General features: G+C 57.7%; 53 protein-coding genes, 1 tRNA gene and 1 riboswitch. Of the genes, 37 read left to right on the top strand and 17 right to left on the bottom strand.

Going from position 1 to position 57,186, the window contains the following annotated elements:
* Positions 1–53: 53 nt before the first annotated feature.
* The 7 genes from AC2FJ6_RS19570 (at position 54) to AC2FJ6_RS19540 (ending at position 7,570) form a co-directional block, all read left to right on the top strand.
* The gene (locus AC2FJ6_RS19570; RefSeq protein ID WP_496669751.1) at positions 54–1,223 is read left to right on the top strand and encodes a mandelate racemase/muconate lactonizing enzyme family protein; all 1,170 of its coding nucleotides are present in this window, start codon (positions 54–56) and stop codon (positions 1,221–1,223) included.
* Between the two features lie 16 nt (positions 1,224–1,239).
* The gene (locus AC2FJ6_RS19565; protein WP_237215826.1) at positions 1,240–2,082 is read left to right on the top strand and encodes a TRAP transporter small permease subunit; all 843 of its coding nucleotides are present in this window, start codon (positions 1,240–1,242) and stop codon (positions 2,080–2,082) included.
* Positions 2,082–3,704 (top strand): TRAP transporter large permease, encoded by a 1,623-nt coding sequence (locus tag AC2FJ6_RS19560; RefSeq protein WP_170770810.1) that lies wholly within the window; start codon positions 2,082–2,084, stop codon positions 3,702–3,704. The genes AC2FJ6_RS19565 and AC2FJ6_RS19560 overlap by 1 nt, the downstream gene beginning before the upstream one ends.
* A gap of 10 nt (positions 3,705–3,714) precedes the next feature.
* Entirely contained in the window at positions 3,715–4,662 is a 948-nt protein-coding gene (locus tag AC2FJ6_RS19555; RefSeq protein WP_170770807.1) for a phytanoyl-CoA dioxygenase family protein, read from the top strand.
* Positions 4,663–4,730: 68 nt separating this feature from the next.
* Positions 4,731–5,735 carry a Gfo/Idh/MocA family protein gene (locus AC2FJ6_RS19550; protein ID WP_170770805.1) on the top strand — a complete coding sequence of 335 codons (1,005 nt, stop codon included), beginning with the start codon at positions 4,731–4,733 and terminating at the stop codon, positions 5,733–5,735.
* 62 nt (positions 5,736–5,797) lie between these two features.
* Complete coding sequence (locus AC2FJ6_RS19545) at positions 5,798–6,685, top strand: NAD(P)-dependent oxidoreductase (RefSeq protein ID WP_170770803.1); 888 nt, start codon at positions 5,798–5,800, stop codon at positions 6,683–6,685.
* A gap of 3 nt (positions 6,686–6,688) precedes the next feature.
* Positions 6,689–7,570, top strand: coding sequence for a DMT family transporter (locus AC2FJ6_RS19540; RefSeq protein ID WP_496669747.1), 882 nt, complete (start codon positions 6,689–6,691; stop codon positions 7,568–7,570).
* A gap of 6 nt (positions 7,571–7,576) precedes the next feature.
* Here AC2FJ6_RS19540 and AC2FJ6_RS19535 read toward each other — a convergent pair whose 3' ends face one another.
* Together AC2FJ6_RS19535 and uxaC are read right to left on the bottom strand one after the other, a co-directional pair.
* Positions 7,577–8,773: a mannitol dehydrogenase family protein gene (locus tag AC2FJ6_RS19535; protein ID WP_170770799.1), complete on the bottom strand. Its 1,197-nt coding sequence runs from the start codon at positions 8,771–8,773 to the stop codon at positions 7,577–7,579.
* Between the two features lies 1 nt (position 8,774).
* Positions 8,775–10,118 carry a glucuronate isomerase gene (uxaC, locus tag AC2FJ6_RS19530; protein WP_496669753.1) on the bottom strand — a complete coding sequence of 448 codons (1,344 nt, stop codon included), beginning with the start codon at positions 10,116–10,118 and terminating at the stop codon, positions 8,775–8,777.
* 123 nt (positions 10,119–10,241) lie between these two features.
* Here uxaC and AC2FJ6_RS19525 point away from each other — a divergent pair, with 123 nt between their 5' ends.
* The 6 genes from AC2FJ6_RS19525 to AC2FJ6_RS19500 all read left to right on the top strand — a co-directional run bounded on the left by AC2FJ6_RS19525 (position 10,242) and on the right by AC2FJ6_RS19500 (position 16,450).
* Positions 10,242–11,258 (top strand): Gfo/Idh/MocA family protein, encoded by a 1,017-nt coding sequence (locus AC2FJ6_RS19525; protein ID WP_170770797.1) that lies wholly within the window; start codon positions 10,242–10,244, stop codon positions 11,256–11,258.
* Positions 11,255–12,256 (top strand): Gfo/Idh/MocA family protein, encoded by a 1,002-nt coding sequence (locus AC2FJ6_RS19520; protein WP_170770795.1) that lies wholly within the window; start codon positions 11,255–11,257, stop codon positions 12,254–12,256. The genes AC2FJ6_RS19525 and AC2FJ6_RS19520 overlap by 4 nt, the downstream gene beginning before the upstream one ends.
* Positions 12,253–13,305, top strand: a complete 1,053-nt coding sequence (locus AC2FJ6_RS19515; RefSeq protein WP_496669745.1) for a Gfo/Idh/MocA family protein — start codon at positions 12,253–12,255, stop codon at positions 13,303–13,305. The genes AC2FJ6_RS19520 and AC2FJ6_RS19515 overlap by 4 nt, the downstream gene beginning before the upstream one ends.
* Positions 13,302–14,483, top strand: coding sequence for a mannonate dehydratase (uxuA, locus tag AC2FJ6_RS19510; RefSeq protein WP_170770791.1), 1,182 nt, complete (start codon positions 13,302–13,304; stop codon positions 14,481–14,483). The genes AC2FJ6_RS19515 and uxuA overlap by 4 nt, the downstream gene beginning before the upstream one ends.
* A gap of 200 nt (positions 14,484–14,683) precedes the next feature.
* Positions 14,684–15,574: an NAD(P)-dependent oxidoreductase gene (locus AC2FJ6_RS19505; protein WP_496669743.1), complete on the top strand. Its 891-nt coding sequence runs from the start codon at positions 14,684–14,686 to the stop codon at positions 15,572–15,574.
* Positions 15,575–15,586: 12 nt separating this feature from the next.
* Positions 15,587–16,450: a sugar phosphate isomerase/epimerase family protein gene (locus tag AC2FJ6_RS19500; RefSeq protein WP_496669741.1), complete on the top strand. Its 864-nt coding sequence runs from the start codon at positions 15,587–15,589 to the stop codon at positions 16,448–16,450.
* Positions 16,451–16,474: 24 nt separating this feature from the next.
* Here the strand turns inward: AC2FJ6_RS19500 and AC2FJ6_RS19495 are convergent, their stop codons facing one another.
* Complete coding sequence (locus AC2FJ6_RS19495) at positions 16,475–17,575, bottom strand: mandelate racemase/muconate lactonizing enzyme family protein (protein ID WP_496669738.1); 1,101 nt, start codon at positions 17,573–17,575, stop codon at positions 16,475–16,477.
* 551 nt (positions 17,576–18,126) lie between these two features.
* Between AC2FJ6_RS19495 and AC2FJ6_RS19490 the strand changes: the two genes are divergently transcribed.
* Positions 18,127–19,242 carry a hypothetical protein gene (locus AC2FJ6_RS19490; RefSeq protein ID WP_496669736.1) on the top strand — a complete coding sequence of 372 codons (1,116 nt, stop codon included), beginning with the start codon at positions 18,127–18,129 and terminating at the stop codon, positions 19,240–19,242.
* A gap of 239 nt (positions 19,243–19,481) precedes the next feature.
* On the opposite strand, the gene AC2FJ6_RS19485 is transcribed toward AC2FJ6_RS19490, so the two are convergent.
* Positions 19,482–19,557 (bottom strand) — tRNA-Lys (locus AC2FJ6_RS19485).
* Between the two features lie 211 nt (positions 19,558–19,768).
* On the opposite strand from AC2FJ6_RS19485, the gene dapF reads away from it, so the two are divergent.
* Both dapF and mtaB read left to right on the top strand, forming a co-directional pair.
* Positions 19,769–20,611, top strand: coding sequence for a diaminopimelate epimerase (gene dapF / locus AC2FJ6_RS19480; RefSeq protein WP_480877864.1), 843 nt, complete (start codon positions 19,769–19,771; stop codon positions 20,609–20,611).
* Positions 20,608–21,864, top strand: coding sequence for a tRNA (N(6)-L-threonylcarbamoyladenosine(37)-C(2))-methylthiotransferase MtaB (mtaB, locus tag AC2FJ6_RS19475; protein WP_170791560.1), 1,257 nt, complete (start codon positions 20,608–20,610; stop codon positions 21,862–21,864). Before dapF ends, mtaB begins: the two co-directional genes overlap by 4 nt.
* A 141-nt stretch (positions 21,865–22,005) precedes the next feature.
* Here mtaB and AC2FJ6_RS19470 read toward each other — a convergent pair whose 3' ends face one another.
* The 3 genes from AC2FJ6_RS19470 to petA are packed head-to-tail and all read right to left on the bottom strand — an operon-like array spanning position 22,006 to position 24,736.
* Entirely contained in the window at positions 22,006–22,791 is a 786-nt protein-coding gene (locus AC2FJ6_RS19470; RefSeq protein WP_170770776.1) for a cytochrome c1, read from the bottom strand.
* 17 nt (positions 22,792–22,808) lie between these two features.
* The gene (petB, locus tag AC2FJ6_RS19465) at positions 22,809–24,140 is read right to left on the bottom strand and encodes a cytochrome b (protein WP_170770774.1); all 1,332 of its coding nucleotides are present in this window, start codon (positions 24,138–24,140) and stop codon (positions 22,809–22,811) included.
* Positions 24,141–24,151: 11 nt separating this feature from the next.
* A complete protein-coding gene (gene petA, locus AC2FJ6_RS19460) occupies positions 24,152–24,736 on the bottom strand; it encodes a ubiquinol-cytochrome c reductase iron-sulfur subunit (RefSeq protein WP_170785419.1) in 585 nt (194 codons plus the stop codon).
* Positions 24,737–25,225: 489 nt separating this feature from the next.
* Here petA and AC2FJ6_RS19455 point away from each other — a divergent pair, with 489 nt between their 5' ends.
* Positions 25,226–25,669, top strand: coding sequence for a c-type cytochrome (locus AC2FJ6_RS19455; protein WP_170770772.1), 444 nt, complete (start codon positions 25,226–25,228; stop codon positions 25,667–25,669).
* A 2-nt stretch (positions 25,670–25,671) separates the two neighbouring features.
* Here the strand turns inward: AC2FJ6_RS19455 and AC2FJ6_RS19450 are convergent, their stop codons facing one another.
* Positions 25,672–26,286 (bottom strand): FMN-binding negative transcriptional regulator, encoded by a 615-nt coding sequence (locus AC2FJ6_RS19450; RefSeq protein WP_170770770.1) that lies wholly within the window; start codon positions 26,284–26,286, stop codon positions 25,672–25,674.
* A 55-nt stretch (positions 26,287–26,341) separates the two neighbouring features.
* Positions 26,342–26,490: riboswitch (FMN riboswitch) on the top strand.
* A gap of 70 nt (positions 26,491–26,560) precedes the next feature.
* Between AC2FJ6_RS19450 and AC2FJ6_RS19445 the strand changes: the two genes are divergently transcribed.
* The 5 genes from AC2FJ6_RS19445 to cobO all read left to right on the top strand — a co-directional run bounded on the left by AC2FJ6_RS19445 (position 26,561) and on the right by cobO (position 30,528).
* Positions 26,561–27,001, top strand: coding sequence for a 6,7-dimethyl-8-ribityllumazine synthase (locus tag AC2FJ6_RS19445; protein WP_170770768.1), 441 nt, complete (start codon positions 26,561–26,563; stop codon positions 26,999–27,001).
* A 142-nt stretch (positions 27,002–27,143) separates the two neighbouring features.
* The gene (aroC, locus tag AC2FJ6_RS19440) at positions 27,144–28,244 is read left to right on the top strand and encodes a chorismate synthase (protein WP_170770766.1); all 1,101 of its coding nucleotides are present in this window, start codon (positions 27,144–27,146) and stop codon (positions 28,242–28,244) included.
* Positions 28,228–28,902, top strand: coding sequence for an HD domain-containing protein (locus tag AC2FJ6_RS19435; protein WP_331252091.1), 675 nt, complete (start codon positions 28,228–28,230; stop codon positions 28,900–28,902). Before aroC ends, AC2FJ6_RS19435 begins: the two co-directional genes overlap by 17 nt.
* Positions 28,903–28,934: 32 nt before the next feature.
* Complete coding sequence (locus tag AC2FJ6_RS19430) at positions 28,935–29,870, top strand: DMT family transporter (protein ID WP_170770764.1); 936 nt, start codon at positions 28,935–28,937, stop codon at positions 29,868–29,870.
* Between the two features lie 58 nt (positions 29,871–29,928).
* Complete coding sequence (cobO, locus tag AC2FJ6_RS19425) at positions 29,929–30,528, top strand: cob(I)yrinic acid a,c-diamide adenosyltransferase (RefSeq protein WP_170770762.1); 600 nt, start codon at positions 29,929–29,931, stop codon at positions 30,526–30,528.
* A gap of 53 nt (positions 30,529–30,581) precedes the next feature.
* Here cobO and AC2FJ6_RS19420 read toward each other — a convergent pair whose 3' ends face one another.
* From AC2FJ6_RS19420 to AC2FJ6_RS19405, 4 genes are all read right to left on the bottom strand, one after another.
* Positions 30,582–32,150 (bottom strand): alkaline phosphatase D family protein, encoded by a 1,569-nt coding sequence (locus tag AC2FJ6_RS19420; RefSeq protein ID WP_496669734.1) that lies wholly within the window; start codon positions 32,148–32,150, stop codon positions 30,582–30,584.
* A gap of 133 nt (positions 32,151–32,283) precedes the next feature.
* Positions 32,284–32,649, bottom strand: a complete 366-nt coding sequence (locus AC2FJ6_RS19415) for an SPW repeat domain-containing protein (RefSeq protein ID WP_170770758.1) — start codon at positions 32,647–32,649, stop codon at positions 32,284–32,286.
* Between the two features lie 110 nt (positions 32,650–32,759).
* Complete coding sequence (locus tag AC2FJ6_RS19410) at positions 32,760–33,710, bottom strand: AraC family transcriptional regulator (RefSeq protein WP_496669732.1); 951 nt, start codon at positions 33,708–33,710, stop codon at positions 32,760–32,762.
* 126 nt (positions 33,711–33,836) lie between these two features.
* Positions 33,837–34,703, bottom strand: a complete 867-nt coding sequence (locus AC2FJ6_RS19405) for a branched-chain amino acid aminotransferase (protein WP_170791574.1) — start codon at positions 34,701–34,703, stop codon at positions 33,837–33,839.
* Between the two features lie 159 nt (positions 34,704–34,862).
* On the opposite strand from AC2FJ6_RS19405, the gene AC2FJ6_RS19400 reads away from it, so the two are divergent.
* From AC2FJ6_RS19400 to dxs, 6 genes are all read left to right on the top strand, one after another.
* A complete protein-coding gene (locus AC2FJ6_RS19400) occupies positions 34,863–35,375 on the top strand; it encodes a MarR family winged helix-turn-helix transcriptional regulator (RefSeq protein ID WP_170770752.1) in 513 nt (170 codons plus the stop codon).
* Entirely contained in the window at positions 35,372–36,073 is a 702-nt protein-coding gene (locus AC2FJ6_RS19395) for a response regulator (RefSeq protein ID WP_170770751.1), read from the top strand. The genes AC2FJ6_RS19400 and AC2FJ6_RS19395 overlap by 4 nt, the downstream gene beginning before the upstream one ends.
* 67 nt (positions 36,074–36,140) lie before the next feature.
* Positions 36,141–37,067, top strand: a complete 927-nt coding sequence (locus AC2FJ6_RS19390) for a histone deacetylase family protein (RefSeq protein ID WP_170770750.1) — start codon at positions 36,141–36,143, stop codon at positions 37,065–37,067.
* Entirely contained in the window at positions 37,064–37,306 is a 243-nt protein-coding gene (locus tag AC2FJ6_RS19385) for an exodeoxyribonuclease VII small subunit (protein WP_480503546.1), read from the top strand. Before AC2FJ6_RS19390 ends, AC2FJ6_RS19385 begins: the two co-directional genes overlap by 4 nt.
* On the top strand, positions 37,307–38,173 hold the full coding sequence (locus tag AC2FJ6_RS19380) for a polyprenyl synthetase family protein (RefSeq protein ID WP_496669730.1): 867 nt from the start codon (positions 37,307–37,309) through the stop codon (positions 38,171–38,173). It begins immediately after the preceding gene.
* A 16-nt stretch (positions 38,174–38,189) separates the two neighbouring features.
* Positions 38,190–40,118, top strand: coding sequence for a 1-deoxy-D-xylulose-5-phosphate synthase (gene dxs, locus AC2FJ6_RS19375; protein WP_496669728.1), 1,929 nt, complete (start codon positions 38,190–38,192; stop codon positions 40,116–40,118).
* A 141-nt stretch (positions 40,119–40,259) separates the two neighbouring features.
* Here the strand turns inward: dxs and AC2FJ6_RS19370 are convergent, their stop codons facing one another.
* The 3 genes from AC2FJ6_RS19370 to AC2FJ6_RS19360 all read right to left on the bottom strand — a co-directional run bounded on the left by AC2FJ6_RS19370 (position 40,260) and on the right by AC2FJ6_RS19360 (position 44,699).
* Positions 40,260–40,430 carry a hypothetical protein gene (locus tag AC2FJ6_RS19370; RefSeq protein ID WP_170770746.1) on the bottom strand — a complete coding sequence of 57 codons (171 nt, stop codon included), beginning with the start codon at positions 40,428–40,430 and terminating at the stop codon, positions 40,260–40,262.
* Positions 40,431–40,509: 79 nt separating this feature from the next.
* Positions 40,510–43,602, bottom strand: coding sequence for an efflux RND transporter permease subunit (locus tag AC2FJ6_RS19365; protein WP_496669726.1), 3,093 nt, complete (start codon positions 43,600–43,602; stop codon positions 40,510–40,512).
* Positions 43,602–44,699 (bottom strand): efflux RND transporter periplasmic adaptor subunit, encoded by a 1,098-nt coding sequence (locus AC2FJ6_RS19360; RefSeq protein WP_496669724.1) that lies wholly within the window; start codon positions 44,697–44,699, stop codon positions 43,602–43,604. Before AC2FJ6_RS19360 ends, AC2FJ6_RS19365 begins: the two co-directional genes overlap by 1 nt.
* An 841-nt stretch (positions 44,700–45,540) precedes the next feature.
* Here AC2FJ6_RS19360 and AC2FJ6_RS19355 point away from each other — a divergent pair.
* The 8 genes from AC2FJ6_RS19355 (at position 45,541) to AC2FJ6_RS19320 (ending at position 54,242) form a co-directional block, all read left to right on the top strand.
* Entirely contained in the window at positions 45,541–46,398 is an 858-nt protein-coding gene (locus AC2FJ6_RS19355; RefSeq protein ID WP_496669722.1) for an amino acid ABC transporter substrate-binding protein, read from the top strand.
* 375 nt (positions 46,399–46,773) lie between these two features.
* On the top strand, positions 46,774–47,895 hold the full coding sequence (locus AC2FJ6_RS19350) for an aromatic ring-hydroxylating oxygenase subunit alpha (protein WP_170770738.1): 1,122 nt from the start codon (positions 46,774–46,776) through the stop codon (positions 47,893–47,895).
* On the top strand, positions 47,892–49,424 hold the full coding sequence (gene betC / locus AC2FJ6_RS19345) for a choline-sulfatase (RefSeq protein ID WP_170770736.1): 1,533 nt from the start codon (positions 47,892–47,894) through the stop codon (positions 49,422–49,424). The genes AC2FJ6_RS19350 and betC overlap by 4 nt, the downstream gene beginning before the upstream one ends.
* Positions 49,424–50,218, top strand: coding sequence for an SDR family NAD(P)-dependent oxidoreductase (locus AC2FJ6_RS19340; RefSeq protein ID WP_170770733.1), 795 nt, complete (start codon positions 49,424–49,426; stop codon positions 50,216–50,218). The genes betC and AC2FJ6_RS19340 overlap by 1 nt, the downstream gene beginning before the upstream one ends.
* The gene (gene kce / locus AC2FJ6_RS19335; protein WP_496669719.1) at positions 50,218–51,150 is read left to right on the top strand and encodes a 3,5-dioxohexanoate:acetyl-CoA acetone transferase; all 933 of its coding nucleotides are present in this window, start codon (positions 50,218–50,220) and stop codon (positions 51,148–51,150) included. Before AC2FJ6_RS19340 ends, kce begins: the two co-directional genes overlap by 1 nt.
* A 10-nt stretch (positions 51,151–51,160) precedes the next feature.
* Positions 51,161–52,579, top strand: a complete 1,419-nt coding sequence (locus AC2FJ6_RS19330) for an aminobutyraldehyde dehydrogenase (protein WP_170770730.1) — start codon at positions 51,161–51,163, stop codon at positions 52,577–52,579.
* Positions 52,579–53,310: an SDR family NAD(P)-dependent oxidoreductase gene (locus tag AC2FJ6_RS19325; RefSeq protein ID WP_170770728.1), complete on the top strand. Its 732-nt coding sequence runs from the start codon at positions 52,579–52,581 to the stop codon at positions 53,308–53,310. Before AC2FJ6_RS19330 ends, AC2FJ6_RS19325 begins: the two co-directional genes overlap by 1 nt.
* Positions 53,310–54,242 carry a 3-hydroxyacyl-CoA dehydrogenase NAD-binding domain-containing protein gene (locus tag AC2FJ6_RS19320; RefSeq protein ID WP_170770726.1) on the top strand — a complete coding sequence of 311 codons (933 nt, stop codon included), beginning with the start codon at positions 53,310–53,312 and terminating at the stop codon, positions 54,240–54,242. Before AC2FJ6_RS19325 ends, AC2FJ6_RS19320 begins: the two co-directional genes overlap by 1 nt.
* On the opposite strand, the gene AC2FJ6_RS19315 is transcribed toward AC2FJ6_RS19320, so the two are convergent.
* A complete protein-coding gene (locus tag AC2FJ6_RS19315; protein ID WP_170770724.1) occupies positions 54,202–55,251 on the bottom strand; it encodes a GlxA family transcriptional regulator in 1,050 nt (349 codons plus the stop codon). The genes AC2FJ6_RS19320 and AC2FJ6_RS19315 overlap by 41 nt on opposite strands.
* Positions 55,252–55,662: 411 nt before the next feature.
* Between AC2FJ6_RS19315 and AC2FJ6_RS19310 the strand changes: the two genes are divergently transcribed.
* A complete protein-coding gene (locus AC2FJ6_RS19310) occupies positions 55,663–56,934 on the top strand; it encodes an adenylate/guanylate cyclase domain-containing protein (protein ID WP_170774122.1) in 1,272 nt (423 codons plus the stop codon).
* On the opposite strand, the gene AC2FJ6_RS19305 is transcribed toward AC2FJ6_RS19310, so the two are convergent.
* The coding region (locus AC2FJ6_RS19305; RefSeq protein ID WP_496669717.1) for a hypothetical protein at positions 56,918–57,186 on the bottom strand (269 nt) is incomplete at its 5' end. The two genes, AC2FJ6_RS19310 and AC2FJ6_RS19305, sit on opposite strands and share 17 nt — an antisense overlap.

Below are 57,186 nucleotides of genomic sequence, written 5' to 3'. Positions count from 1 at the left end.
GGAAAGGCTGCGATCCGTGGCCTTTCCGGACCTTTCTCAGGGACGTATGTCGAATGAAAATCACCAAGATCATTAGTCACGTCCTGCGCTACGACATGCCCGAGGTTTTGGGCTATTCGCAGCAATATTACGACAAGCGCAGCGCGCATCTGGTCGAAGTTCAGACCGACGAAGGCGTTACCGGATGGGGCGAGTGTTTCGGCCCCGGTACGGTCGCTCTTGCCAACAAAACCATTGTCGAACAGGTGATCCAGCCCATTGTGCTGGGATCGGATCCGATGGACCGCGACGTGATCTGGCACAAGGTCTACAACCTTCTGCGAGATCATGGGCAGGGTGGCATGCCCCTTCAGGCCCTTTCGGGTGTGGATATCGCTCTTTGGGATATCGCTGGCAAAGTGGCGGGCCTGCCGCTGCACAAGCTGATTGGTGGGGCGCATCGCAACTCGGTCCCCTGTTATGGCTACGGTATGATGCTGCGCGATGAACCCGTCGATGATCTGGCGCGCCGCTTTACGGACGAGGCCGCCGCGATCAAAGAGATGGGCTTTGTCGCCACCAAGATGAAAACCGGCTTTGGCCCCGAACCAGACGTCAAGCTATGTCAGGCCGTGCGGCGCGGTGTCGGCGACGATTTCCGGTTCATGGTCGATGCCAACCATGCCTATACCACGTCGGATGCGTTCTATGTGGGACGCGCTCTGGACGAGCTTGGAGCCTATTGGTTCGAAGAGCCTGTCGCGCCCGAGGATACCGATGGATACCGCGAGTTGCGCAAAAGGCTGAAAACCAACATCGCTGGGGGCGAGGCGGTGTTCAATCGGTGGTCGTGGCGCACTCTGCTGGAAAGCCGTGGCTTGGATATCGCCCAGCCCGAGGTTTGCGCCTTGGGTGGCGTATCCGAGTATCTGCGGATTCTGGCCTTGTGCCACGCCCATTTCACTCCGGTCGTCAATCACGTTTGGGGCAGCGCAATTGCCGTATCCACGAACCTGCATCTGCTGGCAGCAATGCCGCCGATGCCGGGCGGCCTGCACCCGTGGGAGCCGATGCTGGAGTTTGACACCACGGACAACAAATTCCGGGACGATCTGCTGAACGTTCCTTTGGACATTCAGGGTCAGGTCAAAGCTAACGCAGGCCGTGTCGCGGTTCCGACCGGGCCGGGCATCGGCGTCGAGCCCGACCACGACTTCATAGATCACTTCCGGGCCAGGACATAACGACAGGGGGCAGGAAATGCAGAAATCCACGGGTGGAATTATTGAATGGCTGATACCCTTGGCATTTGTCGGAACGGCCAGTTGGCTGGTCTGGCACCTGCCTGCCTTTCTGCTGGATTGGCTGCCCTACACTTCGGAATCCCTGAAATCTCAGGTGCAGGAGATTTACCTGCGCGCCGACATCACGCCAAATGCCGCTGGCATCTTCGGCGGACATATCGACATCTTTGACATGCTCGCGCTGATCCTGACACCGATACTTGCGGTGATCGGTGCCCGAACCGTGCGCCCGGCTGCAATGGAGTATGGCGGGCTCAGCGCCATCGACCGATTTGCCCTGTTCATCGGGCGCGTCACCATGATGATGATCGCCATCATGACCATTGTGATGCTGTACGAGGTCTTCCTGCGCTACATTCTGGAAAAACCTACAGAATGGGCCAACGAAATGACCCTGTGGTTCGCCAGCTTCGTCTTCCTGATGTCTGGCTACTACGGGATGCAACAGCGCAGCCACATCCGCATTTTCCTGCTATACGACGCCGTGCCACGATGGCTGCAAAGGGTGTTCGACACGATCTCGACCGTTCTGATCGTGCTTTTCGCCTTCTTCCTTGTCTATGGCAGCTACAAACAGGTCTTCGTCAACAAGTTGTATAAATGGGAGCTGTTCGGCTCGGCTTTCAACCCGCCGATCCCGGCGACCCTGCAACCGATGGTGCTGATCGTCATTACGCTGGTGGCGTTTCAGGCGGTCGTGAACCTGATCTCGGATTGGAACAAGGAACCCGAGATTCACACTGACGAACCTGATGAAGAAGAGATTGAAATGCTGAAAAAAGCAGTGGGGCAAGACTGATGGATATTGGAACAATCTCACTGATCCTGATGGTCGCACTTATCGTCTTGCTGGCCATCGGGATGCCGCTGGGTCTGGCCTCGGCCTCGCTGGCGGTTCTTGTATTGGTGCTGAAATTCGAGCCCAACCTGCTGCTCAACCCATTTTCCTTTGGCGACGGGCTGCTGACCGGCAGGCCGGGGACGGGGCCGCTCTATATTCTGGCACAGAAAATATACGGGCTCTTAACGGATTACGTGCTCATATCCGTGCCCTTGTTCATCTTCATGGCCTCTCTGCTGGAACGCTCGGGGATCGCCAAGGACATGTATTCCTCGCTCAATATCTGGTTGTCGCGGACGCGGGGCGGGATTGCCATCGTCACCTCGATCATGGCGGTGATCATGGCGGCGATGTCGGGGATTATCGGGGGTGAGGTCGTTCTGCTGGGCCTGATCGCCCTGCCGCAGATGTTGCGGCTGGGGTATAACCAGAACCTCGCCATCGGTGTGATCTGTGCGTCGGGCTCGTTGGGGACGATGATCCCGCCGTCAATCGTGTTGATCATCTATGGTCTGATCACCGAAACCTCGATCAAGTCGCTGTTCACCGCGTCCTTCATCCCCGGCTTCATGCTGGCGTCGATGATCATCCTCTACATCATCATCCGCACCCGGCTGAAACCCGATGATGCCCCCTTGCCTGAACCCGACCCGAACGACCCCGAGCCGACCGAAAAGCGCAAGCTGTTCGCCGGGTTCATGTGTATCGTCGTTGCCGGATTTTCCACCGTTCTGTTCATCCGGGCCGCGTTCTTCGAACTGTCAGGATCGAATGCCGCCAGTCAGGGTGAGCCCGCGCGGTTCGGGACGGCGGATTACCTGCCCTGGTTCGCAGGCATAACCATTGTTGCGCTGCTGCTGATCTTCTTCGTCTTCGGCAAAGAGCGCGCGCGCGTTGGCTGGCATATGGGCAAAGGGCTGGTCGCACCGATGGTTGTGATCGGCGTGGTTCTGGGTTCGATCTACGGCGGCATCACCGGTATCACCGAGGCTGCCGGAATGGGCGCGTTCGCTGTTCTGATCATCGCCATCCTGCGCGGAGAAGGCTCGTTCGAGCTGGTCTGGGACAGTCTTATGCGCACTCTGAAATCCACCGGTACGATCATCTGGGTCACGATTGGTGCCGCATCGCTGGCGGGGGCCTATACCATCGCGGGCGGACCGCAATATGTGGCTGATCTGATCGTGGGTCAGGAATTGCCACCGATGCTGGTCATTCTGGTGATGATGCTGATCCTGCTGTTCATGGGCGCGTTCATGGATTGGGTCGGGATCGTCTTGCTGATCATCCCGGTCTTCCTGCCCATCGTGCTGCGCCTGCCCATCGAAGAGATCGGCCTGATCGGCCAGCTGCAGCCAAATCACGTAGCGATCTGGTTCGGCGTGGTGTTCTGTATGAACATGCAGGTCAGCTTCCTGTCGCCGCCCTTTGGACCGGCCGCGTTCTATCTGAAATCGGTGGCCCCGCCGCATATCAGCCTGACTGATATCTTCCGCGGCTTCCTGCCCTTTATCGGCATCCAGATTCTGGCGCTTTCGGTGCTGCTGATCTGGCCCAATATCATCGCAATCCTGTTGTGAGGATCGACCCATGCTGACGCAAGAGCAAATCTCACGTTTTGAAACCGATGGCTATCTGGTCGTGCCAGACGTTATTCCGCCTGACATTCTGAACCGGGTGATCGACGAATACTCGACCCTGCTGGATGGGCTTTATGCGGACTGGTTCGCGCAAGGTCTGGTGCCCAGCCCCGAGGGTCTGGATTTCTGGGGCAAGCTGCTGGCCGCTTACGAGGCCCGGTGCGACTATTTCCAGCCCATGGATATTTCTCTGCCCGGCGACCGGATCATGGCCGATACGCCTTTTCACATCGGACCCGCCGTGTTCGAGATGATGACCGCCAAGCCGCTTTTGGACGTGGTCGAGCAACTGATCGGCTCGGAACTGACCAGCAACCCCATTCAGCACGTGCGCCTGAAACCTCCGGCGCGGAAGCTGGCAAATGATGAAATCCGCGCGCATATTACTGCAACGGACTGGCATCAGGACCGGGCTGTTGCGCTGGAGGATGCGGACCAGACCGACATGGTCACTGTTTGGATCGCGGTGAACGATGCGACGGTCGAAAACGGCTGTTTGCAAGTGCAGGCCAAAGCCCCGGATCAGGACATCCTGCCCCATTGCGCGCGCACCCAGACCGGGATCGCGGACGGGTTTGTGGATGAGACGACCGCTGTCCCCCTGCCGGTCACAGCCGGAGGCATCGTCCTGTTTCACCCTCTGACCCCACATGCCTCGCTGGTCAACACCACGGATCAATTCCGCTGGTCCTTCGACATACGCTACAGCGCGACGGGGCAACCCACAGGGCGCGGGCATTTCCCGGATTTCGTGGCCCGGTCCCGCGTCAACCCTGACCGCGAATTGCACGACTGGCGTGTCTGTCGCTCGAACTGGGAGGCCGCCCGCGCGCGTCTGGCCACCCAGCCGCATATCGACATTCATCGGTGGGACTCGACCTCTCCGTTCTGCGCATGAGGGAAACCGGACATGACATCTGTTCTGGCAGATAACGGCTCCACGCCGTGCGCAACAGGAGCAGCGCAGTGAAACGTATCCTCGTCGTTGGCGGCGGGCTGATCGGCATTCGCCATATCCAAGCCGTTAAGCAACATCCGGGCTGTCATCTTGTGGGGCTTGCTGACCCGGACATGTCGATCCGTGTGGACGCAACCCGGTTCGCCAGTATGGATGACGTTCAGGACGATGTGGACGGCGTCATCATCGCCACCCCGACCCATCTGCACGCCGCGCATGGCATGGCGGCAGCAGCACGCGGGTGGCACATGCTGATCGAGAAACCGGTTGCTGGCACCGTGGCCGAGGCGCAAGCGTTGGCCCGTGCCCTTGAACAGGCTCAGGTCCGCAGTCTGGTCGGCCACCATCGCCGCTATCACCAAGTCCTTCAACATCTTAAGGCCAAGATCGCCGAGGGCGTCATCGGGCGGGTCATCAATGTCTCGCTTTTATGGGCGATGCGAAAGCCGGACGCTTATTTCGAACAGAACTGGCGCACCTCGGGCGGCAGCCCGGTGATGATCAATCTTGTCCACGACATCGACGTTTTACGCTTTGTCATCGGCGAGATTAGCGAGATTGCCGCCTTGCGAGGCGCTTCGCTGCGCGGGACGGACAGGATTGAAAGCGGCGCGGTGGCGCTTGCATTTGAAAACGGGGCGACGGGAACCATCAGCTTCGCCGATACCGCGCCCAGCCCCTGGGGGTTCGAGGCCGGGATCGGCGAGAATCCCAATATCGGCACCACCCATCAGGACATGATGTGGATCACCGGCACAAGAGGGGCCATCAGTTTCCCGTCGCTGACCCTGTGGCAGGGCAAGGACTGGGGCACCCCGTCAGAGCGCGTGGAGTTCGACAAACCGGCCCAAAGCTGCGTGCCGCTGGACGCGCAGTTGGATCATTTTCTAGGCGTGATGGATGGGGCCGCTCCGCTGATTGATGTGGCCGACGCCGCGCGTACCCTTGCGGTCGCCACCCGGATTGAAGAAGCGTTGGCGAAACAGAACGCGGGCTTGCCGGTGCAGGCCTGAACACGCGCTCGCAAAGGATGGGCGCAGGGACACATAAGACGAATTGATGGAAAGGAATTCGCATGAGCAAACCTTCTGTTGGATTTATTGGCCTCGGGCTGATGGGCGGGGCCATGGTCAACCGGTTGCTGGACATGGGCTATGCGGTCACGGTTCTGGGCAACCGCAATCGCACCCATCTGGATGCTGCGATCGCCCGCGGCGCGGTTGAGGCACAAAACGCAAAAGATCTGGCCGCTGCCAGTGACATCGTGATGCTGTGCATGGGCACTTCGGATCAGGTCGAGGCGCGGATGCGCGGGGAAAACGGCGTGATTGCGGGTTTGAAGCCCGGCGGCATTGTGGTGGACTTTGGCACCTCGCTGCCCGGCAGCACGCGGACCCTCGCGGATGAGGTCTCTGCCGCCGGGGGCAGCTATCTGGACGCACCGCTGGGGCGCACGCCCTCACACGCGCTGGAGGGCAAGCTGAACATCATGGCCTCGGGGGATCAGGCCGCTTTCGACACCGCAAAACCTGTGCTCGAAGATCTGGGTGAGAACGTGTTCCACCTTGGAGCCGTCGGCTCGGGGCACACGATCAAGCTGATCAACAACTTCTTCGGCATGACCGTGGCCAATGCCATGGCCGAGGCTTTCGCCATGGCCGATGTGGCTGGGGTGGATCGCAAGCAGTTGTACGATGTGATGGCTGCGGGGCCACTGCATTCGGGGATGATGGATTTCGTCACCGCCTATGGCGTTAATCAGGACCCGAACCAACTGGCCTTTGCGATCAAGAACGCTGCCAAGGATATCGGGTATTACGACCAAATGGCGCGCGATGCGGGAGTCAGCAGCGTGATGTCTCAAGGCACCTTGGCCGCGTTGAACGATGCGCGCGACACTGGTCAGGCGGACGATATGGTCAGCCAGATGGTCGACTATTACGTCAACCGGTTCAAACCCTAGGCGATGACCGTCGCCGCCCGATCGACCGCAGATTTGCCGCGTCTGGGCATCGTGTTGATGCTTCTGGCGTGGCTGCTGTTTTCCTTTGTCGATTTGGGGGCGAAATGGCTGGCCGTCGCCGGATTTCCGGCCTTTCAACTGGCGTTCATGCGCTATGCGGGCCATTTTGTGATCTCGCTGGGTGTCATCGCAAAGGGGGGCTTCCAGCCCAGCCGGTTTCATACCGATCATCCGTGGCAACTGATCAGCCGGGCTCTGCTGCTGATTTCGGCCACGGTGTTCAACTTCTACGCCCTTCGGTTCCTGCCGCTGACAGCGGTGTCTGCGATCATGTTCTCAAGCCCGGTGATTGTGTGTTTCCTGTCGGTCTTTGTCCTGAAGGAAGCCGTAGGGCCGTGGCGGTGGTTTGCCATCCTTCTGGGCTTTGTTGGCGTATTGGTGATCGTCCGCCCCTTTGGCGCGGTGTTCCACCCCACCATGTTACTGATCGTCTACAACGCGACGGCCCTGGCGCTGTATTCGATCATGACCCGGCGGCTGTCCGGGGTCGTGTCGGTTGATACGATGCAGTTCTATCTGGGCCTCACTGGAACAGTTGTCCTGTTGCCCTTTGCGGTGTGGTTCTGGATGCAGCCCGAAAACCTGTGGAGCATGATCGTGCTGATCGGACTGGGCGTCTTCGGATGGGGCGGCCACCAATTGCTGACAAACGCGCATCGCTTTGGCACCGCCAACCAGTTAATGCCCTTTACCTATTCCTTCCTAATCTACATGGCGATCTTGGGTTATCTGTTCTTCGATACCGTGCCGGACGCCAGCACGCTGACGGGGGCTGCGCTGATCATGGGCGCCGGGCTGATCATCTGGAAACGGGAGAAGCGATAGCGGCCCTTATCCCCTCACCGCAGCCAACACATCTTGCGCCCCTATGATCTGCAACAGCGCTTTGTCCGGCTCATCCTGCTGGGTCGCCTGCGCGATGTCTGCCGCCAAGGGATCGTTCAGCGCGCGTCCTTGGACGGTTTCTGACACACAATAGGCAATCCATGCCCGTAACCCTTCGGCAACCGCTTTTGATCCCGTCTCGCGCAGGGTGGGGATGAACCTGTAGGGCAGTTTCTGGCTGCCATCCATCGCGATCTGATCCAGTCGGTGGGCGAGTTCGGGGTTCTCGAACCGGGCAATCAAGGCGGCGGCATAGTTTGGGACCTGATCCTGTACCTCGTCTGGCAGCGTTCTTCCGGCATCGGCCATCAAATCCTGTACAAGCGGACGCAGAACAGGGTCGCGGATCGCCTCATGCACATAGGTTAGCCCACGTCCCAACCCCGCGTAGGCCAGCAGCGAATGCGCACCGTTCAGCATTCGCAATTTGCGCAATTCGTGCGGAGCGACGTCCTTGACGAATTGCACGCCCGGCCAGTCGGGGCGTGGGCCTGCGAAGTTGTCTTCGATCACCCATTCCGAGAACGCTTCGGTCGGGACGGCCATGGGATCGCCGCTGATGGCGCGCACCGCATCCGTGGTCGCCGGAGTGATCCGGTCAACCATCGCGTTTGGAAAGCTCAGTCTGTCCCAGTTCAGGTCCAGCCCTGCGACCGCGGCGAAATCGGCAACGGCCGTTTTCAGGGCGTCGCCGTTGCCCACCCGATTGTCACAACTCAGCACCGATACCGGGCTATCGCGCACCGCAAGCCCGAAGGCCAGAAATCCGATCAGGGTCGACGGGCCTTGCCCTGCAAGATCAGAGGCGATGGCCGGATCGTCCAACTGCAACCGACCTGCGCTGTCCAGATGATAGCCCTTCTCGGTCACTGTGGCCGAGATGATATCTGCCTCAGCCATGGCCTGGAAAATCGCGTCTCGGTCATCGGGCAGGGCCAAAACGTCGCGCAGAACCCGGATGCGCCGGACACCTTGACCCTGCACGCACAGGTCATAGTCAAACCCTTGCTGCGCCAACCCGTCCCGGATCGCTGTAGACCGCAAGCTGACTCCGACCAAATCCCAGCCCTGCGCCTGATCGGTGTAGTCCAGCAAATGCGCACGAGCGAAGTTGCCGAGACCGAAATGCAGTATCAGCCCCATACTATAGCTCCAGCCCGTAGACCTGCCGCGCCAGATCAGTGGCCAAAAGTTGCGCCAGCCGTTCAGCGTCGGCCATCCCGAAATACCCACGATCGATTTGCTGGGACAGATGCAGCGCCACGCCGCGCCGCCACATGTCGTGGCGCGCCGGGATCGACAGAAAGGCACGGGTGTCGTCGTTGAACCCGGCCAGATTGAAGTAACCTGCCGTTTCCACCACTTGATCGAAATAGCGCGCGATCCCCGCAGGGCTGTCATGGAACCACCAGGGCGGGCCAATGCGCAGACAGGGCCAGTGACCCGCCATCGGGGCCAGCTCTCGGGCATAGGTGCCCTCGTCCAGTGTGAACAGGATGATACGTAGCTTTGGCGAATTGCCAACACGGTTCAGCAGCGCGTCCAGTCCGTGCACCCAATCCATCGCGATGGGAATGTCTGCCCCTTTGTCACGCCCGAAGCCCTGCATCACAGCGCGGTTGGTGTTGCGTCTGCTGCCCGCGTGGATTTGCATGGTCAGCCCGTCCTCGACCGACATCTGCGCCATTTCGATCAGCATGTGACCATAGAACCGCCGGGCATCCTCGGCGCTGCCTGCGCCCTGCCGCAACCGTTGATAGATCGGGTCGGGATCGTCCAGCCATTCGGTCTGCACTTTCTCGATCCCGTGATCGGTGGCCGTGCAACCCAGTTCGATGAACGCGGCACGCCGCTGGCGCAGGGCTTCAAGATAGCCGCTGAAGCTACCGACATCACAACCGGTCATCGCACCCAGTGCAGTCAGGTTCTGGACGAAATCCGGGTCCGCTCCATCCAGAACCCCGTCGGGGCGGAAAGTTGGAACAACGCGCCCGCTCCAACCGCTGTCGCGGATCGCTTTGTGAGGGGCCAGATCATCCAGAACCGAGTCCGTGGTGGCCAGAACCTCGATCCCGAACCGTTGGAAGAGCGCCCTTGGCCGGAACGCGGGCTGCGCCAGACGGGCGGCAATCTGATCATAGATCGCATCGGCGGTGTCCGGCGACAGATCTTGAGAAACCCCCAGAGTTTCCCGCAGAACATAGCTGATCCAGATCCGCGACGGGGTGCCCAGAAACAGGTCCCAATGAGTGGCAAAAGCGCGAAACACCTGACGCGGGTCCGCATCGCGCCCCGCTGGGCCCACCCCCAGTTGCTCTAGCGGAACGCCTTGGGAATAGAGCATGCGGAACACATAGTGATCGGGCACCACCAGCAGCTCGGCCGGGTTGGGAAAGGCTGCATCCTGCGCGAACCAGCTTGGGTCGCAATGACCGTGCGGGGACACGATGGGCAGGTCTTTGATGCCCAGATACAGGTCTTCTGCCATGCCCTTTAAATTGCCTGTCAATTTCCCCTCCGTGCTTTGCCCAAGGAACAGTTAACACATTTTTTACGGCTTGCATCTTTCGGGTACAAAGCCTCAGACTGATCCCAGGAACCGGGGGGAAGAATGAACATTGCGCTGATTGGTTTGGGGATGGTTGCGGGCACCCATGTTGCTGCGATCTCCGCATCGGACCCCGGCTTGACGCTGGCTGGTGTTCTGGGGCGTGACCCTGGAAAAACCGCGCAAATTGCGAACCGGCATGGCACGCGGGCCTATGCATCGGTTCAGGAGATCGCCAATGATCCATCCGTCGATTTCGCAATCATCGCCACCCCACCGGACCAGCGCTTGTCACTTGTGCAAACCCTTGTAGCGGCAGGTAAACCTATTCTCATGGAAAAGCCGGTTGAGCGGGATTTACAAGCCGCCACCCGGATCGTCGAACTGTGCGAAACTGCCGGGGTGCCGCTGGGCATCGTGTTTCAACACCGCGCACGAGCGGCCTCGGCTGCGCTGAAGGCGGCCTTGGAGGCAGGCGAGCTGGGCTCAATCGCGACGGTCGATATCTGTGTGCCGTGGTGGCGTGACCAAAGCTACTATGACGCGCCGGGGCGCGGCACCTATGCGCGCGATGGCGGTGGTGTGATGATCTCGCAGGCGATCCATACGCTGGATCTGGCCATGTGGCTGCTGGGGCCGATCACCTCGGTTCAGGCCATGATGCGGCAGACGCCTCTGCATGATCTGGAGGCCGAGGATTGGGCCGGTGCTTTATTCGAAACTGAAAGCGGCGCTATCGGCAATTTGATGGCCACCACCGCCGCATTTCCGGGCATGGCCGAGACCATCACGATCCAAGGCACCCGCGCCAAGGCGCATCTGGGCGCAGGCGTATTGACGATCACCGCGATGGATGGAACTCAGACAACCTTTGGCGAGACGGCAACGACCGGGGGTGGCGCCGATCCGATGGCCTTTACCCATGAATGGCACCAATCGGTGATTGAAGATTTTGCCGAAGCGATCCGCACGGGCCGTCCGCCCATGGCCACGGGCCGCAGCGCGCTTTTGACCCATGCGGTCATTGATGCGATGCAAATCGCCAGCGAAACCGGCCTGAAAACGAGAGTATCCGCATGAGCCTGACCTGCGTCGCCCTTGGGCTGGATCACCGCCATATATATGGCATGACTGAAAACATGCGCAAAGCGGGGGTTGTCTGTGTCGGCTATTGGACGGAGGGAGACCCCGTCACTCTGCCTGGCTATGTCAAACGGTTCCCCGACATCCCCCGGTTTGACCGCCTGGAGGACGCGCTTGGCTGCGGTGCCGATCTGGCCCTGGTCTCGGCCATTCCGGCAGACCGCGCGGCGCTGACGGTCAAGGCCATGCAAAACGGCATGGACGTCATGAGCGACAAGCCCGGCTGCACATCCTTCGAACAGTTGGATCAGATCAAACGGGCCGTGGCCGAAACCGGGCGCATATGGTCGGTTAATTTCTCGGAACGGTTCGAAACCGCCGTTAGCACCCGCGCCAGCGAGTTGGTTTCGGCAGGGGCTATCGGGCGGGTCGTGCAGACCATCGGGTTGGGCCCGCACCGCCTGAACAAACCCACCCGACCGGACTGGTTCTTCAAACGCGACCGGTACGGGGGGATTTTGGCTGATATCGCCTCGCACCAGATTGATCAGTTTCTGCACTATACTGGGTCGGATACGGCCCAGATCACCAACGCATTCGTCGCCAACTATGCCAATCCCGACGACCCCGAATTGCAGGATTTCGGAGAGCTGAGCCTGCGCAGCGCCCATGCCACTGGCTATATCCGGGTGGATTGGTGCACGCCCGATGCGCTGCCCAATTGGGGTGATGGGCGGCTGACGATCTTGGGAACCGAGGGGTATATCGAACTGCGTAAATATGTGGACGTAGGCGGCGCACCCGGTACAGATCACCTGATTCTGGTCAATGGTGAGCGGTGTGAAAAGATCGACGCCTCAGGCGCTGGCCTGCCGTATTTCGCGCGTCTGGCCCATGATATCCAACACCGCACCGAAACCGCGATGACGCAGGCGCATTGCTTCACGGTCATGGAACTGGCGCTGCGGGCGCAGGAAATGGCAGAGGCGTCATGATCAATGTCGCAATCCTCGGCGCGGGTATCGGAGCGCAACATCTGGCGGCGCTGTCTCAGCTTGGCGATAGGTTCCGCGCGGCCGCCGTTGTCGATAAGGATGCAGCCCGGATTGAACAGATCAGGGGCGATGCTGATTTCGCGGCGCTGACCGAGATTCAGGATGCACTGGATGATCCCTCCATCGACCTTATTGATATCTGCCTGCCGCCGCATCTGCATGTGCCGATCACGCTGGCCGCGCTGAAGGCCGGAAAGCACGTGGTGTGCGAGAAACCTCTGGCCACCTCGATGCGGGATGTGGACCAGATCATCGAAACAGCGCGAAACACGGGCAAGCAGGTGTTCCCGGTCTTTCAATACCGCTGGGGCCCGGCCCTTTCGCAACTCCGCCACTTGCAGAACGAAGGTCTGTCCGGCGCCGTCCAGACCGCCGCGCTTGAAACGCACTGGTCGCGCGGGGCCGATTACTACGCTGTCCGCTGGCGCGGAACGTGGGAGGGCGAGCGCGGTGGGGCTGTGCTGGGCCATGCGATCCACAACCACGACCTGCTGACACATATCGCGGGTGACATTGCGTCGGTTTCGGCGATGGTGACAACGCGGGTCAACCCGATCGAAACCGAAGACTGCGCGGCCATCTGCTTTGCCATGACATCGGGCGCGTTGTGCACCAGCAACATCACTCTGGGCGCGGCAACGGACGAAACACGCCTGCGGATCGTGTTTGAACACCTGACCGCAACCTCGGGCACCGAACCTTACGCGCCGGGTCAGGCGAAATGGACCTTCACGGCCCGCGACCCCGCCCGGCAGAAAGACATCGACACCGTGCTTAGCCGCGCACCCACGGAACCCGCCGGATTTGAGGGGTTTTTCGCAGAAATCAGCAAAGCCCTGCGCGGGCAGCCGAACACGGCGGTGACGCTTGCCGAAGGTGCGGCCTCGGTCAGTCTTGTCACCGCGATCTACCATGCGGCACGCAGTGGGCAGCGAGTGGCACTGCCCATCACACCCGATCACCCGCTTTATGAAGGATGGCTGCCATGAAACAATGCTGGCGCTGGTTTGGCCCAGAAGACCCGATTGCCCTGTCCGATCTGCATCAGGTGGGCGTTCAGGGCATCGTCACCGCCTTGCACCACATCCCGCCCGGTCAGCCTTGGGATGTACCCGCTATTGCCGACCGGCAAGCCATGCTGGCCGAGGCTGGCTTTGAATGGGACGTGGTCGAAAGCCTGCCCGTCTCCGAGGCGATCAAGACACAGACGACGGACATGGCGGCGCATCTTGAGGCTTATAAATCCAGCCTGCGCGCGCTGGCGTCCCGCGGGATTGAGGTGGTGTGCTATAACTTTATGCCGATCCTCGATTGGACGCGCACCGCCCTGCGCGCGCCGCAACCCCATGGCGGCTCTGCCATGCTGTTCGATCTTGCTGATTTTGCCACGTTCGACATCCACATCCTGAAACGTCCCGGCGCGTCCGAGGATTATTCGGAACCTGTCCAGCACGCGGCCACTGAACGGTTCGTTGAAATGTCCGACACCGCCAAAGCCCGTCTACAACACAATGTCACCGCCGGGCTACCGGGCGCCAATGACCAGTGGAGCGTCGAGGATGTCCGCGCCCTGCTGGACACCTACCGCGACATTGACCGCACCCGCTTGCGCGCGAACCTGGTCGACTTTCTGGCCGAGGTCGCCCCGGTCGCGCAGGACCTTGGTCTGCGCCTGTGCTGTCACCCAGACGATCCGCCGTTTTCTCTGCTCGGGCTACCGCGTGTGATGTCCAGCGTGGATGACTACGGTGCCGTTCTGGACGCGGTTGACCTGCCTTCGAACGGCGCGACGCTGTGCACCGGATCGCTGGGCGTGGTGGCCAGTTTCGACGGGCCGGAATTTGTCCGCAGGCATGGCAGCAAAATCCACTTCGCGCATCTGCGCAACACGAAACGAATTGCAGGATCGGACACAGAAAAACCCGATTTCTACGAGGCCGCGCATCTGGAAGGCGACACTGACATGGCGGGCACCGTGCGGGAATTGATGGCCGAGCAGAAACGACGAAAACAGGCAGGCCGCAGCGATTGGCAAATTCCGATGCGCCCTGATCATGGGCAGGAATTGCTGTCTGACCGGGGTGGCCACAGCACGCCGGGTTACCCTTTGATCGGCCGGATGCGCGGCTTGGCCGAACTGCGCGGTCTGATGGAAGCCTTCACCTGATCGGTGCTGCATTTAAGTGCTTGCCTGACGGCAGTAATCCCCTTTTACTGATCGCACCTAACCGGGCAGCGGGGTGTCTTTGGGACGCGCCCGACGTCTTTTGCAAGACGCGTGAAACCCCCGCGAAAACCGATGCAGGAACGCATCTTTTTCACAGCATCAGCCCGCTCCGACAGGGCTGAAAAACGGGAGGTTTCCGAATGAAAACCGCAGGCGTAATCGGTCTTGGGGATATGGGCAGCGGGCTGGCCAAGAACCTGATCAAGAATGGCTTTGAAACCTCGGGCTTTGACCTGAGCGAAACACGCATGGCCGCGTTTGCCGATATGGGTGGGTTGGCAAAGGACAGCGTGGGTCAGGTGGGTCGTCACGCCGCCAGCGTGTTTGTCATGGTCATGAATGGAGATCAGGCCCGCGCCGTCATTCTGGGCGAGGATGGGTTGGTGGCCAACATGACCAAGGGCGGAACCGTGATCCTGTCGGCCACGATCACACCCGCCGAGGCGCGTGGCATTGCGCAGGACATGGAAGGGTCAGGCATTCACCTGATCGACACACCCGTTTCGGGCGGGTTTCCCGGCGCGCAGAATGGCACGTTGACAATGATGGCCGCCGCCGCGCCCGAGGTTCTGGACCAGAACGCCGAGGTGATGCAGGCCGTTTCCGGCACCATTCACCGGGTGGGGGAACATGCCGGCGACGGACAGACCGTCAAAGCCTGTCTGCAATCGCTGATCGGCTCGATCTTTTCGGCCACGTTCGAGGCTGCGGCCCTTGCTGCCAAGGCTGGTGTCAGCGGTCAGGCCCTGCTGGACGTGTTCGCGTCCTCCAGCGCGGGCTGCGGCGTGGTGAACACGGCGCTTGAAAACATCATTGATCGCAAGTTTGTCGCCACCGGCAGCCATATCGCCACCATGCACAAGGACCTGACCATATCGCTGGCCGTGGCCGGAGAGCTTGGGGTTCCGATGCAGACCGCCGCGTCTGCGATGCAGATCTTTCACGCCGGGAAAACGAAATACCCCGATGGCGACAACTGGATCTGCACAAGGGTGATCGAAGAGATCATCGGCGCCGAACTGCATCGCTAAAGGAGGCCCGTCATGAAATTAGGAGTTATTTGCGACGGGATTTCCCGCGATCTGAAACATGCGGTCGATGTTATGGATGAATTCGGTCTGGACTATGCTGAACTTCAATTCGTCGGCGATACCGAAGTGGGCGATCACAGCCCGCAGGAGATTGCCGAGATTGATGCGCTGTTGCGGGATCGGGGCAAACCCGTCTCATGCCTGTCGCGCCATATCTTCGCGGGTATGACAGCCGCGAACCGGCCCGGAGACGCGCTACATGTCAAACATATGGACGCGCTGAAGCGGGTGATCGACATGGCGCATATCGTCGGCTCTCCGCTGGTACGGATTATGACCCAAAGGAAGGAACAGATTCTGTGGGGGAAAAACGGGGCCGAGAAATGGAACGTTGCCCATGGTGTCTGGGATACGATGCCGCCCCTGATCGCGCCTGCCATAGAACTGGCTAAAGCCGAGGGCGTGACGCTGGTTGTCGAGACCGGGAACGGTACGCTGGTCAACTCGAACTACACCGCGCGCAAGCTGATTGACGATCTTGACGCCAAAGATGTGCTGAAGGTCCTGTGGGACCCCGGCAACAACTGCTGGTGTCATGAACTGGCCTATCCCGACGGGTATGACGAGCTGCGCGGCGGCTATCTGGGCCATATCCACATCAAGGACGTCAAGGTGGACACGCCACGCGCAATGCTCGAAGTGCGCCGGATGGGCGAGGGTCAGCTGGCCGAGTTGTTCGCCCCGATTGCCGCTGCGCTCCGCTCGGATGGCTATGATGGCGTGGTGTCCTTCGAAAGTGTCTATCACCCCGGCAATGGCAATTTCGAGGACGGGTTCCGTTTGTGCGTGGACCGGTTCAAAGAAGTGTTTGCGTAACGCATGCACCTTTGCCCGCGTGTCTTACGCGGGCACTTCCATATGTTCGGCGTTCAGCTTGTCCCAATCAAACTCGACCCCGATGCCCGGCGTATTCGGGGCCACCGCCAGACAGTTTTCAACGACCAGAGGGCGGGTCGTGTACTGGTCGATGGGAAAAGAATGAACCTCAAGCCAACCCGCGTTGGGTTGCGCGGACACAAGACTGACGTGCAGCTCCTGCATTCCGTGACTGCAAACCGGGATATTGTGCTTCGCGCTCAGCGCCGCGACCCGCAGCCAGCCGGTGATGCCGCCGCAATTCGACGCGTCGGGTTGGATGAAACTGAGCTTGGCGTCGTCAAAGGCGTATTCGAACTCATGGATAGTGTGCAGGTTTTCCCCCATGGCCAGCGGAACGCCCGTGGCGTCAGCGATGCGGCCATAGCCTTTGTAGTCATCGGGAATCGTGGGTTCTTCGAACCACAGGATATCGTGCTCGGCAAAACCCTTGGCGGCGGTGATTGCCTGATCCACTGTCATTGAATAATTCGCGTCGACCATAAGGAACCGATCCGGCCCCAACATCTCGCGCACGGCTTTTGCGCGGGCCAGATCATCGGCCAGATCAGGCTGGCCGACCTTGATCTTCACCCCGTTGAACCCGCGTGACAGATAGCCCTCGGTCTGGCGCAACAACTTGTCGAGCGAGAAGTTCAGGTCGATCCCCCCCGCATAAGCCTTGCAGCGGTCCGCTGTACCCCCGGCCATTTGCCAAAGCGGTGCGCCGGTGCGTTTGCCCCGCTGGTCCCACAGCGCAATATCGACGGCCGAGATCGCAAATGAGGCGATGCCGCCCCGCGCCACGTAATGCACATGCCACTGCATGGCGTCATACAGATCTTCTATCCGGTCGGCGTCCTGTCCGATCAGAAAAGGAGCCAAGTCATGTTGAATCATTGCCAGAATGGCATGGCCGCCCTTGCCTCCGGTATAGGTGTAGCCGACTCCTTCGCCCCCATCATCAGTTCGAATCGTGACAGTGATCAGCTGGAAAAACGTGTGATCGCCGTGCTTTGCGTCCACCAGCACCTCGGTCAACGGAACATTGAACAATCGCGCCGAGAGGTTTTCGATACGTGCCACGGTCCAAGGCCTCTTTTGATGTGTCGATGTTTGGAAACTGTAAGAGGGTAAATGGAAAAAGAAAGCCCAAGATCAGCGGTAAGTAAGCCCTAGTGTCGTTTTGAAAAATGACATTCGGTGCGGAAAAGATGGGCGAGGCGCTATTTCCGTGCCTTGTCAGTGTCCGGATATTCAACCCATTTAGTTGGTCACCGCGACAGGTTCAGTTTCGAGGAAAACCCACCGGATGTTTAAAGCAGTGGATGAAAGTTACCAGACTTAAATCATTTTCGTAATTTGTTCTGAAAAAGTGGTGAGCCGTGGAGGATTTGGACCTGAGATCCGCTACCGAGGCGTTGTAGAAGCGAATCTTAGTTCTTTTGTACCGTGACCATTCGAACAGCATTGAAGCCCGTTCCGACCCGCCTGCACATTTTGACGTTCGGGACTGGTTACACAAAGTCTGGAGTGTGCGGAAATCAAACCTTTTCTTAGCTCTCGTTGATTGGCGAGGAGACTATTCCCGGCATTGACTATCCTGTGGACACAAAAATCTCTATAAAACGATGTTGTTGTTTGTCGTTTTTGAAGAAGATGAAAACACGATGCGTTCAAGTATACGAAGCTTTTTGATCGTTCTGACCTGCTTTGTTGGGCTAACAGCTCCCCGCGTTTTGCATGCTTGTACGGTGTGCGTAGAGCTTCCAAAAGCTTCTATTGCTGATCACGTCCTTGCTGCCGAGGTCATCGTATTGGCTGGCCCCACGTCAGGGAACCCATTCAAGTTCTCAATTAGACGAGTCTTAAAGGGCTCGGACGACAGGTTAAAAGAAATTCCCGAAATTCCGTTTCTGGTTGATAGCGTAACGAGGCGCGCATTCCGCTCTGATCCAACGAATACGGTTCTTTTCACATATGGAGCAACGCGCACAGACAGAGCCGGGCGCAGTTTTTCGAGGGGATGGAAACGCATATTCACGATGACCCCAGAGCGAAAAGAGTTTATCGGGAAACTTCGCTTCGTCGGTCAGCTTTGGACTTATGGAGAAACGGATAGCTCTGACCGAATTTCGTTCTTCTCTGACTATCTGTGGCACTCTGATCACGTATTACACAGCACTGCCTTGATTGAAATTGGTCGAGCACCCTACGACTTGGTGCGCCCGATAGGAGACAGGGTTTCAACGAACCAGATCTTGGAAGAGCTCAATAGACTGGACCGCTTTGTCTACAGGCCCACCGTCATACGCCTGCTTGGCCTGCAAAGCGACACGCATGCCCGCTCAATCGTACGTCAGCGATACATCAAAGCACTAAATAACGGGGGCCTAAACGCATTTGAATGGGCGCTTGCTGGCATAGAGGCAGATGGAGCATTGGCAATCAAATCGATTGATCTGGTACTTCAAGGTAATCAAATGACGGATGACGACAAATGGGCGTTCGTCCGGGCTTTAACAGAGGCTGGATCGTCTCAGCCGAGGTTCAGAGGTGAGATTATCGCAATCCTATTAACGGTTCTGGAAAGAGATCGTATCCTCGCGGCTCGGATTGCTTTCGCTACGCGAAATTGGGGACAGACCCCACTGCACCAACAGTTCAAGGCCATTGCCGATCACGAACTAACAGACCCGGCAACAGAGTTTGTTCTAAATATGGTTCTGGATCAGGAAGTGGCGGTTGAGTAACCTAACTTGATGTTTTTCAGAATCTTAAAGCTGTTCGCTATGCGGATATGGGCCTCGCCTCTTTCCGGACCATTGAAAACCTTACAAACTGGATGACAAAACGATCCAAACCATGGCGCATTGCCATGCGGTCGTAGAACAACAACACCAGAAACCGTGTTACATTGCTTCTGTTAGACAAACCCCGATGGCAGAAGACCAGAGATCACTCACACACAACATTGTAGAAAGGAAAAAAGTGGTGAGCCGTGCAGGATTCGAACCTGCGACCCACTGATTAAAAGTCAGTTGCTCTACCAACTGAGCTAACGGCCCACTCTTTTGTCTGGATCCTTCGATCCGTGGCGCTCTCTAAGGCATTTTCCCGATCGGGTGCAAGTCCTTATTTCACGCGTCGTTTCGCCTGTAATTTCTTACGTTCCGGCGACCCGATAGGCGGCCTAATTAGGCAGGGGACGCTGGGGGGTCAACCCCTTTTTTCAGGAATCTGCGCGATAGGGTGGATTCATTTCAAAGGCAGGGTTATATGCCCGCCATGCAACGAATACTGACTTCGGGTTTGCCCTTCATGAAGATGCACGGGCTGGGCAATGACTTTGTCATTGTGGATGCGCGTGCGCAAAGCATTGACCTAACACCAGCCCTGGCAAAGGGAATCGGGCACCGTCAGTTTGGCGTCGGCTTTGATCAGTTGGCAGTCATCGAAAACGGCGAATCGGATGCGCATCTGGTGTTCTACAACGCGGACGGGTCGACTTCGGCCGCGTGCGGCAATGCCACGCGCTGCATCGCCCGCTTCCTGATGGAGGAAACCGGCAAGCCCGAGCTGACCCTGACGACGGAACGCGGCACGCTTTATGCGCGCGACTCGGGCAACGGGCTGACCTCGGTCAATATGGGCCCGCCGCAGCTGGAGTGGCACCAGATCCCGCTGGCCGAAGAGGTTGATACGCTGGAACTGCCCATCGAAGGCGGGCCTTCGGCGACCGGAATGGGCAACCCGCACTGCACCTTTTTTGTGGACAATGCCGAGGCAATCCCGCTGGAAGAATTCGGATCGCGCTACGAATATCACCCGCTTTATCCCGAACGCACAAACGTTCAGGTGGCGCAGATCATCGGCCCCGATCACATCCGTATGCGCGTGTGGGAGCGCGGCGTGGGCATCACGCTGGCCTCTGGCTCGTCCTCCTGTGCCACAGCGGTGGCGGCTGCACGGCGCTGCTTGACCGGGCGCAAGGTGCAGATCGAACTGGACGGTGGCACGATCTGGATCGACTGGCGCGAGGATGGCGTCTGGATGACCGGCCCCACGGCCCATGTCTTCTCGGGAACGCTGACCCCTGAGTTTCTGGGGATGCTGGGATGAGCGCGCCCAAGTTCACTACTCTGGGCTGCCGCTTGAACGCCTATGAGACCGAGGCGATGAAAGAACTGTCACAACAGGCAGGCCTGTCGAACGCCGTGGTGGTGAACACCTGCGCCGTGACGGCCGAGGCCGTGCGCAAAGCCCGGCAGGAAATCCGCAAGCTGCGCCGGGAAAACCCCGATGCGCGCCTGATCGTCACCGGCTGCGCCGCCCAGACCGAACCTGAAACCTTCGCCAAAATGGACGAGGTCGACGCGGTCATCGGCAATACCGAGAAGATGCAGCCCGACACCTGGAAAGGCATGGCCGCTGATTTCATCGGTCAGACCGAGGCGGTACAGGTCGATGACATCATGTCCGTGACCGAGACTGCAGGTCACCTGATCGATGGCTTCGGCACCCGATCCCGCGCCTATGTGCAGGTCCAGAACGGCTGTGATCATCGTTGCACCTTCTGCATCATTCCCTACGGGCGTGGCAACTCGCGCAGCGTCCCTGCGGGCGTGGTGGTGGACCAAATCAAGCGGCTGGTGGACCGGGGCTATAACGAGGTCGTGCTGACCGGCGTCGACCTGACCTCATGGGGCGCTGACCTGCCTGCTCAGCCGAAGCTAGGTGATCTGGTGATGCGCATCCTCAAGCTGGTGCCGGACCTGCCGCGCTTGCGGATCAGCTCGATCGACTCGATCGAGGTGGATGAAAACCTGATGCAGGCCATCGCGACCGAACCGCGCCTGATGCCGCATTTGCACCTGTCGCTGCAACATGGCGACGACCTGATCCTGAAACGGATGAAACGCCGCCACCTGCGCGACGACGCCATCCGCTTCACCGAAGAGGCCCGCAAGCTGCGCCCTGACATGACCTTTGGCGCGGATATCATCGCAGGCTTCCCCACCGAAACGGACGCCCATTTCGAAAACTCGCTGAAACTGGTCACGGAGTGCGACCTGACCTGGCTGCACGTCTTTCCCTATTCCAAACGCGAAGGCACACCGGCCGCCCGTATCCCACAGCAAATCAACGGCAACATTGTCAAAGCCCGCGCCGCCCGGCTGCGCGCCGCCGGAGAGGTTCAGGTCGCCGAACACCTGACCGCCCAACTGGGTAAAACCCATCACATTCTGATGGAGAACCCGCATATGGGCCGTACCGAGCAATTCACCGAAGTCACCTTCACCACCCCCCAACCCGAAGGCCAGATCGTCACCGCCACGATCACCGGTCACACGAGCAGCCAACTCAAAGCCTGATCCGTCCTTCATCTGGCCATAAATATCTCGGGGATGAATTGGCCGTAGGCCAAGAAGGGGCTGGCCCCTTCGCCTCGCCTGCAACAAAAACCCCCGCAGCCTTCCGGCGCGGGGGTTTTCAATTTCAGCGATGCAAAAACCTTAGTCCTTGCGCTTGCCTTTGACACCGGCCCACAGGCGCTTGTTCACCAGGTACAGCAGCACCGACAGAACCGACAGGAAGATCACGCCGACAAAACCGGAATACTTACGCTCCATCATCTTGGGCTCAGCCGTCCACATCAGGAAGGCCGCAATATCCTCGGACATGGCTTCGACCGTGGCGGGGTGGCCATCGGCGAATTCAACCTGATCATCCGACATAGGAGGTGCCATTGAAATCCATCCACCGGGGAAAGCCTTGTTCTCATAGAGAATGGTGCCGGCCTCTTCTTTTTCCTCACCGGTATAACCGTCCAGCAGCGAGGCGATGTATTCCGCACCACCCATGCCTTTGAACAGCTGGTTGATCCCCAGACCGTAAGGGCCGTGGAAGCCCGCGCGGGCTTTGGCCATCAGGCTCAGGTCCGGTGCGCCGACGCCGGTATTGGCCGGGAAGTGGTCGGTCGGGATGGCCGCACGGAAATCGTCCAGCTCGGGATCGAACACTTCGAAGTTCTCTGCCGAATAGGCGATCACTTCTTCTTCCGAGTATCCCAGCGCTTCCAGATCACGCAGAGGTACATATTGCAGGCCGTGGCAGGCCGCGCAGACCTCGGTATAGATCTGAAGACCGCGCTGCAGCTGGTGCTTGTCCCAGGTGCCAAACGGCCCTTCGAACGAGAAGTGGAAATCCTCGATATGCTGCTCGCCGCCACCTGCCGCGAAAGACGCAGCAGGGGTAAGGGCCAAGGCAAAAGCGGCACCGATTGCAAGTTTCTTGAACATGTTTCCGGTCCCTCTTCTTACTCGGCCGGCGTGGCGTCGGCGTCTGCCTTGCCATAATGCGCGTTGAAGTCTTCTTCGATCGTCTCCGGCTGTGCATCGGGCTTTTCGATTACACCCAGGATCGGCAGGATCACGAAGAAATAGGCGAACCAGTAGGCGGACGCGATCAGCGAGAAGGTCGCATAGGGCTCCTCGGCGGGCATCGCACCCAGCCACATCAGGGCAAAGAAGTCGACGATCAGCAGGTAGAACCACCATTTGAACATCGGACGGTATTTGCCCGAACGCACGGTCGATGTGTCCAGCCACGGGGCCAGCGCCATCGCCAGGATCGCACCGAACATCGCCAGAACACCAAAGAATTTGGCGTCGATGATGCCGCCGGTGATGAAGCTGGCGAATTGCACAACCCAGACCTCGCCGGTGAAGGCACGCAGGATCGCGTAGAATGGCAGGAAGTACCATTCAGGCACGATGTGTGCCGGCGTGACCAGGGGGTTGGCTTCAATGTAGTTATCGGGGTGGCCCAGATAGTTCGGCATGAAGCCGACAACCGCCCAGAACACGACCAGGATCACGGCCAGTGCGAACAGATCCTTGATCACGAAATACGGCCAGAAGGGCAGAGTGTCTTTCTCGGCATCAGCTTTCGACGTACGGCGAACCTCAACACCCGTGGGGTTGTTGTTGCCGGTGGTGTGGAAGGCCCAGATATGCACGATCACCAGCGCCGCAATCACGAACGGCAGCAGATAGTGCAACGAGAAGAAGCGGTTCAGCGTAGCGTTATCCACCGCGGGTCCACCCAGCAGCCAGGTCTGGATCGCGTCACCAACGAAAGGGATCGCGCCAAACAGTCCGGTGATCACGGTCGCTCCCCAGAAGGACATCTGACCCCAGGGCAGAACATAGCCCATGAAGGCAGTACCCATCATCATCAGGTAAATCAGCATCCCGATGATCCACGTGATCTCACGCGGGGCTTTGTACGAGCCGTAGAACAGGCCACGGAAGATGTGGATGTAGACCGCAACAAAGAACAGCGATGCGCCGTTCATGTGCAGGTAGCGCAGCATATAGCCGCCATTCACGTTGCGCATGATGTGCTCGATGCTGGCAAAGGCCAGATCAACATGCGGGGTGTAGTGCATCACCAGAACGATACCGGTGACGATTTGCAGCGCCAGGCAGAACGCCAGGACGATGCCCCAGATCCACCACCAGTTCAGGTTCTTGGGGGTGGGGATCATGATGGTGTCGTAAATCAGGCCGACGATGGGCAGGCGGCTGTTCAGCCATTTCTCGCCGTTTGTCTTCGGCTCGTAATGATCGTGGGGAATTCCGGACATCTGGGTCTCCCTTAGCCGAGTTTAATGGTGCTGTTGTCTGTCCATTCCGCAGGCGGAACAGGCAGGTTTTCAGGCGCGGGGCCTTTACGGATTCGGCCAGCCAAGTCGTAGTGCGAACCGTGGCAGGGGCAGAACCAGCCGCCAAAGTCACCGGCATCACCCAGCGGCACACAGCCCAGGTGCGTACATACGCCCATCTGAACCAGCCAGGCACCGGGGGCTTCGCCCTCGGGCGAGGGCATGACGCGGTTTTCGTCGGTCGCGGGCGCATCAGCCGGTTGGTTGAAGTTGCGCGCCAGCGGATCGGGCAGCGCATCCAGACCTTCGGCGTCCTGCTCTTTGGCCTCTTGGATCTCGGCACCGGTGCGGTGACGGATAAAGACGGGTTTACCCAGCCATTTCACAGTCAGCTGCGTCCCCGGCTCAACGCCGCTCACGTCCACACGGATCGAGGACAGCGCCTGAACGTCTGCCGAGGGATTCATTTGGTTGATCAGGGGCCATACGGCTGCACCCGTCGCAACGACACCTGCGCCGCCAGCGACGTAGTAGAGGAAATCTCTGCGGGTGCCTTCGTGGTCTTCTGCGTGGGACACGAGGTTTTCTCCGATTCCGGCGCCCGGAGGATACCGGGCAAACATGCATCAGCACCGCATCAAAGCGGCGTCTCATCGCGGCTATCTATCCGGGAGAAATCGGTTCGTCCAGCGGTCATAGGCGCGCACTACGCCGCATCTGGGCATTCATGTCACAACGTCAGGGTATTTTTTCAAGGTCCGGGCCGGTTTGACCGGAAAAATCCACCTTTGCCCGCCCACGTCTGCTTGGGGTGATTCGGTTTGCTTTGGGCACGCCCGTCACCCTGATGGGTCTCAGTATTCTGGCCGGAGATTTCAGGTGAAATCACCCATAATTTTCCTGATTTTGGCCATAAAAATTTCAACTTTCGCCAGATTTGACCCAGCTAAATATATGAGTTCAAATTAGATATTTCAGAATGCTCGGGTGAGACGCGATTTTGATTGCACTTAAAAGATGAATGCAAGAAGGCGCGGGCAAGGACAATTCTCAGCAGGACGCATCCCATGCCCAAATTTCCCCTGATCACGTTTGTTTTCGCTCTGTCGCTGTCCTCGCAGGTCAGCGCCGCCGGGGACGCAGCCAAAGGAAAGGCGCTTTATAACCGGTGTTCCTCGTGCCACGCGATCATCAAGGGTGATGAGGTTCTGGTCAAAGGTGGAATCACCGGACCGAATCTATTTGGCGTAGTCGGGCGCGTTGCGGGTACAGAAACTGACTACTTGAATGGAAGCGAACGCCTGCCTATTGGCTTGTTCACCGATGATATGATCCGCGCTGGACAAGAGGGGCTTGTCTGGACCGAAGACAACATTGCCGCCTATTCAAAAGATCCGATCCGCTTCATCAAAGACTACCTGGACGACGAAACCGCCCGCCCCAACATGAGCGTGCAGCTGAAAAAAGGTGCCGAAGATATCGCCGCCTATCTGGCCACCTTCAGCAACTGACCCTAGCGCTGGCCGCGCATCAGCGTGGCCAGCTTTGCCAAGTCCACCCCGATCCCACCGCCGACCTGATCCGCCGCCGCGAAGCGCACAGCATCGGGTTTGTTCTGATTCAGCTTCCAGGTGCCCTGAATATCATCCACCTGTATCCGACAGGGCACGATCATGCGCATCATCCGATCCAGCGCCTCGGGCGTCATCTTGTCTGTTGTCCAGGGTGGTTTGGGCAACAGCCGCTGCTCATAAAAGGCCGACTGGCGGTCCAAAAGGCCCTGCAACTCATCGTGCGGCCGCAGTTCCAGCATTCCCGTCAGATGGATCGCAACATAATTCCACGTCGGCACCTGATCTTCGACCCCGTACCAATCGGGTGAGACATAGCCGTCCGGCCCGGTGACGGCGATTTTCGCCGCGCGCGGGACTGTCAGCGCGCGGACAATCGGGTTCGACCGCACAAGATGCAATTCTGCGAACGTGCCATCTTCGCTCAGCAGGAAAGGCACATGACTGATCAAAGGAGCGCCTTCGGTGGACAACGCCAACACGCCAAAGGCCCGCGCGCGGGCAAATTCGACACTTAGGGCCTGATCTTCAGAGCGGAAAGCCGGGTTTGGGTGCATATCAAATCTCCTAACGGAACGCCTTGCAGATTCGCAGCGATCTTGGCAAGGTCCGCGTCGTTCTCAGGGCGGGGTGAAATTCCCTACCGGCGGTATGCGGGCGCTGACCCGTAAGCCCGCGAGCGGCCTCGGTGCACGAGGTGACAAGCAGATCTGGTGAGAGGCCAGAGCCGACGGTTAAAGTCCGGATGAAAGAGAACGTGCAGCGTGCCCATTGGCGCGGCTGTTCGTGATCGCCTTGGGTGACGTGTCTGTTTTGCTAAGGAGATCACAAATGACACACACCCGATATGCTTTCGTCAAAGCCAACTGGCATTCCGATATTGTCGATCAGGCGCTGGAAGGGTTCCAGCAACTTATCCCCGCCGACCAAATCGACGTCTACGATGCCCCTGGCGCGTTTGAAATGCCCCTGCTGGCCCGCGATCTGGCCCAGACTGGACGATACGCCGCTATCGCCTGTGCCGCTTTTGTGGTGGATGGTGGTATCTACCGGCATGATTTCGTAGCAAAGGCGGTGGTCGACGGGTTGATGCGCGCGGGGATGGACACGGGCGTGCCGGTCCTGTCGGTCTCGCTGACTCCGCACCAGTATCAGGAAACCGACCATCACAACGCCATCTACCGCGCCCATTTCGTCGAAAAAGGCCGCGAGGCCGCTCAAGCGGCTATGACAATCACAAAAACCCGCGCCTCAATCGTACAAGCGGCCTGATCGTTCTTCTGTTCGAAAATACCTCGGGGGAGTCGCGCCCGCGCGACGGGGGCAGCGCCCCCTTCCCCCGCTTTCCGCATGCAAATCCGCTTGAGGCCAAAGACACTCCCCGCTAATCACAATTTCCAAAGGAGCACGCCCCATGTCGATGAACAGCTTTGGACACCTCTTCCGCGTCACCACTTGGGGTGAAAGTCATGGCCCCGCCTTGGGCGCCACGGTGGATGGCTGCCCTCCGGGTGTCGCTATCGACGAGGGTATGATCCAGCACTGGCTGGACAAGCGCAAACCGGGGCAGAACAAGTTCACCACCCAGCGGCGCGAGCCCGATCAGGTGAAAATCCTGTCAGGCGTGTTCGAAGGCCAGACTACAGGCACCCCGGTTCAGCTGATGATTGAGAACACCGACCAGCGCTCCAAGGACTACGGCGACATCATCGACAAGTTCCGTCCGGGACATGCCGATATCACCTACTGGCAGAAATACGGCATCCGCGACTATCGCGGCGGTGGGCGCAGCTCGGCCCGTGAAACCGCGTCGCGCGTCGCGGCCGGAGGGCTGGCGCGTGAAGCGATCAAGCAGATCGCGCCCAACGTGCAGATCACCGGCTATATGACCCAGATCGGCCCACACAAAATCGACCGCGCCAACTTCGACTGGTCGCAGATCGAACAGAACCCGTTCTGGACACCTGACGCCCAAGCCGCCGACGACTGGGCCGCCTATCTGGATGACCTGCGCAAATCCGGAAACTCGGTTGGCGCTGTGGTCGAAGTCGTCGCGCGGGGCGTCCCCGCTGGGCTGGGCGCTCCGATTTATGCCAAGTTAGACACTGATCTGGCAGCCGCAATGATGTCGATCAATGCCGTCAAAGGTGTCGAGATAGGCGAAGGCATGGCCGCCGCCGAACTGACAGGTGAGGCCAACGCCGATGAGATTTTCATGGGGCAGAACGGCCCGCAATACAGCTCCAACCACGCGGGCGGTATTCTGGGCGGCATCTCGACCGGGCAGGACATCGTAGTGCGGTTTGCGGTAAAGCCGACTTCATCCATCCTGACCACGCGCAAGACGATCACCAAATCGGGTGAGGAAACCGAGATCATCACCAAAGGCCGCCACGACCCCTGCGTCGGTATCCGCGCGGTACCGGTGGGTGAGGCGATGATGGCCTGCGTGATCCTGGACCACCTGCTGCTGCATCGCGGTCAGATCGGAGAAAACCGTGGACATATCGGCTGACCTGCGTAGCCGCCTGCGCGCTGTCGTGGCGCAACGCATGGAAACGGACCCGGCCCATGATCTGGCCCATCTGGACCGCGTCTGGGTAAACGCTCGGGCCATTTCCGATGACCAGACTGACATGACCGTCCTGCTTGCCGCCAGCTATCTGCACGATCTGGTCAACTTGCCAAAAGATGACCCAGATCGCCATCTGGCTTCGCGCAAGTCCGCATCGGAATCAGTGCCTATTCTGAGTGGATTCGGCTTTAGCCGCGCCCAGGTTGACGCCACCAAACATGCTATTGAGGCACATAGCTTCTCGGCCAATATCCCGCCCGAGACGCCCGAGGCACGCATCCTGCGAGATGCCGACAGGCTGGATGCGCTGGGTGCCATCGGGATTGCACGGAACTTTTCGGTCTCGGGCGCATTGGGGCGCACGCTCTACGATGCAGCCGATCCGTTTGCGGCTGATCGCGCGCTGGATGATCTGCACTATTCGCTCGACCATTGGAAAGTGAAACTGCTGAGCTTGTCTGATGACATGCTGACTGAAACCGGGCGGCAGATCGCAAAAGCAAGGACCGCGCGTATGATCCGTTTTCTGCACGAATTCGCCGAGGAAATCGGCAGTGACCTGCCGCGGACGTGGATAAGCGGCGACGCGACCGGTTGATCTTTGCCCGTTAAAGGCGCAGGGTCCGGCCCATGGCAAAATCCTTAACATCGCATCGACCCGCCCTGGCGGTGGGTCTGAAGCTGGGCGCATTGTTCCTGTTCACGGCTATGGCCGCATTGGTCAAAGCGCTGTCGGATACGTTCCCGCCGGGCGAGATGGTCTTTTTCCGCTCGCTTTTTGCCATCCCTGTGATCATTGGCTGGCTGCTCTGGCGTGGAGAGCTGGCGCAAGGGTTGATCACCCGAAAGCCGATGGGCCACGTCTGGCGCGGTGTTCTGGGAACTTCGGCCATGGGGCTGACCTTTACGGGGCTGGCCCTGCTGCCTCTGCCCGAGGTCACGGCCATTGGCTACGCCACGCCGATCTTCACGCTGATTCTGGCGGCCGTCATTCTGGGTGAGCGCATTCGCATGATCCGTATCGGCGCGGTCAGTCTGGGGCTGCTGGGAGTTCTGATCATGATCTGGCCTCGGCTGGGCGGCAACAACATGGAAAGCACGGCAACCCTCGGCGCGCTGTGCGTTCTGGTTGCCACGATGGCGCGAGGATTCGTGCAAATCCATATCCGACAACTGGTTCAGGTCGATCACCCCGCCGCCGTGGCCTTTTACTTTTCTGTTACGGCAACGCTGCTGTCCGCCTTGACGGCATTTTGGGGATGGACCGCGCCCGCGCTTGAACAGACCCTAATATTGGCACTTGTAGGGCTGACAGGAGGGGTTGCACAGATATTGGTCACGACGTCCTACAAGTTCGCGCAAGCCTCGATGCTGGCACCTTATGACTATACCACGATGCTGTTTGCGGTGGTCATCGGCTATGTCTGGTTCGACGAGCTGCCGACTTTGGTCATGCTGGGTGGGGCAGCGTTGGTTATCGCGGGAAATGTGGTGGTGATCCTGCGCGAACGGCAACTGGGGCTGGAGCGTGCAAAAGCGCGTTCAGTCACGGATCCCAAGGGCTGATCTTTACCTTTCGCGAACTTCACCTAGGTTGGGCGCAACACAAGGAAAGGTTCCCACCATGAGTGATGCGCAGGATCACAAGGAAAAGATGCAGAAGGTGCAGGCCCAGCACCGCAAGAAAGTCTCCGAGGCCGTAGACCCCGAGCGCGGGTTGGTCCTGATCAATACCGGCAAGGGCAAGGGTAAGTCCTCGGCTGCGTTTGGTGTGGTCATTCGGGCGCTGGGCTGGGGCCAGAAAGTTGCCGTTGTGCAGTTCATCAAGGGTAAGTGGAAAACGGGTGAGCGGCGTTTCTTTGAAGAACGCGATCTGGTCACATGGCACACAATGGGCGAGGGCTTTACCTGGGACACGCAGGACCGAGAGCGTGACATCGCCGCGGCGAACGCCGCCTTTGGCAAGGCGTGTGACCTGATGGCCAGCGGGCACTATGACCTGGTGGTTTTGGACGAGATCAACATTGCCCTTCGGTACGAGTATCTGTCGGTCGAGCAGGTCATTGATGGGCTGAATGCACGCTCGGACAAAACCAGCGTGTTTCTTACGGGCCGCGACGCGCCGCAGGCGCTGCGTGACTATGCAGATCTTGTCACCGAAATGACGGAAGAGAAACACCCGTTCCAAGCTGGTATCAAAGCCCAGCGCGGCGTGGATTTTTAAGTGTTGGAATGACAGAGCGCCCCTGATCATAAGTCTGGGGCGCTCTGATCCCATTAAATTGCGCGAGACTTTGGGTCCAGCGTGATCGACCACAGCTCGGTATCGGCGCGGTCCATCAGACGCACTGTCATCTGCTCGGTGGCTCCGTCGATATCCACCAATCCAAAGAACTGCAGACCGGCACTGGGGGGTAGATTGACACCTTGTCCCTCGGCCGGGGCTTTGACGAATTTGACCTCGGGGCCGAAGGTTCCATCCAAGGCGTTCGGCCCAAAAGTTCCGGCATGCAGCGGGCCCGAGACGAATTCCCAGAACGGCTCAAAATCCTGGAATTGCGCTTTGTTAGGGTCGTAATAGTGCGCGGCGGTATAGTGAACGTCAGCGGTGAACCAGACCGTATTGGTGATCCCGGCGGTTTTGATAAATTGCAGCAGTTCGGCAATCTCCAACTCGCGCCCTTTGGCGGGGCCGCTATCGCCGTTTGCGATGGCTTCGGCCCCGGCTTGTTCCCGCCAGTTGTCCCAGACGATCAGACCGATTGGCATGTCGGATGCGATAACTTTCCACGTCGCCTCGGACGCGGCCAGTTCCCGTTTCAGCCAAGCCAGTTGCTCGGCCCCCAGAATGCGGGACTGATCAGTGATCTCATCCTCCATCGAGGCCCCGTTCGGCCCGCGATAGCTGCGTAGGTCCAAAAAGAACACGTCCAGCATTGGACCATATGCGATCTTGCGATACACCCGCCCCGGCTCGGCCGGGGTGATGCGCAGCGGTGTCATTTCGTGGAAGGCACGGGCAGCGCGGGATTGCAGCACGTGCACCGATTTCTCAGAATAGCGGTCGTCCGAGATCAGGTCTTTCGCATCCGACCAGTTGTTCACGACCTCATGGTCATCCCACTGAAAGAAGGTCGGGCAGACGGCGTTCATAGTGCGCACATGCTCGTCCATCAAGTTGTATTTCCACTGACCACGGAATTCGTCCAGCGTTTCAGCCACTTTGCGTTTCTCGTCGATCAGGGTGGTGTTTTTCCAGATCAGTTTATCATCTTTGACGACCTCATCCTGCATCGGACCATCGGCATAAATCGTGTCGCCCGAGTGGATGAAGAAATCGGGCTTGTGCTGCGCCATGGTGGCGTAGGTGCGCATCCCTTCGTCGTCGATGCCCCAACCCTGCCCAGCGGTATCGCCCGACCAGGCAAAGCGGATATTCCGACGTGAGGTCGGTGCAGTGCGAAATTGGCCAATAATAGGCTCTGATATGGCGCTAATGTCGTGTAGATCCGCTGCGGTAAACCGATAGAAGATGTCCTGATCCGACGGCAACCCGTCGACCAACCGCTTGACGGCCAAGTCGCTGTTGGGGATTGCATCCATAGGGGTCAGTTTGCGCGCATCGGTAAAGCTCTCGGTGGTCGAGACCTCCATCATCACGCGAGCCGGTCGATCGGTGCGAGTCCAGATCATACCCGAGGTGGTGTCAACATCACCCGACTGAACGCCGTGGGTGAAAACCGGGCGCGAGGATGCGCGGCTGATGGCTGGCATGGACAGTGATGCGGCGAAGGCGGTGCTGCCAGCCAGAAAGGCTCGGCGATTGGGGCGTAGGATTCGGGTCATTTGGGCTCTCCTGTCTGGTGGTCCTTAGGGACCACGCGATTGGTGAGCGGCAGTGAGCCGCCTGTTTGTAAAACAAGCGGCTCAGTTTTTTGAAAGTATCACGATGATATTGTGACACTTGTGGACAAGGTGCTTAGGCCGTGACGTCCTGTTCCGGCGCGCTGAGTGCGATCACCACAACAACTGCCGCACCGTTCACCCAGTAGAATACCGCATCCAGGCCGGAAAATCCAAGCAGGCTGGGCGCAGCAAGGAAGGTCAGCCCGACCAGAAGATCGACTGTCAGGTGCAGTTTATAGGGCAGCACACGCCAAATCCCCAGATGGTGATCTGTCAGCACGGTCAGCACAAATGCGGCGACGCCGGTCACGACCGACAGCCACAGCGCCAGCGGGTTGGATTGGCCTAGACCCAGTATGAATGGCAAGGTCATCAGCGCAATGGCAACGGGGTAATCCAGATAGGCGTGAATGTTGCGGGTCACGAAACGAGCAGACATGGAAGGTTCCTTTCCTTAGCTTGGTATGAGTCCAAGTTAGATCAGTAACCCCGAACGCATCAGTCCGGATCGTTCGCGTGATATTGCAGATCGTCCAAAATTCCGTCGCTTCAGTGCATGGCTCGATAAGCCGCCGGGGACAGACCGACCTGCTTCTTGAACACGCGCGAGAATGCGGCCTCGGACGCATAGCCTACTTCTGCAGCTGCGTCCGCGACGTTCCAGCGGCTTTCGGTCAGACCATGGCAGGCGATCTGCATGCGCCAGTCGGTCAGGTATTGCATCGGAGTCGTGCCCATCTTTTCGGCGAATAATTGGGCAAAGGCCGTGCGTGACATCCCGGCCTCGCGGGCCAGCAACTCGACGCTCCAGTCCTGCGCCGGAGACTGGTGGAAAGCTGTCAGCGCGCGTGACACGCGGGGATCAGCAAACCCAGCCAAGGCAGATTCGCTGGGGCTTTGATGTTCCAGATGAGCGCGGATGGCTTGGGCAAACAGCACTTCGGATAGTTTCAGCGCAATCAGATCGCCGCCAATGCGGGCGCCGCTGACCTCGGACCCGATCATGCGCAGGGTCGATTCGATCCAGGCTCCGGCCTCCTCGCCATAATTCTCGATCAGGATATAGGGGGGCAGCCGGTCGATCAGCATGTGTCCCGTGCCCTGCCGCCCCGGCGGGCCGGTGAACGAGAAATGCCCGCAGATCAGCTGCGTATCCCGGCTTTTGTCCTCGCCGCCATAGACCAGAACGCCGTCGCCCTGGTAGCCGGATTTTTCCAGCACCTCTTCCAAAGGCAAAGCGTCCAGCGGTTTAACCTCATTGCAGAGCAGAGCATGCGCGGACCCGTGCGGGATCAGGATCAGGTCGCCTTGCCGTAGCCGCAGTGTTTCGCCAGTGGTCGAGACATACACCTTCAGCTCGCCCCGCTGGACAAAGTGAAACCGGGCCACGTTTTCGAAGGCTGGCACCTGGACGCCAAAGGGCGGCGTGAACGATGTGCGGAAATAGAACGTGCCTTTTAGGGACAGGCGCGTGAGGATATCGCTGAGCAGGTCTAACATATGCTTAACCTAAACGATTATGCGCATACGTCCATGGGTTCGAACGATCTGCAATAAATCCTGCACGTTTGGCAAAAGAAAACCCCCGCAGATCCGCGGGGGTTCGTTAGGATTGGTTGTTTGGGATCAGGCGCGGACCAACGCTTCATAGTCCGAAGCGATCTCGCGGGTGAGATCGCCCACCTCGAACGTATAATCGCCAATTTGCCCGACCGGAGTGACCTCGGCCGCTGTGCCGGTCAGCCAGCATTGTTCGAAATCGGCCATTTCCTCGGGCTTGATGCGGCGTTCGTGGACGGTGATGCCCTTGTCTTTCAGCATCTGAATGACGGTCTGGCGGGTGATGCCGTTCAAAAAGCAATCGGCGAGCGGGGTGTGAACCTCACCATCTTTGACGAAGAAGACATTGGCGCCGGTAGCCTCGGCCACATAGCCGTTGTAGTCCATGAACAAGGCATCCGAGCATCCCTTGGCCTCGGCCTTGTGCTTGGAGATGGTGCAGATCATGTAGAGACCCGCCGCTTTGGCGTGAACCGGGATGGTTTCGGGGCTGGGGCGTTTCCATTCTGCGATATCCAGCTTCGCACCCTGCATCTTGGCGTCGCCGTAGTAAGCGCCCCAAGGCCAGACAGCCACGGCCATCCGCACCGGGTTCTTGGCCGAGGCCACGCCCATATCCTCACCCGAGCCGCGCCAGACCAGAACGCGCACATAGGCGTCCTGTAGCCCGCTGGCTTTCAGGGTTTCTTCCTTGGCGGCCTCGATATCGTCCACCGAATACGGCATTGGCATGTCCAGAGCCTCGGCCGAGGCGATCAGACGCTCGGAATGTTCGCGGCTTTTGAAGATTTTGCCGCCATAGGCGCGTTCGCCTTCAAAGACCGAAGACGCATAGTGCATCGCATGGGTCAGGATGTGTACATTGGCCTCGCGCCAAGGCACCAGTTTGCCATCCAACCAGATGACACCATCACGATCATCATATCCCGACATGCGAAACCTCCTGAACCGGGCTGAAATTTCCGATTGTTGCGTTATTTAAGTCCGAAGCGGACATAATGTTGCGCAAAAACTGCGATTCGATACCTGTCTGCCCTTGGAATGTCAATAACGCTGACATAAACTCGACCCAAGTAACGAATGAGGCACAAGATGTCCGACACCCGTCCCGCCCAGGTCTTTGGCGGAGAAAGCCTGCTGTTTCTGACGGATGAGCAGTTACGGCAAGGGATTGAGGCGATGTTTTTCGCGTATCGCGGGTTTACGGCGGACCCTGATCGCATTCTGTCCGAATTGGCCTATGGTCGCGCTCATCACCGGGCCATTCACTTCATCAATCGGGCTCCGGGAACGACGGTGAACAATCTGCTGGCCATATTGGGGGTGACGAAACAGTCTCTGAACCGGGTGCTGCGAACCTTGATTGACGACGGGTTGGTCGAAAGTCGGGTGGGAACCGTGGACAAACGTGAAAGGCACCTATTTCTGACAGAGAGAGGCCGAGAACTGGAGACCACCTTGTCCGAGGCGCAGCGCGTTCGGATGCGGGCGGCGTACAAGGAAGCGGGCCCCGAGGCCGTGTCAGGGTTTCGTAAAGTGCTTGAAGCGATGATGGATGCTGATATGCGTCATGCATACAGGAAATTGCGGGATACCACCTCATGAGCGATATGGACGCGCATCTGCTGATCGTTGACGATGACGAACGCATTCGGGATCTGCTCAAGAAGTTTCTGATGCGGAACGGGTTTCTGGTGACGTCGGCCCGTGATGCAGCCCACGCGCGGCGGGTGTTGTCGGGGTTGGATTTCGACATGATCGTGCTGGATGTGATGATGCCGGGCGAAGATGGTGTCAGCCTAACGAAGGCGCTGCGCGAAACCCATTCGACGCCGATCCTGTTGCTTACCGCGCGCGGCGAGACCGAGCATCGGATCGCGGGGCTTGAGGCTGGGGCCGATGACTATTTGGCCAAGCCGTTCGAACCCAAGGAATTGTTGCTACGGATCAACGCGATCCTGCGTCGGATGCCCGAGACACCTGCGCAAGAGACGGTTAGCAAGATCCTGAACCTCGGACCCATCCGCTATGATGTTGAGAAGGGCGAGATGTGGCAGGGCGAAGAACCTGTGCGTCTGACGGCTACGGAAAGTCAGTTGATGAAGATTTTCTCAGCCCAACCGGGTGAGCCGATCAGCCGGTCGAAGCTGGTTGAAGATTTGGGCCGCGACAAAGGCCAGGCGCAGGAGCGCGCGGTGGACGTGCAGATCACCCGTTTGCGGCGCAAGATCGAACAGGACCCCAAGCAGCCGCGGTATTTGCAAACTGTGCGCGGTGCAGGGTACATGTTGGCCCCGGACTAAGGGCCGCTGCGCGGCGATTTTTTGCCTTCGGCGAGGATATTTTTAGCCAGATGAAGATGGGATCCTGATGAAGACTGCGCTTTTGACTCATGCGGATTGTCTTGGACATGTGACGCCGGACGGCCACCCTGAGCGGTTCGCGCGATTGGAACATATTCTGCATGCCTTGGAGCCGCTGGATTTGGATCGCAAGACTGCGCCTTTGGCAGCAGATGATGATCTGCGGCGTATTCACCCGGACAGCTATATTGAAGACATTCGGCGCAGCGCGCCTGTGGACGGGTTTCGGCAGATCGACGGCGATACATTCATGTCGCCGGGGTCGGTGAGCGCGGGATATCGCGCGGCGGGGGCGGCTGTTCGGGCGGTGGATTTGGTGCTGGGTGGTGAGGCGCCGAATGCGTTTTGCGCGGTGCGGCCTCCGGGGCATCATGCTGAGACGGACACTGCCATGGGGTTTTGCTTATTCGGCAACGCGGCTCTGGCGGCGAAACATGCACTGGACCATCACGGGCTGAGCCGCGTGGCCGTTGTGGATTTCGACGTGCATCACGGCAATGGCACGCAGGATCTGCTGTGGGACGAAAAGCGCGCGTTGGTTATTACCAGCCAGCAGATGCCCTTGTGGCCGGGGTCCGGGCGCCCCGATGAAACCGGTGCTTATGACACGGTGCTGAATATCCCTCTGGCACCTGGTACAGGTGGGGCCGAGATGCGTGCGGCCTATGAACGGTTGGCCTTCCCGCGTCTGCGTGCCTTTGCACCTGAGCTAATTGTCATCTCGGCCGGGTTTGACGCGCATCAGGATGATCCGCTGGCCGAATTGAACTGGTCCACCGGGGATTTTGCCTGGCTCACGTCAGAGCTGTGCCAGATCGCGGCAGAGCTGTGTGAGGGTCGTATCGTCTCGACTCTGGAGGGCGGGTATGATCTGAAAGCCTTGGCCGAGGCCACCCGTGCCCATGTGGAAGAATTGATGAAGGCAGCCCAATGACCGAGACACCCGTTGACCAGATGACATTCGAACAGGCCATGAAAGAGCTGGAGGCCGTGGTTGGTCAGCTTGAGCGTGGAGATGTTGCATTGGACCAATCCATTGCTCTGTACGAACGCGGGGCGCAGCTGAAGAAACGCTGCGAGGATGAGTTGAAGCGGGCCGAGGAAAAAGTGGCGGCGATCACGCTGGATGCCGAAGGTCAGCCGACCGGGACCACGCCTGTCGAAGGTCAGTAAATGTTTCGAGACAGATTGGCGCAGGATGCGGCGTTTATTCAGGACCACTTCAATACGGTTCTGGGGGCGCTGGACAATCTGGATGTGACCCGGGCGATGGCTTATGCCACCGAGGGCGGGAAAAGGCTGCGCGGGTTTCTGGTGTTAGAGAGCGCTCGGTTGCATGGTGTTGAGACTGAACGAGCCATTTGGCCAGCGACGGCTATAGAGGCGCTGCACGCGTATTCGCTGGTCCATGATGATCTGCCTTGCATGGATGATGATGATCTGCGCCGGGGGCGGCCCACGGTTCATGTAAAATGGGATGAGGGTACGGCCGTTCTGGCCGGGGACGCGTTGCAGACGCTCGCGTTTGAGCTTTGCGGGAACGCGCAGGTTGGCGAGGCCGCAATTCGCTCAGATTTGACCCTAACACTGGCAAAAGCCAGCGGTGCGCAAGGTATGGTGCTGGGACAGGCGCTGGATATCGCGGCGGAAACGGCGGAGGCTCCGCTGACGCTGGAACAGATCACGCGGTTGCAGGCAGGTAAGACCGGGGCGCTGATCGAATGGTCTGCCTGCGCGGGGGCACGGCTGGCTCAGGCAGACCCGGACCCGCTGCGCCACTATGCCCGTGCTCTGGGCCTTGCCTTTCAGATCGCGGATGACATCTTGGATGTTGAGGGTGATGCCGAAAAAGCCGGAAAACGTCTGCAAAAGGATGCAAAGGCGGGCAAGGCCACCTTTGTCTCGCTGCTGGGGCTGGACGCCGCCAAGGCCCGCGCGGCGGAGCTGGTGGATCAGGCCTGTGCTGCGCTGGATGGCTATGGGCCTGCCGCTGAAACCTTGAAGGACGCCGCCCGCTTCGTTATTGCCCGGGACAGCTAAGCCAGGAACGCGCCATATGTCTGACCGCCCGAATACGCCCCTGCTGGACCTTGTGAGCCGCCCTGCGGACCTCAAGCAGTTTTCGGATTCGCAGTTGCGGCAGATCGCCGATGAATTGCGGGCTGAGACCGTCTCGGCCGTTTCCGTCACCGGCGGGCATTTGGGCGCTGGTTTGGGTGTCGTCGAGCTGACCACCGCGCTGCACGCCGTCTTTGACACCCCGCGCGACAAGATCATCTGGGATGTGGGGCACCAGTGCTATCCTCATAAAATCCTGACCGAACGGCGCGACCGGATCCGCACACTGCGCATGAAAGACGGGCTGAGCGGGTTCACAAAGCGCAGCGAAAGCCCCTATGACCCGTTCGGGGCTGCACATTCCAGTACCTCGATCAGTGCTGCGCTTGGGTTTTCCGTCGCGCGCGATTTAGGCGGTATCACGCCAGAAGGGTTGGGCGATGCGATTGCGGTGATCGGCGATGGATCGATGTCCGCAGGCATGGCGTTCGAGGCGATGAACAATGCGGGCCACCTGAAAAAACGCCTGATCGTAATCCTGAACGATAATGAGATGAGCATTGCGCCCCCGGTTGGTGCGCTGTCCAGCTATTTGTCGCGGATTTATACCGAAGCCCCGTTCCACGATCTGAAAGCCGCCGCCAAAGGCGCGGTGTCCCTTCTGCCGGAACCCTTCCGCGAAGGGGCGAAACGCGCCAAAGAGATGCTCAAGGGCATGGCCATGGGCGGCACGTTTTTCGAAGAACTGGGCTTTTCCTATATCGGCCCCATCGACGGGCATGACATGGACCAGTTGCTGCCGGTGTTGCGCACGGTCAAGGCGCGGGCGACCGGGCCGATCCTGATCCACGTCCTGACCAAAAAGGGCAAGGGCTATGCCCCCGCCGAGCAAGCCCGCGACAAGGGCCATGCCACCGCGAAATTCGACATGGTGACCGGCAAACAACACAAGGCACCGTCGAACGCGCCCTCCTATACTTCGGTCTTTGGCAAGACGCTGGTGGCGGAAGCGGGGCGCGACGACAAGATCGTGGCTGTGACTGCGGCGATGCCAGATGGCACTGGGTTGAACCTGTTTGCAGAACGCTACCCCTCACGTTGTTTCGACGTGGCGATTGCTGAACAGCACGGCGTGACCTTTGCCGCCGCGCTGGCTGCGGGCGGGATGAAGCCGTTCTGCGCGATGTATTCGACTTTCCTGCAGCGCGGTTATGATCAGGTTGTGCATGACGTGGCCATTCAACGCCTGCCGGTCCGGTTCGCCATCGACCGCGCGGGGCTTGTGGGGGCCGATGGCGCGACGCATGCGGGATCGTTCGACATCGCTTATCTGTCCAACCTGCCGGGCATGGTGGTGATGGCCGCCGCCGATGAGGCCGAGCTGATGCACATGGTCGCCACCGCCGCTGCGCATAACGAAGGCCCCATCGCGTTCCGCTATCCGCGGGGTGAGGGTGTAGGCGTCGACCTTCCCGAGCGCGGGGAAGTTCTGGAAATTGGCAAAGGTCGCATCATCCAAACCGGCGCGCGGGTTGCGCTGCTGTCCTTCGGCACCCGTCTGGCCGAAGTTCAAAAAGCGGCCGAGGCGCTTACCGCTAAGGGTATCACGCCGACGATCGCCGATGCGCGTTTTGCCAAACCGCTGGACCGCGACCTGGTTCTGGATCTGGCCGCCAATCACGAGGCGCTGATCACCATTGAAGAAGGGGCGATTGGTGGCTTTGGCAGCCATGTGGCACAGCTGCTGGCGGACGAGGGCGTGTTTGATGACGGCCTGAAATACCGTTCAATGGTGTTGCCTGACATCTTCATCGATCAGGCCAGCCCGGCGGATATGTACGCGGTGGCCGGCATGAATGCCGAGCAGATCGAGGCCAAAGTGCTGTCGGTTCTGGGCGTGGCCACAATCGGCGAAAAGCGCGCCTGATCTCTGTTTTCGCAGAAAATGGTGCCTATAGATGGCACTGAACAAAGTAGTCACCAAGCGTCAAATCCAATGAGCCTCCTTCTCGGATCAACTGACGTTTCCTGTAACTCGCGAGGCGTCTTCAATGATGCCACTACAAGCTCACTTCGGTGCCTCGCCAAAGTAACCCCCAAAAAATGCGATCATCGCTAACAACACACCAACCAATATCACGATCACAAGCAGTGCTCCGCTACCTTTGGCAAAATATCCCAGTGAGACTAGGCCAACCACGAAGATGCCGACCAGAAAGTAGAGTACTGTATTGTCCATCTTTACCCCCAAATGAGTTGTTTACACTCAACAACTACATGCTCGAAAAAAACGATCCAAAGACCGCTAATAGATGACGTCAAACGGCTTTCGGTGACTGTCGAATGCCGCTCAGCGTGGCGAACAAGACCGGTACCAGGATCATCGTGAGCATCGTACCCACCGTCAAACCGCCCATGATCGTTACAGCAAGACCCACCCAAAACACGTCTGGCAGTAGCGGTATCACACCCAAAACTGTAGTGGCGGCGGCCAGTACGACAGGGCGCAGTCTTGAGGCTCCGGCATTCAAAACGGCGTCGTAGCCCGGCTGACCTTCGGCCAAGTTATCGTTGATCTGATCGATCAGAACGATTGCGTTTTTGATCATCATGCCCGCCAGGCTCATGCCCCCGAGCAAGGCAACGAACCCAAACGGTGTGTTTGTGAGGAGCAGGCTCGGAACAATACCTATCAGCACAAAAGGTACAGTCAGGAAAATGACAAGCGGTCTGCGGTATGAGTTAAACAGCCCAACTACAATCAATGCCATGATCGAAAACGCGGGGATCATACCCGGAATCAAAGACGCTTGCGCAGAAACTGTGTCCTCGTACTCTCCACCCCATTCCATGCTGTAGCCCGGCGGCAAGTCAGCCTCCAAAGCTTCAAAATCGGCAAGAACTGCGGCGCGATAGCTTGGCAGAGTTACGCTATCGATTGAATTGGCTTGCACAGTCAGAACACGGCGCCGGTCGCGACGATTGATCGTCGGGTCTTCGAGCTGGATATTCACGCCGCGTACGACCTGCGCCAATGGCACAGGCTCAACAGAAAACGGTGACTGAAGTTGCAACAGTTCAAAGTTGTCGACGGCAGCCACGTCTTCTGCGCCGGGCCGAACGATGATTGGCAGCAACTCGTCACCTTCGCGGTAAAGGCCGACCGAACGCCCGTCAAATGCACGTTTTGTCGTGTTACCAAGATCTTCATAGGTGATGCCGGTCCATCGCGCTCGGTCCTGGTCATAGGCTGGGACAGTTTTCAGGACACGGTTGCGCCAATCGGTGCGCGCCACTTTCGTCCATTGATGCTGATCCAATATCGCAACTGCTCTGTCACCAATTTTGCGCAATGTCTCAGGATCAGCATCCGCCGGGCCGACGATGCGGTTCTCGAACGCCCATGTATTGCTAGGTCCGACACCAAATTGGCGCGTGAAAGAGGTCGCCTCGGGGATATTGGCTGATATCCAAAGCGATATCTCTTTGGTCATCTCTGGAATGTCGCGGTAATCCTCGACGTTCACAATGACTTGCGCGTAGGATGGGTTGGTTCCCTCGGGGTCGACCGGCAGGTAGAAACGCGGCGGGCCAGCTCCGATAAAGCTGGCGATGCCAGTGACACGATCGTCCATTTCAACCTTTTCTTCGATCCGCGAGATCGCTTCTGACACGGCTTCAATCCGAGTTCCTTCAGGCGCGTAATAGTCGATCATGTATTTGGTCATCGACGAGGTCGGGAAGAACAGCTGTGTGATAGACCCAAAGCCAACCCCGGCAATGACCAAAGCACCCAAAGCCACCCCGATCGTCAGATAACGCACGCGGATCGCCGCAGCCAGAAAGCGGCGGTAAATCGCATAGAAACCGGTGTCAAAGGTTTCGCTTGCTCCACCCTTTGGCTCCGGTAGCATGGCAACGCATTGCAGTGGTGTTACCGTCATCGACAGCAACCAACTGACCAGCAACGCGATCCCAACAACTGAGAAGAGTGTTCGGCAGTACTCCCCTGCGCTCTCGACAGATGCAAAGATCGGGTAGAAAGCCATGACCGCGACAAACGTGGCCCCAAGCAACGACATAGCGGGACGCGTTGCGGCCTCAATCGCGGCCTTTGCACGGTCCATTCCTTGCGACATCCGGACCATGGCGCCGTCCGCTACCACGATCGAGTTATCTACCATCATGCCGAGCGCAATGATCAATGCACCCAAGGACATGCGCTGAAGATCTATGCCAAGTGCTGCCAAGGGTATGAAGGTGGTTAGGATTGTTAGAATCAGCCCGCTGCCGATGATGATCCCCATCCGAACACCCATCGCCAAAGTTAAAACGACCAGGACGATTGCGACGGCTTGGGCAAGGCTCACCAGAAAACTGCTGACCGCAAGGTTTACGTCATCGGATTGCCAATGAACCCGTTCAACCTCGATGCCCATCGGCAGGCTTGCGATCAGTTCTGATACTCTCGCATCTACCGCCTCACCAACACTGACAACGTTGACCCCAGACTGGAAGGATATGGCCAAACCAATAGATGGAAGGGCGTTATAACGCATCATAGTTATCGGTGGGTCAATGTAGCCTTCTTTAACCTCAACGATGTCGCCCAGCCTTAGCAACTCTGGCCAACGACGTTGACCGCTTTGAGCCTGATCCAGACCACTTGGTCGGACGACTAAATCTGCGATGTCAGTTGGGCTTGTGAAGGTTCCGCTGGGCGCAATGCGCATGCGGTAGTCACCGACGTTTACCCGCCCTGCATCCACGATCGCATTCTGGGTCTGTAACGTGTTGAGAATTGTCTGAGCCGAAACTCCCAATGCGGCCAAGGCTTCTTCCCGTGTTTCCAGATAAATGACCCTGTCGCGTTCGCCCCAAAGATCGACGCGGCCGACACCGTCGATCAGCGAGAGCTCTCGCTTGAAGTCTTCGGCATACCCATCAAGCTCCTGAGCAGAGAACCCATCGGACGTCATAGCCAGCAGTAGACCGAAGACATCACCGAAATCATCGTTGATGGCAGGACGACCTGCGCCCGGGGGCAGGTCTGTTTCCACGTCTCTGACTTTCCGACGTAGTGTGTCCCAGATTTGCGGTAGCTGGTCCGACCAATAGTTCGGGCGAATTTCGACTTTAATCGTCGACACACCCGCCCTGCTTTCGCTCGAGATGTAATCAATCTCCTTAATTTCCTGGAGTTTCAGCTCGATCCGTTCTGTGATCTCTTGCTCAACTTCTTCAGGGCTGGCGCCGGGATAGAGGGTGGTCACAACCGCAGTTTTGATAGTGAACTCGGGGTCTTCTAGCTGCCCCAGACTAAAGAAAGCCGAAATGCCGCCCAACGTAAGCATGACTACCGTGAACCAAACGAATTTGGCGTTGCGGATGGAGAACGCCGCGAGACCCATTACTCTGTATCCTCGGAAAGTCGTGAAACCTTTTGGCCTTCTCGCAAAGAATTCGCTCCGGCAGTGACGACCACATCACCAAATTCCAGACCTTCACTAACGGCCACCCCTTGCGACCGGGGCGTGCCAAGCGAAACCTTCCTTGCCGTTACGGTTTCTGAGCTGGCATCGAATACCCAGACATGCGGATCTGTTTCCCCTTCAGGCACGAAAACCGCGCTGGCAGGAACCATGATCGCATCGAATGGTTCGTGCCCTTCCTTTGGCTGGCCACGGACGCGCCCTGCCATACCCGGAAGAACAAGTGCGTCTTCCGGTTGATCCATAATCAACGTGACAGGGAAGGTTCGGGTCGTCGCCGAAGCCTCGGATCCAATCTCGCTGATTTCCGCCGGTAGAACCACATCCCCCAGGGCATCAAAAGTAACGGTGATGTCTTCAATGTGAGGGATCAGGGCGATGTATCGTTCGGGGATATCGATCACCACTTCGATGCGTTCGGCATCCAAAATGCGCAGCACCGGAGTCTGAGCGGCGACTTCTTCGAAATCTTCAATGTATTTGCCGACAACACGACCATCGAACGGTGCCGCCAAACTCGTATAGGTTAAATCCAGAATGGCTCTGTCCAGAGCGCCTTGAACAGAATTGATGGCCGCCTTTGCGGATGTCTCGCCAGCGATAAATCGGTCGAGTGTAGCCTGAGCAGCGACGTCCTTTTCGACCAGCGATCGTTGCCGATCTGTTTGCAACTTGGCGTTCTCAAACGTTGCCTGTGCGCTTTCGAGTTCGGCGTTAAGCCGGTCTACTTCAGCCTGGTACGGGGCTGGATCCAAGGCTGCCATAATGGCACCCTTAGTTACAAGGTCGCCAACCTGAACATCGACGCCAACAACATTGCCCGGTACGCGAAAGGCCAAAGAGACTTCGCGCGCGGCCCTGGCTGTTCCGACAAAATATCGGTCATGCAAACTGGAAAGGTCGGAAATCTCGATGGCTCTGACAGGTCGAATAAGTGTTTGGGTCGCATCTTCTTCCTTCTCCCAGCAGCCGGTAAGCAACACGAAAGCAAATAGCCAACCAAAAGTTCTCTTCATATCCCCCTCCCGTGCAGCCCGCGTTCCTCACTTCGTCGCTGTGAAGGTGGCCTAACTTGCGGATTTTGCGCCTAAACCTGTTGCAATTGTACGCGCTTACCAAACAAAGTCAAAAATACGAATTTGTTTAGTGGTGGCGGAGAGAAACCCGAGTACACTTTGGCAAACTGACAAGACAATTTATCAGTACGATGTCGCCTCGACGCTGCCGTTTGTCATATCGGTGGCACAGAAGGCCGTGTTTCGAGTTAGTGTAACTGCGTTAAAAGGTAAACGTGCGGAGGGCAAACTGTGATTGATTAAAGTCCAGGCCGTCGTCCGGACCTACGTGTGGAGCTGAAATGTCCCCCTTTCGTGAACCGCTGCCATTGCTGATTATTTGCTAATGGCAGCTTTGTCCGCAAAGCAACCGCTCATGCCGAGTGAAGCGAATAACCGCTTTGAGCCCTATTTACTCGGGCCTAACCTTCAGAAACGCGGCAGCGATGGTATCAGCTGAACCCAATTCGGTAGGTCACACAAAACGCATAGAGTGCCATACGGTGACTGTTGGCTGCACTGAGCCCAAAGCGGAATGTTTTAACTTTTTGTCATGAAAAAAGTCAGTTCAGTGTTAGTTTGATACCGCGACATCCAATAGATGTATTCCATGCTGGACAATCGAACTTAAGCCCAGCCCAATAATCTATGCCCTAGTCTAAACTGAGTCAGCTACTTACGGTGCCAAGATGCGGTTTTCTTCCCTCGCCCAGAAACTCTTGTCGTTAATAATCTGACTTTTTTGAGCCTCAATGTGTATTATTCTCGACATGAGATGCCTTGTACTCCTGTGGGACGGACAATGATTAAAGAAATAAAACCCATGCGCTTGCTTTCTGTACTTAGTGTGATGGTTCTATTCACAACCGGAGCGGTTGCTCAGACAATCGAACGGATAACAAAAAATAACGAAATCCGCTTTGGTTTTCGAATAGATGCTGCGCCACTATCTTACGTCAACGACCAAGGTCGGCCGTTTGGCTTGTCACCCTTGATTTGCGATCAGGTCGCACAGCGTCTCGCGAAGAAACTGGAATTGAATGAATTGAACGTCCAGTTCATTCCGGTCGACTCCAAGGATCGTTTCGACAAAGTTGCCTCGGGAGAAATAGATATGCTCTGTGGGGCTGCGACCATAACACTTTCCCGTCGCGAAGCTGTTGATTTCTCGCTTCCAATATATGTCGATGGCACGTCCATATTATTACCAATTGAAGCCGAGGGCACTATGAGTGCGCTGGCGGGGAAGAAGATTGGTATGAGAAGCAGCACGACAACAGAAGCATCCGTTCTCAATTCCTTTGAAGCGGAGGGTATCGAAGCAAATATGGTGCGGTTCGGTTCACACCCAGACGGTATCAAGGCGCTAAGAGACGGCGAAATCGATGCGTATTTTGCGGATCAGTCGATTTTGTTGGTCAACTACATTGCTGCCGGACTAAAGGGCAAATTCAAGTTGTCCCAAGAAATACTAACCATAGAAAAGCAAGGATTGGCGATACCGAAAGGAGACTATGATTTTCGATTGCTAATAGATCGCATTTTGTCAGAGATGTACGCTCAAGGCACAATGGAAGAGATTTTTCGCATTTCTTTGCCAGGGATCGAGCCCAGCGAAGCATTGAAGGCTCTTTATGTTATCGCCCCTACCAATCCTTGAGACGCATTGCATGAAACAGTTTTGCTAAGTGTCAATTGTCCTTTTGTAATTTATGCTGGTTTGTTCGCAAAGCGGAAGTTGGGACGAACTTCAGCGAAGGTACGCACCAAGACAAAAGGCGACGCTAGTTGTGGACGCAGCATCGGTTGATATGGCCGGAGAGCAGACGTTCTCTGCGGGTGCGCATTTCGAGTTGGGCATAACCTGAAGCATCCTTCCCAGCCAACATAATGACGTTTGACTAGGCGAACACGACCAAAAAGTCGAAGGGACCAATATAGGCGAGCGAAGCCTAAAAATGTTAAACTTGCGGCGGTTTTAGTTAAACCGTTTCAGCTGGATTGCCTACACTGCTGCAAAGCAAGGGAGGACGTTATGAACGACGATGCTGAAATCTCTGGCGGTTACAGTAGCGATCCAGCCCGTTCCTACTCCCTGAAGGCAGAGGCCTATACGGATCACTCGTGGTTCGATGCGGATCTGAAATCGGTAATCGCTCGGACTTGGCAATGGGTTTGTCATGTTGAGAAGACCCGCGAGCCGGGCGCTTATTGCACCGTGGAAATCGCGGGCAATCCGATTGCGATTGTACGCGGCAAGGAAGGAATTCTGCGGGCCTTTTATAATGTCTGCAAGCACCGCGCGCATGAGCTTCTGTCAGGAGAAGGCAACACGACGCGGATCATGTGTCCCTATCATGCTTGGGTCTACAAGCTGGACGGGCAGTTGGCGCGCGCGCCGCATACTGAGAGCCTTGTTGATTTCAACCCGGGTGAAATTTGCCTTGATGAAGTGCAGGTCGAAGAATTCTGCGGCTTTGTTTTCGTTAACCTCGATCCGAATGCGCGACCCCTCGCTGAACAATCCGGGAACCTTGAAACGGAGGTGCGCCATTGGGCACCTGATGTGGATCAGCTGACATTCGGCCATCGGCTGACCTATGATATCAAGTCGAACTGGAAAAACGTCGTCGACAATTTCCTTGAGTGCTATCACTGCCCGACCGCGCACAAGGACTTCTGCGATCTGGTGGATATGGACACCTATAAGGTGACGACCCACGGTATTTATTCCAGCCATATGGCGGACGCGGGTCAAAACGCGAATAGCGCCTATGACGTTTCCAATGCGACAGTTAAGACTCATGCCGTTTGGTGGCTTTACCCGACAACGTGCCTGATGCGTTATCCCGGACGCTCCAGCATGATTGTGTTGAACATCATTCCCGTGGACCCGGATCGGACACTGGAAACCTACGACTTTTTCCTTGAAACGCCTGAGCCTGACGAGATGGAGTTAGATGCGATCCGATACTTGGACGAAGTGCTTCAGGTCGAAGACATCAACCTCGTGGAAAGTGTACAGCGCGGGATGAATACGCCGGCGTTCACGCAAGGGCGGATTGTTCATGATCCCGATGGCTCGGGCAAATCGGAACACGCGGTTCACCATTTCCACGGGCTTGTTCTGGACGCCTACGAAAAAGGTGCCGCGTGACGCGGCCGAATATTCTGGTGATCATGGCGGACCAACTGGCGCCGCATTTCACCGGGGCATACGGACATAAGATCGCCAAGACTCCGCATTTGGACGCGTTGGCTGCGCGCGGGATGCGCTTTGATGCAGCTTATTGCAACTCGCCGCTCTGCGCCCCGTCGCGCTTTGCCTTTATGTCAGGGCAGAACATCAGCCGGATTGCGGCATATGACAACGCGTCTGAATTCAAAGCGTCAGTGCCCACTTTTGCACACTATCTGAAATCGCTCAGCTATCGCACGTGCCTGTCCGGCAAGATGCACTTTGTCGGTCCCGATCAGATGCACGGGTTTGAGGATCGCGTGACCACCGATATCTACCCCGCGGACTTTGCCTGGACCCCGGATTGGGAAGCTCCTGACGAGCGGATCGATAAGTGGTATCACAACATGCAGACCGTTAAAGAAAGCGGTCTGGCGCATGCGACATTCCAGATCGATTTTGATGACGAGGTCGCTTTTGCCGCCAAACGCTGGCTGATCAATGCCGCAAGGGACAAGGCGCTCGGGCTGGATGCGCCTTTTGCTATGGTGGCGAGTTTCATCCATCCGCACGATCCGTATGTGGCGCGTCCCGAATGGTGGAACCTTTACTCCGATGATAACATCGACATGCCGGCGTTTGTGCCAAAGCTTGAGGATCAAGATCCGTTTTCTCGGCGTTTGCTGGACGGGATCGAAGCCTCGTATGTGCCCTTGACGGAAGAGGAAGTGTGCCGTGCCCGCCGGGCATATCTCGCCAATGTCAGCTATTTTGACAGCAAGATAGGTGAGCTTGTTCAGACCCTCGAGGAAATTGGAGAACTGGACAACACTATTGTCATAGTCACTGCTGATCACGGCGATATGCTGGGCGAGCGTGGCCTCTGGTACAAGATGAACTTCTTTGAACATTCAGCCCGGGTGCCCATGGTCATGGCCGGGCCGGGCGTTGCTGTCGGGACAGCGCGTAATGCTGTTTCGCTCGTGGATCTTTTGCCAACGTTTATCGAACTTGCCGGCGGCAACCTGTCAATGCTCGGTGAACCGATAGACGGGCGCAGTTTGGTCCCCTTGATGCGTGGCGGAGACGACCCGGTTGACGAAGCAATTGGTGAATACTGCGCAGAGATGACGGGCTATCCCGTGATAATGATCCGGCGCGGGGTGTTGAAATACATTCATTGTGACAGTGATCCAGCTCAGCTTTATGATCTCAGCGTAGATCCCTTGGAAATGCGCAATGTCGCGGCAGATGCGGAATATGCCGATGCGGCGTCAAACTTTGCGGCGGAGGTTGCCGCGCGTTGGGATGGCAAAGCACTGCGCAAACAGATCATCGCAACGCAAAAATCTCGTCGGGCCCTGCACGCTGCGATGGAAGCAGGTGCAAGCGAAAGTTGGGACTACAACCCGCCGAGCGACGCCAGCCAGCAATACGTGCGAAACCATATGGATTGGACCGCAGCCGCAAATCGCTACCGCTATCCCCCTTTGAAGGACCAGAATTGATGAAGCTTGACGGAAAAATCGCGCTGGTGACTGGCGCACGCGGCGGCATAGGACGCGCGATTGTGGCGCGGTTCATAAAGGAAGGTGCGACGGTCTACGCTGCCGATCTCACACCCCATGGATCGCTCAATGCCCATGACGACGATGGCAGCATCTATTTGAAACTTGATGTAACGCAAGAAGCCGATGCTATCGCCGCAATGCAAGCAGTGCGACGTGGACAGGGAAAACTGGATATTCTGGTGAACGCCGCAGGGATCGAAATCGAAAAGACCGTGGAGGAAACCACGCTTGAGGAATGGAATCAGAGCTTTGCTGTGAACTCGACGGGGACATTCCTGACTTCAAAATACGCACTGCCGCTGATGCGTGAAGCTGCGAAGTCGGGCAGCAGCGCCAGCCTGATCAATTTCGGTTCGTATGACGGGTTCATCGCCGATCCCGGCCTTGCTGCCTATTGCGCCACGAAGGGCGCGGTGCATGCGCTGACTCGCGCCATGGCTTGCGATCATGGTCCCGAAGGCATCCGCGTCAATGCGATCTGCCCAGGCTACATCGATACACCGATGCTACAGAGTTTTTTCAACGGTGATGGTTCTGGCGGGGGTGGCGGCAATATTGAAACACTGCAAAAGGCCGTGCGAGACGTGCATCCGATGCGCACCTATGGCACACCCACGGACATTGCCAATCTGGTTAATTGGCTGGCCTCAGATGAAGCGCGCTATGCCTCCGGTCAGCTTTGGGTGCTCGATGGCGGGCTGTCGGCGCAAGTTCAGCAGATGAAACTCTGATGCCAAAGTCCGTTATCATCACCTGCGCACCCACGGGCGGTATCCATACCCCTTCCATGTCGCCGCACCTGCCGGTTACCCCTGCTGAGATTGCCACCGCCAGCATTGAAGCCGCCCAAGCCGGTGCATCGATCATCCACCTGCACGCGCGCCATCCAGAGACTGGCAAACCTGATTCTCGTCCCGAACTGTTTGCTCAGTTTTTGCCGGTCATAAAGCAGTCTACTGACGCTGTGATAAACGTCTCGACGGGTGGCGGGCTGGGGATGTCGATGGATGACCGGCTTTTGGCGGCAACGTCTGCCAGCCCGGAGATGGCTAGCTTGAATATGGGGTCGATGAATTTTGGCATCTTCCCGATGCTGCAAAAGTACACCGAATTTCAATTCGACTGGGAACGCCCGTTTCTTGAGATGACCGAAGATTTCATCTTTCCCAACACGTTCAAAACGATCCGCTATGCGATCGAAAAGCTCGGCGGTGATCACGGCACCAAATTCGAGTTCGAATGCTATGACCTGGGCCACCTATACAACGTCAAATGGTTCGTAGATCAGGGCATTATCAAGCCGCCATTCTTTATACAGATGGTCTTTGGCATCTTGGGCGGAGTTGCTGCGGATCCCGATCATCTGGTTCATATGCACAACACCGCTAACAAACTGTTTGGGCCCGAGAATTACGAATGGTCAGTGCTGGCGGCAGGGCGGCATCAGATGCCCTTTGCCACCCTAAGCGCGATGCGCGGCGGAAACCTGCGCGTCGGGCTGGAGGACAGCCTCTTTATCGGCAAAGGCGAGCTTGCGACGTCAAATGCGCAGCAGGTCATTCGCATCCGCAGCATCATCGAAAATCTGGGTCTGACAGTTGCTACTCCAGAAGAGGCGCGCGCGCGTCTGGCGCTAAAGGGCGGCGATCAGGTTGGGTTCTAGGGAGGGACCTATGCAAACGAAAATGCTGATAAACGGCGAGCTGGTCGAAGGCACAGGCGAGGCACTCGATGTCCTGAACCCAGCGACAGGCGAGGTGCTCGAGGCGGTACGCGAGGCAAGCCCGGAGCAGATTAAGGCGGCGACCCGCAGCTCTGCAGAAGCGTTTGACGCATTCGCGAGAACCCCTCCGGCAGAGCGCGCGGCGTTGCTGCTGCAGATCGCTGATGTGATCGAAGCGCATAGCCAAGAACTGGCCGAGCTGGAAAGCTTGGATGTCGGCAAACCGTGGCCATCTGCGCACGATGACGAGATGCCGCTGACCATCGACGTCTTTCGTTTCTTCGCAGGCGCTGCTCGCACCATGACGGGGTCTGCGACCGGCGAGTACGTTGCAGGCCACACATCCATGATCCGCCGTGATCCAGTCGGGCCTGTGGCTGCAATTGCGCCCTGGAATTATCCGTTGATGATGGCGTCATGGAAGCTGGCCGCGCCGGTTGCGACAGGCTGTCCTTTAGTACTAAAACCCTCTGAACTGACGCCGCTGTCTACGCTGCGTCTGGCGGAGCTATTACAGGATGTCCTTCCCAAGGGCGTGCTGAACGTGATCCACGGACGCGGCCCGTCCGTTGGTGACGCGTTGATCAACAGCCCAGAGATGGAGGCGATAACGATCACGGGGTCACCAGCTACCGGCATGGCGGCCATGCGCGCGGCTTCTCAGCAAATCCGTCACGTGCATCTTGAACTGGGAGGGAAGGCCCCGGTCATAGTATTCGAAGACGCAGATCTTGATGCCGTAGCCGAGACGATTCGATATGGCAGCTATTTCAACGCCGGTCAGGACTGCGCGCAACCCTGCCGCATCATGGTGGCTGATGGTGTTTATGACCAGATCGTAGCTGCAATTCAGGATCAGGTTGACCAGATCCAGATCGGTGCGCCTAAGGCCAAAGGCACGGAAATGGGGCCGCTTGTGTCCGCTTCTCAACGCGACCGTGTCGCTGGTTTTGTTAACCGCGCGCGCAACGCTGCGGAGATCGTCTCAGGCGGCGCCACAGGCGACGGCGACGGATTCTTCTACAAGCCCACAGTCATCGCCAATGTAGACAACGACGCGGAGGTTGCCTGTAATGAAATCTTTGGTCCTGTTGTCACCGTTTCCCGGTTCTCGGATGCGGAAGAGGCATTGAAGATCGCAAATTCAGCCAGCTATGGTTTGGCATCCTCGGTTTGGACCCGCGATGTGGGACGCGCCATGAATATGACTTCTAAGCTGCGCTATGGTTTCACATGGGTGAACACCCACGGCGTTGCCACGCCCGAAATGCCGTGGGCCGCGATGAAAGGCTCGGGTACAGGCAGCGACATGTCAGTTTACGCCTTGGATGCCTATACCGCGATCCGGCACGTGATGGTGGCACACTGATGCGGTTGGCGGGCAAGTGCGCTTTTGTGACGGGCGGCAGGCAAGGCATCGGCCGCGGTATCGTAGACGCGTTTTTGAGCGAGGGCGCGACCGTTACGACTTGCGGACGTGGGCCTCGACCCGGCGGACTGCCTGAAGATGTCGTTTGGCATGAGCTCAACGTGTCAGATCCTGCGGCAGTGAACATCATCGCCGAGGCGACGGACATTCTGGTCAACAATGCGGGTGTGCAGGTCGAGAAAACTGTGGTTGATACCACGGATGCCGACTGGGAACTGGTGATGGGCGTAAATGCACGTGGCGTTTTTAACTGCTGCCGCGCGTTTGTCCCGCTTATGCCCAAAGGCGGATCGATTATTAACATCGGCTCGATTTCTGGCAACGTCGCGGACCCGTCCATGGCGCTTTACAATGCGTCAAAAGCGTTCGTGCACGGGCTGACGCGTTCCATCGCCGTGGATCACGGACCAGACATTCGTTGCAACGCAATTTGTCCTGGCTGGATCGAAACCGGAATGCTCGATGCAGGGTTTGATCTTGCTGACGACCCTGCAAAAGCGAAGCAGGACGCACTGGCCCGTCACGCTGTTCGCCGGTTCGGTAAGCCTGACGATATTGCCGCCATGGCGGTTTGGTTGGCCTCGAACGAAGCTGCATTCGCGACAGGTCAGCTCTTTGTAATTGACGGCGGTATGACCGCTGCGTCACCGCTTTACCCGGGGCTTTTCTGATGGACGAGATTGTACATACAGCCGTCTTAGGTGCTGGCGTCATTGGCGCGAGTTGGACTGCGCTTTTTCTTGCAGCGGGGCGCTGCGTGACGGTGTTCGATCCTGATCCGAACGCGGAAACCAACGTGCGAAAGTACATTGAAAGGGCGTGGCCCGCCTTGGACGAATTAGGGCTAACCGCGCGCGCCACGCCTGACGCATTGCGCTTTGTTGCGCGCGCGGGTGAAGCGGTGCAAACTGCCCAGTTCGTGCAGGAAAACGTGCCAGAACGGCTGACGCTCAAACACGCAACCTACCGAGAGATAGAGCCCCTGCTGCAACCCGGCGTGATTGTCTCAAGCTCGACCTCCGGTCTGACGTTGGAGGCGTTACAAAAAGGTTGGAAAGACCCAAGCCCTTTAATCCTTGGTCACCCATTCAATCCACCGCACCTGATCCCCTTGGTCGAACTTACGGCTAACTCAGAAACAGGGGCGGGAGTGTTAGACCGGACTGAAGCCTTCTACGTCGACATCGGCAAGGTGACCATCCGCATCAACAAGGGGATGCCAGGACATGTTGCCAACCGTCTGCAAGCGGCCATCTGGCGCGAGGCGGTACACATGGTTGTCAAAGGCGTGGCGAGCGTCGAAGACATCGACAAAGCCATGTGGGCCGGGCCGGGACTGCGATGGGCTGCCATGGGGCCGACAACCCTGTTTCACCTTGGCGCCGGTGAGGGCGGGTTACAGGGTTTTTGCGACCATTTCAAAGACACGTTTAACGGATGGTGGGACGATCTGGGCGATCCACGACTAGACGACTATACCGTAAAACTGTTGGTCGACGGCATGGTTAAAGCATCCGAGGGCAAAACCACGGCGGAGCTATCCGCGAAGCGGGACAAAATGCTTACGGCGATGCAGATCGCGACGCGTCCGCATCGCTCTTGAGATCCGGCTTGTACATCGGCCAGGCGCGGAACTCGAAAGGGACGCGACCTTCGATCCGATCTGCGCTTGGTGTTAAACCGAACCGTTGATTATAGGCGCGGCTGAAATGAACCTGACTGTTGAACCCGGATGCGGCCGCGATCTCACTGAATTTCAATTCGGTTTGGGTAACCAGTCCGCGGGCCCGGTCCAAGCGAATGTCGCGATAATAGGCGACAGGTGATTTGTACACGTACTGATCGAACAATCGGCTGAGCTGACGTTGTGAGACACCCAGTCTTTCCGCGATCTCAGGTATCGACAGCGTCGTTTCGAGGTGGGCTTCCATTAAGTCGATTGCCGCTCGCACAACGCCAGACGTGACATAGCCCATTGGCTCGACGACTTTGGGGTTCTGCGAACGCCCTTCGCCTCGAACCTCGTGATGAAACAGATACCGCGCCGTCGCATTCGCAATGCTCTCGCCGGCCACCGCATGCACTAACCGCAGCCCCGCATCAGTAGACGCCGTGCCCCCGCAACACGTGAATATGCGGTCATCTTGCACGAACATATTCTCAGACACGTCCGTATCCGGGGCGATTTCGATGAATGCATCGATATGTTCGTAATGAACCGTCGCTGTCTTTCCCTTCAGCATACCTGCGTTTGCAAGTATGATCGCGCCTGTGTCCAATCCACCGATGATCGCGCCCGACCGCCACCACTTTTGAAACAAATTGCGAAGCTCGTGCGACGTGTAGCGCTCGGGCGTCCAGCTTGAACTAACAAGAACGAGCCAAGGGTTGCTTTCATTGACGTCTTTAACGGGGGCGGTTTCAATCAGCATCCCATTGCTGGCCTCGATCCCGCCGCCGTTTTCTGAGACAAGGGTCCACGAAAACTTATTTCTCCCTGACAAGTAGTTAGCTACGCGAAACGGATCAATGAACGACGTTGTCGCCGACGCATTGAAATGTGGAGTCACGAGAGCGATTATTTCATGCTGGGTTATGATTGGACTGGACATGTCTGATTTTGTCAAAACGCGTCTGAATTTGTCAAATGAACTGCGTTTATGTTGCGGCCGCAGCGAATGTCGCCTTGGGGGGCCGCATCTCTGCATCGACGGTAAATGCCAGATGTCAGCAACTGGTCGACAGCAGAAATTCCTGCACTTCATTTGACTATCCGCTTTGTCCGCGAAACGGTCATTTGGGCAAACCGCAACTAACGACGGCACCGAGCCCGTCGCTTACCTTGGAGTACAGGGGTGAAACTGGTTGTTTAGCGCACCAAGCTAGGAGGCGATAGCAGTGCTGTGATACAAAAGGACTGAAGGCTCGGAACAAGACTCCCTGCGCTCATTGTGTCAAATTGGTCTAAGGTCTCAGTATCGAGCTGGTTCAATACGCTTTTTTAGACAAGAAAGTGTCTCAGTATGATTGAGTTCAGCAGGTCTCCACTTTTAGATAGCGTTGCTGCTTGGCTGATGGGGTGCGGTCTTCGCGATACCAAGGCCGAGGATGTGGTGCGAGGCTTTGGCAACCGTCTGGTTTCCGCTGGTGTCCCTGTTGCTCGGATCAACGTCGGGGGCATGGTCCTGCACCCAATTTTTGGCGCTTTGAATGTGCTTTGGACGGTCCGCGACGACCAAGCCAAAGTCGAACTAACGCCCAGAGACCAGCTTGCGACACCTGGATTCCGCAATACACCTTTTTTCGATTTGGCGCATAACGGCGGTTCCTATCGGCGTTACAAATTGGAGGATGGGTCGGTCGAGACCAGTTTTCCGATCCTGGAAGAGCTTCGTTCAGATGGCGCAACGGACTATCTGGTTCAGTTTGAAAGCTATCATCGCGATGACGCTAGCCGCTGGTCGGATTTTCCGCCTGGAATGGAAGGCGTTATGATGTCGATTTCTACACGACGTATAGGCGGATTTAGCGACTCTGAAATCAACTATATCCGAGCACTCATGCCTGCCCTTGCACTGGTTATAAAAAACGCTCAATCGCGCATTCTTGCGCAAGGTCTCATGGATGCCTACCTAGGAAGCTACTCTGGAAACCGTGTCTTGGATGGTGTAATCGAGCGCGGCGATGGAGGGGCAATCGACTGCATTTTGTTTTATTGCGACCTTAGAAACTCCAGTCGGATGGCAGAAGACATGCCATTGGATAGATATCTGGCGTTAATTAACGACTATTTTGATTGCACGGCCGGGGCAGTAGAAGATCACGGCGGTGAGATCCTTAAATTTATCGGCGACGCTGTTATGGCAATCTTCCCAGTAGACGAAAAGTCGAGGCCGGCAGTCGACATGAGCCGTGCCGCATTGTCTTCAGTGTTGGAGTGCTTAGCTCGCGCGAGGGAAAAGAACATCATTTGGCAAAAGTACGGCGGCAGAATTGAATTTGGAATTGCCTTACATCGGGGTTCCGTAATGTATGGAAACGTCGGCACGGAACGTAGGCTGGATTTCACCACGATTGGCCCTGCGGTAAACCAAGTCAACCGGCTTGAGGGTCTGTGTAAGTCTCTTAAAACACCTTTGGTAATGTCCTCGGAATTCGCAGCAGATGTTGCAACGCGGCTTGAGCCCTTGGGGCAACACCAGCTAGCAGGTATGTCGCAATCAACAAAGGTCTTTACGCTTCCAGAGTTCGCACCACCCGTCCATAAAAGTAGCTCAATTAATCGATCCAAATGAACGATTTATTTGAACTTAAGTTAGTAACTTCGGATTTCTGCAACAAATGATGAACGGGTGCTTTGTCCGCAAGGCAGTCATCGGCTTGACATCTCTGAACGTCCGCTTCGTGCCCATTTTTCCAAATGCTGCGCCATGCGCGAATGGCCGCGTCGAAGCAGAATATCTGTCTGACGTCAGCGCCAATGGGACAGTTTAGGTTGATTTGATAAGAGAGGGTTTCTGGCTCATCGTAACCGCTAAGGAGTGGAG

The organism is Ruegeria sp. CDSA089, from assembly GCF_059612205.1.
The sequence above is the reverse complement of the archived record's forward strand: the minus strand, read 5'-3'. Positions and strand labels throughout refer to the sequence as shown.

Excerpts from the sequence above, each read along its gene's own strand:
- AC2FJ6_RS19570 (WP_496669751.1), top strand. The coding sequence starts at position 54 with ATGAAAATCACCAAGATCATTAGTCACGTCCTGCGCTACGACATGCCC.
- AC2FJ6_RS19565 (WP_237215826.1), top strand. The coding sequence starts at position 1,240 with ATGCAGAAATCCACGGGTGGAATTATTGAATGGCTGATACCCTTGGCA.
- AC2FJ6_RS19560 (WP_170770810.1), top strand. The coding sequence starts at position 2,082 with ATGGATATTGGAACAATCTCACTGATCCTGATGGTCGCACTTATCGTC.
- AC2FJ6_RS19555 (WP_170770807.1), top strand. The coding sequence starts at position 3,715 with ATGCTGACGCAAGAGCAAATCTCACGTTTTGAAACCGATGGCTATCTG.
- AC2FJ6_RS19545 (WP_170770803.1), top strand. The coding sequence starts at position 5,798 with ATGAGCAAACCTTCTGTTGGATTTATTGGCCTCGGGCTGATGGGCGGG.
- AC2FJ6_RS19540 (WP_496669747.1), top strand. The coding sequence starts at position 6,689 with ATGACCGTCGCCGCCCGATCGACCGCAGATTTGCCGCGTCTGGGCATC.
- AC2FJ6_RS19535 (WP_170770799.1), bottom strand. The coding sequence starts at position 8,773 with ATGGGGCTGATACTGCATTTCGGTCTCGGCAACTTCGCTCGTGCGCAT.
- uxaC (WP_496669753.1), bottom strand. The coding sequence starts at position 10,118 with ATGGCAGAAGACCTGTATCTGGGCATCAAAGACCTGCCCATCGTGTCC.
- AC2FJ6_RS19525 (WP_170770797.1), top strand. The coding sequence starts at position 10,242 with ATGAACATTGCGCTGATTGGTTTGGGGATGGTTGCGGGCACCCATGTT.
- AC2FJ6_RS19520 (WP_170770795.1), top strand. The coding sequence starts at position 11,255 with ATGAGCCTGACCTGCGTCGCCCTTGGGCTGGATCACCGCCATATATAT.
- AC2FJ6_RS19515 (WP_496669745.1), top strand. The coding sequence starts at position 12,253 with ATGATCAATGTCGCAATCCTCGGCGCGGGTATCGGAGCGCAACATCTG.
- uxuA (WP_170770791.1), top strand. The coding sequence starts at position 13,302 with ATGAAACAATGCTGGCGCTGGTTTGGCCCAGAAGACCCGATTGCCCTG.
- AC2FJ6_RS19505 (WP_496669743.1), top strand. The coding sequence starts at position 14,684 with ATGAAAACCGCAGGCGTAATCGGTCTTGGGGATATGGGCAGCGGGCTG.
- AC2FJ6_RS19500 (WP_496669741.1), top strand. The coding sequence starts at position 15,587 with ATGAAATTAGGAGTTATTTGCGACGGGATTTCCCGCGATCTGAAACAT.
- dapF (WP_480877864.1), top strand. The coding sequence starts at position 19,769 with ATGCCCGCCATGCAACGAATACTGACTTCGGGTTTGCCCTTCATGAAG.
- mtaB (WP_170791560.1), top strand. The coding sequence starts at position 20,608 with ATGAGCGCGCCCAAGTTCACTACTCTGGGCTGCCGCTTGAACGCCTAT.
- AC2FJ6_RS19470 (WP_170770776.1), bottom strand. The coding sequence starts at position 22,791 with ATGTTCAAGAAACTTGCAATCGGTGCCGCTTTTGCCTTGGCCCTTACC.
- petB (WP_170770774.1), bottom strand. The coding sequence starts at position 24,140 with ATGTCCGGAATTCCCCACGATCATTACGAGCCGAAGACAAACGGCGAG.
- AC2FJ6_RS19455 (WP_170770772.1), top strand. The coding sequence starts at position 25,226 with ATGCCCAAATTTCCCCTGATCACGTTTGTTTTCGCTCTGTCGCTGTCC.
- AC2FJ6_RS19450 (WP_170770770.1), bottom strand. The coding sequence starts at position 26,286 with ATGCACCCAAACCCGGCTTTCCGCTCTGAAGATCAGGCCCTAAGTGTC.
- AC2FJ6_RS19445 (WP_170770768.1), top strand. The coding sequence starts at position 26,561 with ATGACACACACCCGATATGCTTTCGTCAAAGCCAACTGGCATTCCGAT.
- aroC (WP_170770766.1), top strand. The coding sequence starts at position 27,144 with ATGTCGATGAACAGCTTTGGACACCTCTTCCGCGTCACCACTTGGGGT.
- AC2FJ6_RS19430 (WP_170770764.1), top strand. The coding sequence starts at position 28,935 with ATGGCAAAATCCTTAACATCGCATCGACCCGCCCTGGCGGTGGGTCTG.
- cobO (WP_170770762.1), top strand. The coding sequence starts at position 29,929 with ATGAGTGATGCGCAGGATCACAAGGAAAAGATGCAGAAGGTGCAGGCC.
- AC2FJ6_RS19420 (WP_496669734.1), bottom strand. The coding sequence starts at position 32,150 with ATGACCCGAATCCTACGCCCCAATCGCCGAGCCTTTCTGGCTGGCAGC.
- AC2FJ6_RS19415 (WP_170770758.1), bottom strand. The coding sequence starts at position 32,649 with ATGTCTGCTCGTTTCGTGACCCGCAACATTCACGCCTATCTGGATTAC.
- AC2FJ6_RS19410 (WP_496669732.1), bottom strand. The coding sequence starts at position 33,710 with ATGTTAGACCTGCTCAGCGATATCCTCACGCGCCTGTCCCTAAAAGGC.
- AC2FJ6_RS19405 (WP_170791574.1), bottom strand. The coding sequence starts at position 34,703 with ATGTCGGGATATGATGATCGTGATGGTGTCATCTGGTTGGATGGCAAA.
- AC2FJ6_RS19400 (WP_170770752.1), top strand. The coding sequence starts at position 34,863 with ATGTCCGACACCCGTCCCGCCCAGGTCTTTGGCGGAGAAAGCCTGCTG.
- AC2FJ6_RS19395 (WP_170770751.1), top strand. The coding sequence starts at position 35,372 with ATGAGCGATATGGACGCGCATCTGCTGATCGTTGACGATGACGAACGC.
- AC2FJ6_RS19390 (WP_170770750.1), top strand. The coding sequence starts at position 36,141 with ATGAAGACTGCGCTTTTGACTCATGCGGATTGTCTTGGACATGTGACG.
- AC2FJ6_RS19385 (WP_480503546.1), top strand. The coding sequence starts at position 37,064 with ATGACCGAGACACCCGTTGACCAGATGACATTCGAACAGGCCATGAAA.
- AC2FJ6_RS19380 (WP_496669730.1), top strand. The coding sequence starts at position 37,307 with ATGTTTCGAGACAGATTGGCGCAGGATGCGGCGTTTATTCAGGACCAC.
- dxs (WP_496669728.1), top strand. The coding sequence starts at position 38,190 with ATGTCTGACCGCCCGAATACGCCCCTGCTGGACCTTGTGAGCCGCCCT.
- AC2FJ6_RS19370 (WP_170770746.1), bottom strand. The coding sequence starts at position 40,430 with ATGGACAATACAGTACTCTACTTTCTGGTCGGCATCTTCGTGGTTGGC.
- AC2FJ6_RS19365 (WP_496669726.1), bottom strand. The coding sequence starts at position 43,602 with ATGGGTCTCGCGGCGTTCTCCATCCGCAACGCCAAATTCGTTTGGTTC.
- AC2FJ6_RS19360 (WP_496669724.1), bottom strand. The coding sequence starts at position 44,699 with ATGAAGAGAACTTTTGGTTGGCTATTTGCTTTCGTGTTGCTTACCGGC.
- AC2FJ6_RS19355 (WP_496669722.1), top strand. The coding sequence starts at position 45,541 with ATGATTAAAGAAATAAAACCCATGCGCTTGCTTTCTGTACTTAGTGTG.
- AC2FJ6_RS19350 (WP_170770738.1), top strand. The coding sequence starts at position 46,774 with ATGAACGACGATGCTGAAATCTCTGGCGGTTACAGTAGCGATCCAGCC.
- AC2FJ6_RS19340 (WP_170770733.1), top strand. The coding sequence starts at position 49,424 with ATGAAGCTTGACGGAAAAATCGCGCTGGTGACTGGCGCACGCGGCGGC.
- kce (WP_496669719.1), top strand. The coding sequence starts at position 50,218 with ATGCCAAAGTCCGTTATCATCACCTGCGCACCCACGGGCGGTATCCAT.
- AC2FJ6_RS19330 (WP_170770730.1), top strand. The coding sequence starts at position 51,161 with ATGCAAACGAAAATGCTGATAAACGGCGAGCTGGTCGAAGGCACAGGC.
- AC2FJ6_RS19325 (WP_170770728.1), top strand. The coding sequence starts at position 52,579 with ATGCGGTTGGCGGGCAAGTGCGCTTTTGTGACGGGCGGCAGGCAAGGC.
- AC2FJ6_RS19320 (WP_170770726.1), top strand. The coding sequence starts at position 53,310 with ATGGACGAGATTGTACATACAGCCGTCTTAGGTGCTGGCGTCATTGGC.
- AC2FJ6_RS19315 (WP_170770724.1), bottom strand. The coding sequence starts at position 55,251 with ATGTCCAGTCCAATCATAACCCAGCATGAAATAATCGCTCTCGTGACT.
- AC2FJ6_RS19310 (WP_170774122.1), top strand. The coding sequence starts at position 55,663 with ATGATTGAGTTCAGCAGGTCTCCACTTTTAGATAGCGTTGCTGCTTGG.